The sequence below is a fragment of the Photorhabdus stackebrandtii genome, assembly GCF_011189495.1.
GTDB lineage: Bacteria > Pseudomonadota > Gammaproteobacteria > Enterobacterales > Enterobacteriaceae > Photorhabdus > Photorhabdus khanii.
The window spans coordinates 57,672-115,342 of sequence record NZ_PUJV01000011.1; the positions used below are offsets into that span (position 1 = coordinate 57,672).

Sequence of the window (57,671 nt, forward strand, 5' to 3'; positions counted from 1 at the left end):
CGCCGTAATACCGCAGTTGCCTGTCATTGGATAAAGAGCGGAAACCAAACTGAATTGTTATGGATAGTCGGGAATTTACGACGCTTTAGCCCGCGAGGAATTGTACCTACCAATACGACACAACGTGATGTGCTGAAAAGTCAGGATGAAAATCATTGGCACAGTGTTGAGGCCATCAGTTTATTGGCCGCTATCGCCGGATTATTTCATGATTTTGGTAAAGCTAATGCGTTGTTCCAGCAAGGTTTACAGGGCGATGGGCGGTTTCAACCGTATCGGCATGAATGGGTATCTTTGCGGCTGTTTCAGGCATTTGTCGCGGAACAAGATGATAAGGCGTGGCTGACTTCGTTAAGTCAGATTGATTCTGGTGATGAGGATAAAGTTCTTTCCTATTTGGTTAAAGTTAAAGACGGTATTGTTCCCAAATATGTAAACCCTTTTATTAACTTACCGCCATTAGCAACCACTGTCGCCTGGCTGATCCTCTCGCATCATCGTCTTCCCGTTTATCCTCGTTATAATGAGCGATACACCAGTGAACCACAGTTAGAAAGTATTAAGAGTTGGCTGACCAAACAGCTAGAGTCCTCATGGAACTCAGTCAACATGACGGCTAAAAATTGGAGTAATCAGGATAAACGTGATGTCTGGACATTCCTAAATGGTACACCTATCCGTAGTCAGACTTGGCGCCAGAAAGCACAGAAATTTGCGAACAGAGCGCTGCAATCAACATCATTATTGCAATATGGCGATTTGAACCAGCGTTTCACCAGTCATATGTCCCGATTAGTCTTAATGCTGGCCGATCATCATTATTCATCATTACCTGCAACCCTTGGTTGGCAAGATATTAACTATGGCGCATTTGCCAATACCGATAGAACCACCGGAAAGTGTAAACAACGGTTAGATGAACATAATATTGGTGTTGGGCAGAATGCTTTGCTATTGGGGCGAAGCTTGCCACATCTTCGTAAAACGCTACCCGCGATTACCCGTCATAAAGGATTTAAACAACGCAGCAAAGATGAAAAATACCGCTGGCAGGATCAGGCGTTCGATGCCGCATATGCTTTGCGCGAACGTTCAGCAGAACAGGGCTTTTTTGGTGTTAACATGGCTTCCACGGGTTGCGGTAAAACCTTTGCCAATGCACGGATTATGTATGGGCTAGCTGATGAAAAACAGGGATGCCGTTTTTCTGTCGCTTTAGGGCTACGGACGTTAACGCTGCAAACCGGTGATGCGTTACGTAAAAAACTGCATCTGGAAGAAGATGACTTGGCGGTACTTATTGGTTCGCAGGCAGTAAAAGAGTTACATCAGCTTCGTCATAAAGGGCTTGAGCCTGATACCGGCAGTGTATCTGCTGAAGCACTATTTGCTGAACATCAGTATGTCAGTTATGACGGTAGCTTGGATGATGGTCGCCTAAGCCACTGGCTGAGTAAAGACAATAAACTGAATAAACTACTCAGTGCCCCTGTGCTGGTGGCGACCATCGATCATTTAATTCCGGCTACTGAAGGCATTCGTGGCGGGAAGCAAATTGCACCTATGTTGAGATTACTCACTTCTGATCTGGTGTTGGATGAACCGGATGATTTTGATATTAACGATTTACCGGCTTTATGCCGATTGGTGAACTGGGCAGGCTTGTTGGGCTCGCGGGTCTTGCTTTCATCAGCCACATTGCCGCCGGCGTTAATTCAGGCATTGTTCAATGCTTATCGGGCTGGACGTCAGGATTACCAGTTAGCATGTGGTCAGCCAGGTGCCCCAGTTAATATCTGTTGTGCCTGGTTTGATGAATATAATGTGGCGCAACTGGATGTTACCAATGCGCAACAGTTTAAAGATCAGCATGATGCTTTTGTCGTTAAGCGCGTTGGCTGTTTAGAAAAAAAGGTGCCATTACGTAAAGCTGAATTAGTGCCGATAACGGCTGAAAAGCATAAAGACGAGGTTGTGATCCAAGCCATGGCAAAGGTGATGCATCGCTCCATGTTGAGACTACGTAAGGAACACCATCAAATCCACCCATCGGGCAAAACCGTTTCTATCGGTTTGATTCGCATGGCAAACATCGATCCACTCGTTGCCGTAACACAGCGGTTATTGCAGATACCGTCTTCTAAAAATGTACATATCCATTACTGTGTCTATCACAGTCAGCATCCACTGGCGATACGTTCCCATCTTGAACATCGGTTGGATTCCACATTAGCGCGTTACGATGAAAAGGCGTTGTGGCAGGTGGCAGAAATCCGTAAGGCATTGGAGGAGATGCCGGAAAAGCATCATATTTTTGTGGTATTGGCGACTTCTGTAGCAGAGGTTGGTAGAGACCATGATTACGACTGGAGCATTGCTGAACCGAGTTCAATGCGCTCGCTGATACAACTTGCCGGACGTATTCAACGCCATCGGCAAAAAGAGCCAAAGATACCCAATCTGCATATTCTGGCGAAAAACTATAAGGCACTTAAAGCGACTAATTTAGAACATCCAGTTTATTGTCGTCCAGGATTTGAGTCGAAAGATTACCTCCTTGCCAGTCATGATTTAAGCGAGTTATTAGAACATGACCAATATGAGCTAATCAGTGCATTACCAAGAATAAAGAAACGCGATAATGCTGGAGAGTGTTCACCTTTTAAAAATTTGGTTGATCTTGAGCATCGACGTTTGTGGGAAGAGCTTCAAGGTGATCCTAATGATGATTATCGTTATTGTGCTGCTTTCTGGTGGCGTGAACAGGCTTCATGGTGTGCAGAATTACAGTGTCATAAGCCGTTTCGTCAGTCTGAACCCGATGAGTTGCATTATCTATGGCTTGAAGAAGAGGGTGAAAAAGCGAAGTTTATGGCGTTGGACAGCGGCCCGGTAGGAATGAAAGCAAATGGAGCTTTTGATTATGTATCGGAATTATCGTTTACGCCGGGTGTGAGTAGCTGGATTGAACTTGATACTGAGACGATTTATCAGCATTTGGCTGATACTTATCAGGTAGAGTTAAAAGATGTTAGTTTACGTTTTGGTGAGATTCGTCTTAGGAAAAAAGACGATGGAGAAGCATGGTGTTATCATCCATTTTTAGGGGTGTTTAGCGAAATTGGCTGAACAATATGCGGTGTTTTTAAAATCTGGTAAATAAGGATAAGTGTATCATGAAAAAAACAGGTAAAACCTGTGATTAAGGTTTTTTTAAAACGAGTTTTAAATCGATTAACCAGGTGGCGAAGTTAACCCAATAGCAAAAATATGAGATTATATTAAAACATTTAATGGGTTAATCGCATAGTGAAAAAGATAGCGTTTAGCCGTATTAAAAACGATTAAAGCAATGGGCTTTGATTTTAATCCTATGGGTATATCTTTTACCCTCTCTGGTTTTAAGCCTAAAAATCAAATACCGTGAAAAGAGAAAACCTGAATATTATTTTAATGAGAATAGTAAAGTTTAAATACGAGGCAGGAAACCGAAAAACGATTAGATTTAAAAAACTGTTCAATAGAAACCCTTCGTTTTTGGCGATTGTAAGCACCTTTTTATCGGTGATTAACTTAGATATCCGTTAAATAAGAGTAAAGAAATAGATCCCCATGAATACCAGATTTTTTAAAAAAACGACGTGACTGAAAACAGCTTATTTTCTGTCACGTTTAATTCATTTATCGGCGATGTTATCCTTCATTTATTTATACCTTCTTGATCATTTAAAATCGGGAATATAAAGGAATTAACGATTTTATATAAAAGGCGGATTTGACTTAAGAAAGGGATTTTTCAGATAGATAGTCAATTGCGTTTAATCTAATTCCATTAAACATTAAAAGAGAGTTGAAAAAAATCGGCACGAAGAAAATATTATCTAAACAGGTTCATATTAAAATTTTTTCTCGCCGTTGTTTTACGAAACAAGCCATAAAAATAATCTAATAAAAGATAGTAAAACGGTTAATTTGGCAGGATTTGAACCCTGAAAAAACATAAAGGAGTCTCTTTATATCATCAGGCCATTTACTGGCTGATTTATGAAGAGAAAATAGGGGGTGATGATTTGTTAAAACCGCTCATGACTGTCAGTAAAACAGCGTCAGTAAAGATAAAATCGGGTATGATTAACGAGGGTTAAAACGTAAAACACTATGCCCCATGATGATTAAACTTAATAAAAAGTAGGGATTAAAAGTGGTAAAATCAAAGGTTAAAACCTTATACCGATTAAAACCAGAGGTTAAGAAAATGAATTTTAATAATAATTTAAAACTTGCTTATTATAAAACCATCAGCGAAAAAATGAGAAACAAAAATTGGTTTTATTGATGCTCATATTCCCTGGAGAGAAGGATAAATAAAAATATGAGTAGTTTGATCAAACAATCTATTTTCCCAAAGGAATCGGATTTAATAACATTTTCAACTGGCAATAAACTTTTTCGTAAACCAGTTAAATAATCGGTTATAAGAAAGTTTTCAAATGAATGAGTTAACAGAATACAATACTTTAAATACGCCAGATTAAATTTGCTTTTACGCTATTATTAATCAGTCTGGTCTACGAAATGTGGTTTGATATTAAAATCAATTCATATCGTTACTTTTCAAATCGTTTTTGCGATCTATTAACGTTTAAACACCCATTCAACCCTCTTTTTAAATGGATTTATCAGCAACCCGACAATCAAATTGTATACTTTTTGATGGGTAATGGGTGGTGATTGTCGTTCGATTAGACTGTGCTAAATGAATCGAACGATATTAGCGAGTCTACAAACAAGGATATACTTTTTGCCAATGAAGCCAAAACTTAATTTGGTGATATGCTGTTAAGTACGATACAACGTAGTTATCCAGCAACGGAGAAATATCAAATGATCGCTAAAATTGACACTGAAATTCGTAGGGTAACTCCAGCCGGACATAATATATCTTCTGAATTAGGTTTTACTGAACAAGAGGCTCAACAACTTCATGTAACCTCTTTACGAGAAATAGAAAACACACTGCAAATCAAATAACGGTTAATGAATGAAACAAACTAAAGTCGCAACGGTGTTACACATTTCTCGACCAAAAGTATCTGATGTTGTGAATAAAAAGGTAAGTAAATTCACCATTGAGCATTGGTTAATATGTTAAACTGTATAGGGAAACCTGTTCAGATTACGGTGGGTTAAGACCCACACATAAGGTCATTAGAGCAGGGCAAGAGCATGAATGTTCATTTCTTGCCCAATGCCTGAAAACCTGCAATTAAAACTTTATCCAAATACTCACTGCTCATATTGGTCATGTTTGCTTTGCGTCGCATGCTGGCTTTTACACTGGTTTCTGTACGTAGCATATTAAGCGAGAAGTGCCGCATACCCGCTAATATCTCGGCAGCATTGCCGCGACGAATGGCACACGCATCTTCATTCATTGATACGTCAAGCACCCAATGGACGCGATTTTCAATACCCCAATGACCTCGTACCGCCTCCCTAAAACGGTCTGATTCAAGTTCGGCAGAGCTGATATAATAATGATAATCCAGTGATTCTTTTTTTCTCGCTTTATCAAGGCGATATCGTATTGCCACACCCATGCTTTTTAAGCCTTTCCCTTCCGGAAATTGCGAGGCAAGTTCTCCCGCCGGTAATACATGATATTCACGTAATTCAATTCGCTCATACCCTTGTTCTATATACAGACATTTTCTGATTTTCTGACGGCAGTGACTTGCGCTGACAGTGTTTGTTTAACCGCGCGATATAACACTTCCTGACTATTTTTTACGGCCAGCAGATAATCACCGCCCTGGGCGATAATTTTTTTAGCCATTTTAGTCTGGCATCCCATCGCATCAAGGGTGACCAAACAACTTTTGATGTCCAGTAAATCAAGTAACTTCGGGATCGCAGTGATTTCATTAGATTTTTTTTCAGTTTTTAACTGACCCATGACAACGCCATTGGTTGTAGCAAATGCGCTCACCCTATGGATAGCCGATAATCGTTTATGCCAATGCCCGGTTCCCCGTAATGTCTTACCATCAATCGCGATGATTTCCCCCTCGGTACGCTCGCTTACCGCCTGAGTCCAGCGAATAAAGCAGTGTTGAAATTGGACGGGGTCAAGGCGGGAAATGATGCGCGCAATTGTCTCATGTGCAGGTAAGCCGGTTTGAAAAAATCCCTTTTCCTGAAGCCAGTTGATGCGCATATTCCCAAAGTCTTCGATATCTTCCCAACCTTCAGCGCCCGTCAAGACGGCACACATTGTCAGAAAAAGCACATCAAACAGGGGATAACTGATTTTGGCAGACTGGCGAGGATCTTTGATTTCACCGAAATGCTGAGAAAAAGCATCGAGTTCCATTAGGGTACTCCCGAAAAAAGGAGTATAAGATCACAACTGAATTCGTGGGTCAAATGGATTAATATTGATTAAATAACGTTCGTGATCTCACCCTGGGCGTCAATACACAGACTCAGTGGGAAGGCGGGATTGCATTTTTTTAACAATAAGTTGAACTCTTAAAGAAATAAACTATCTTATGAATAACCATTGATGATGGGATGTCTTGATACTTTGCTTCTCACTGGGATGATAGTCAGGGCTGGAGATATTTATTGGTTGATGATGTACCAAATTTTTTTGCGCTAAATTTAGCGGGCACCTGGATAATCATTTTGATAAGGTAGGTAAAATCCTATGAATGAAAATGGATTGAGTCGATTTATTGTCGATTATATTGAAAGTCGTAAGCAGTCAAAGCTGGAGGCTTTTGATAAAGAGGTGGAAAAGAAACTGGCGAAGTTAACCTCAGCAGAGGAGATCTCTGTTGCTCAACAAGAGATTGCCGAACAGCTCAAAGAATTGGAAGAACGTTTTGAGGTAAGAAATTGGCTGGATGATGCCGCAAATCGGGCAAAACAAATTAGCTTGGTAACGCATGCTTTGAAATTTACTCATAGCGATGCAAAAGGTAGTAGTATTTTTGCAACATCAGCAAGCGGAAAAGAAAATATTGAATATCTTTCTATTACCGTTTTGAATAAACCAGCAATAGATGCTGTAGGAAATGCCGCTGCTCTTGATGTTGCAAAATTATTGCAAACAGAATACCAGAAAGATTCATTGGTAGAATGTCTGAATCGGGAGGATTATACGGCACTGGCTGAACTGGCGGAAAGCGAGCAACAACTTGAGCGGTGGATTAACGGATTCCGACAAGCTTTGTCGGATGAAACACTTTCTTCACATAAACTGGCAAAACAACTCTATTTCCCCGTCAGCCCCGGTGAATATCATTTATTAAGCCCGCTTTTTTCTTCATCGTTGGCGAATGCAATACATCAGCATATTATCGAAGCCCGTTTTGGTGAGTCATCTAAAGAAATTAATAAGGCGAAGAAAGAAGAATACTGGCATCCTGAAGCTAGAGTTATCTATCCTAGTACTGCTGTACAGAATATAGGTGGAACTAAGCCGCAAAATATATCTTACCTTAACAGTGTACGAGGTGGGAGCACTTGGCTTTTATCTTGTGCTTCTCCCAATTGGCTAAGTATTACCAAACCTCCTATGGAGCGCAGGTCCATTTTTGATCGGCGTAGTGAGTTTGTCTCATTAGCTCGTGAAACTATCGGAAAGATGCGGCAATATTTATTCGTTGTTCAAGATATCGAGAATAATAGAAAAATCAAAAAACTCCGTCAGGAATTTGTCGATCAAATTATTGATATTTTGTTTAACTATGTTGCTGGTATACAAAATCTGTTTGAGCTTAAAGGCTGGAGTGCCAGTGATGATTGTGAGTTAAAACGTGCTCAACAGCTTTGGCTTGATCCTTATCGTTGCCAACTGGATAAAGAATTCCGATTTGAACGTGAAGGTGGCGACTGGAAAAAAGAAATAGCCGCAGATTTTAGTTACTGGCTGAACCAGAGTTTAAAGCATGAACGATTAGAAATGGAATTACCTGAACGTCGTGAGTGGGCTTCTGAGTTTAAGAAACGGTTACGTGAATTTGAGGATGAATTGCCGGAGGTGATGCCATGAGTTATCTAATTGTTTTGCGCCATATTAAAGTGGAAAACGCGAATGCGATTGCAGGTTTAACCTATGGTTTTCCAGCAATCACCCATTTTCTTGGGTTTACTCATGCACTTTCACGTAAATTACAGCAGCGCCATGATTTAAGACTAGAAAATTGCGGCGTTATCTGCCATAACCACCAATTACATGCTTATCAATCTGATCCTATTAGGGATAAAGTTTTTGCATTAACCCGAAACCCGTTAACTAAAGAAGCAAAAACGGCGGCATTTAATGAAGAAGGCCGTATGCATATGACGGTTTCTTTATTAATTGAATGCATTGGTGAAATTGAAAATGGTGACGAAGGATCTAGGAGTTTAGAAAAACATTTATGGGAGATCTGCCAAACTCAGAGATTAGCAGGTGGTACTATCACTGAAATTGCTAAAGTAGATGTTATTGCTTTTCCGCAGCGAGAACAGGAAACCCGTAAATTAATGCGTCGCCTGTTGCCGGGGTTTGTTTTGTTGGATCGTTCAGAGTTATTAGCCAATCACTACGATGCATTAAAGCAAAGCAACCCACAGGCAGAAATGATTGACGCCTGGCTTGATTTTGCCGCTATTAAAATGAGGGCTATTCCTAAGCAGGAAGATAAGCAACCTGAAGTTGGCGACCCGGCACATTGGGAATATGTTCCCAAACCCGGTTCTGGATATTTAGTCCCTTTGATGACAGGTTATCAAGCTATATCGCCGTTATATCCCGCAGGGAAAGTAGAAAAAACCCGTGATCCTAATACGCCATTTTGTTTTGTTGAAGCAATTTATGGGATAGGCGAGTGGAGAAGTCCGCACCGTATTAATGATATTCGCCTGTTACTTTGGTGTCATCATTACCAAGAGGGCGTTTACCGATGCTGTAATCAGCAGTCTGTTACCCATCAATCTAAACCCAATAAAAAAGTAAGAATCGACTGATTAATTTAAAAAAGGATATTCATATGTCTAAATCAACCATTAAAACGGCTTCTGTACTGGCGTTTGAACGTAAACTTTCTAATTCTGATGCGATAATGTTTGCTGGAAATTGGGAACAGATCAGTGGTGAATGGAAGCCTATTGTTATTCAGGAAAAAGCAGTCCGAGGAACGATTTCCAACCGCTTGAAAAACGCTTTAACCAGCGATCCGGCCAAACTAGATGCAGAAATTCAAAAAGCGAATTTGCAACGTGTTGATGTTGCTGCATTGCCTTTTGATGCTGATACCTTGAAAGTCAGTTTTACATTACGCGTATTAGGTAATCTTGCTATGCCGTCTGTGTGTAATGATCAGGATTATCAGGCTGAACTGGCAAATGTAATCAACGGCTATATTGCCGAGCATGGTTTTAGAACGCTTGCTGCACGATATGCAGAAAATCTGGCTAATGGACGATTTTTGTGGCGTAACCGGGTTGGGGCGGAAGAAGTTAAGGTTCGTGTGAAGGGTAAGAGTGGCGAATGGTGGACTTTTAACAGCGAAGATTTTAGTTTACGTGAATTCGGTAAAGTGGAAGGTAACTTGGCTAAACTTGCTGCCGAAATTGAGGAAGGGTTGGCGGGTAGTGGATCAACATTCTTCAACGTTGAGGCGTTTGTTCGCTTAGGCTGTGGTCAGGAAGTTTTCCCTTCTCAAGAATTAGTTCTCGACAGCAACAGTAAAAAAAGCAAAGTGTTGTATCAGGTCAATGAGATTGCTGCGTTGCATTCACAGAAAGTAGGCAATGCGCTTCGCACCATTGATACTTGGTATCCTGATGCATCTGAATTGGCTCTTGGCCCCATAGCTGTTGAACCCTATGGTTCAGTAACCAGCCGGGGTAAAGCTTATCGTCAGCCTAAAGTAAAAATGGATTTCTATACTCTGCTGGATAACTGGGTTGTCAAAGGAAAAGCACCAGAAGAAGTAGAGCAACAACACTACGTTATGGCGATTCTGATTCGTGGTGGTGTTTTTGGTGAAAAAGGTGAATAAGGGGATACGATGGATTATTACCTCGAAATCTGTGTCCTGCCCGATCTTGAATTCGGTCAGCAATATCTTATGGCGGCGCTGTTTGCTAAGCTGCATCGAGCCTTGGGGCAGGCAGGCAATGGGCGGATTGGTGTCAGCTTCCCCCGCGCGGGAAAAACGTTGGGGAACACGTTGAGGATTCACAGTTCAAGCGAAGCGTTGCAGGATTTACAGGCGTTACCTTGGTTAAAAGGGCTCAGGGACTATACTGAAATGGTTGATATCCAGCCAGTACCTAAAAACACTCGATATCGTTGTGTTAGCCGGGTACAGGTTAAAAGTAACGCAGAGCGGCTTCGTCGTCGTTCGGTTAAAAAGGGCTGGCTAACCGAGGAACAAGCCCGGCAATGCATCCCAATAAGCAAAGAACAACGTACTGATTTACCGTTTCTGAACCTCAAAAGCCTGTCATCAGGACAAAGCTTTCCGTTGTTTGTTGAACAAGGACCAATAGAAGACAGACCAACACCAGGAGTTTTTAGTTCTTATGGATTAAGTGCGTCAGCTACCATCCCCTGGTTTTGACCCTTTTTTAGCGGTTAATTATAACCTTTTGATTTATTTAAGAGATTAGCCGCTGCTTATAAAAAGGGTTTTTCCGCTTTTTTTAACTATGCTCTTTAATAATCAGTAGATTAAAGCTAATATCTAACAGTTCACTGCCGTACAGGCAGCTTAGAAAAATAACGCTTTAGCATCTTCTCCCGTCATAACGTTCACTGCCGTACAGGCAGCTTAGAAAATAAAATGGGCGTCCGTGGGGGTGAGCTATGTGTTCACTGCCGTACAGGCAGCTTAGAAATATTTTAACCCACTCAATTAACTAATAACTTGGTTCACTGCCGTACAGGCAGCTTAGAAAATGAGTGCCCAATACCAAACGGATTAGTTGTAGTTCACTGCCGTACAGGCAGCTTAGAAAGCACGAATGGCCGCTTGCGTGGCGTTTAAATCGTTCACTGCCGTACAGGCAGCTTAGAAAATAAAATCAGAGTCAGCTAATCCGTTTAAATCGTTCACTGCCGTACAGGCAGCTTAGAAATCTCATTTAAGATTTAACGTTTTTAACGTCCAGTTCACTGCCGTACAGGCAGCTTAGAAAGCCGAGCGAACGTTACGCAGAAATAGAAAGAGGTTCACTGCCGTACAGGCAGCTTAGAAATTGCACTTTCTTATTCGAAGTTTTTTCATTTCGTTCACTGCCGCACAGGCAGCTTAGAAATGAAATTAACGTAATCTCTCACATACCTTGCAGTTCACTGCCGCACAGGCAGCTGCGCGCTCAATTGAGCGCGCTAAAAAATAAGCTAATCTTGTTTTCTAATATGAGTTATTTCTTATGGTTTTGAGCATATTCTTCACTGTTAACCCATTGATGGTCTTTCTCCCAGGTAAATAGCCACTTGCGAGTTGGTCCTGCCATGACATTGAGATAGTAGTTGTTATAACCAGCAATGGTTGCCACTGGGTGATAGCCCTTGGGAACAATGACCACATCTTTGTTATAAACCGCCATTGATTCATCCAGTGAACAGTTATCGGTATAGACTCGTTGCATACAAAATCCCTGCGCTGGGTTCAGGCGATGGTAATAGGTTTCCTCCAGATAGGTTTCCTGTGGTTCATTGTCAGTATCGTGTTTGTGGCTGGGATAGGAGCTGGTACAGCCCTCATCGGTAAAAACTTCGACCACTAATAAGCTATCAGCAGGTTTGTTATCCGGCAGGATATTGTGAACATAGCGCTGGTTGCAGCCACTCCCGCGTTTTTCTGCGTCAATATCCTGTGGTGTAATCAGGCGAGTTGGGTAATTTCCTTTACCCGGAGCCTGACACACCGCCAGTTCGAGAGCTGTATCGGCAATAACCTCAACAGATTCACCTGCGGTGATATAGACGGCATAGGGCTTTTTGCGTTCAAATGGCTCCATGCGATCACCAATATGCGCAAATTTCTGATGTGGCGTGATAACCGTGGCTTTCCCTGTCACCAGCACCAGACACGTCTCATTTTCTGATGCGGGTAATGTGATTTTCTCACCTGTGGTTAACTCATAAACATCGAAGTGGACATATTTCCAGTTTGCAGATACCGGTGTGATATGTTGAGTTCGTTTATTCCGATCCGGTGCATGATATTTTGATAGTAATTTGGACATATTATCTACCCTCAGTATTGCTTTTGATTAAAACAATCCGGCATCTCTGGCAAATTTGTGTAAATTGTTATAACCCATCGTTGCGTAGGTGAATGGGTGAGCAACAGCCGGGTCTTGTTCTGCTTCAACCACCAGCCAGCCTTGATAATGGTGTCTTTCCAGTACCTGAAAAATTGCGGGATAATCAACGCAACCGTCTCCCGGTACGGTAAATACGCCACTCAGCACTGCATCAAGAAAACTGGTTTTGCGGTTTTTCACATCTTTGAGTACATCAAGGCGAATATCTTTACAGTGAACATGGTTGATGCGTTTCGCCCAACGTTCCGCGACTGCCAGTGGATCAGCGCCGGCAAATGTCAGATGGCCGGTATCCAGCAACAATCCAACTTCTTCACCGGTATTTTCCATGAGATAATCAACATCTTCCGCAGTTTCGATTACGGTTCCCATATGATGGTGATAAGCAATCTGAACCCCTCGTTCTTGAGTGTAACGGGCGAATTCAGTCAATTTCTCACCATATTCTTGCCAGCGATCAGCGGGAAATTGAGGACGAAGATGAACCGGCTTGCTCTGATCGCCGTGAATACAATTTGTCACTTCAGCAAATACCATCACATTAGCCCCCAGTTCGCGTAACAGCGTCAAGTGAGAGTGTGCCGCTTTAATCTCTTCTGCTACCGAACGGGTAAGTAATTCGCCGGAGTACCAACCGGATACCAGTTTTAGATCGTGTGTGGCAAGAATGGGACCTAATATGCTGACCTGACGAGGGAATTTATTCCCCAGTTCAAAACCGGTAAAGCCTGCCTGACGGCCTTCAGTTAAGCAGGTTTCCAGGGGCGTTTCTGCGCCGAGAGTGGGTAAGTCGTCATTGGTCCAGGTCAGAGGGTTGATACCAAGCTGCACAGTCATGATGAGTCTCCTGTAAGATGAAACAATTTTGTTATGTTCCTATCCGCGCTGACGCCACAAACTAATCAGGTTGTGATAGTTAGTTTTTATCTTTTGAATCAGTTCGTTATCATCAATTTCATTTTTTAGCCACTGTAGCGATGGCTGGCCGAACAGGGTTCTTCCGACAGCAAAACCTTTGACGATAGATTTTCCAGCCGCGGCATTGAAACCCGCTTTTAGCTCTTCCTGTGGAGCATCAAGACCAAGAATAACTACGCCGCGGCAATATGGGTCCCGCTGCTGGATTAAATGGTTAATATTGTCCCAGCTATCAGCGTTGAGAGGAGGAAGTTTCCACCAGTCCGGTTTAATGCCAAGGTTATAAAAGCGTTTGAACGCACGGATATAGTATTCATCTGAATGTTTCATTTCCGCAGGTAAAATCACTTCCAGTAAAAGTTCATGGCCGGATTTACAGCATGCGGCATAAATTTCCTGAATTTTTTTCTCTTGTGCCAGGCGAAGAGGGTGAGCATCTTCTGGATGAAAAAACACCAGACATTTGACGATGTGTTCCAGTGGCCAATCAATAAGCTGGGAGCCGATGCTGCCATGTTCCAGACAGAGCGGGCGGGAGCCAGGTAGTTCAATTGGCCGGCCTATCCACCAACCCTGACCCGTAATTTCATTCAAAACATCTTGACCAAAAGTGCTGTCACATAACAGGCCCACTTTTCCTTGTAATCCAGCTTCTGCGGCAACTTCCCGGCTGGTGCGCAGTAAAAGTTGCTTTAATGATGGGATACGCTTGATATCGGCATTGGCTTGATGGGCCATTTCGATAAATTGGATTCGGTGGTCAAATGCCATCACGCACAGTTCATCCCACTGATTTTTACGGGCGCCAATATGGTGTAGGTGATTCAGTGTTTCATCCAAATCAGGGCGTAGCACCTGATTGGCTCGCGATAGATAGTTATCAAGCTCTTTTTTATTTGGCATGGCGGGAGCACACCCATGACGGGAAACGACTAATGCACCACAGGCATTTGCATAGGTACAGGTTTTTTCCCAGCCTTCGTCATTAAGATAACCCCGTAACAGGCCAGACATAAAAGCATCCCCCGCACCCAGTACATTGAGAACATCAATCTGAACTCCCTGTACGGTAATGCCATCATCCAGATCATCAGGGATTTCAGCGGTAAAAACAGAACATCCCAGTGGCCCACGTTTACAGACCAGTTCAGCCGAAGTCTGCTTACGGATATTGCGTAGTGCTTTGATGGTATCGGTGGAACCACCCGCAATGTGGAACTCTTCTTCTGTTCCAACAATCAGGTCAAACCGCGATAACACTTCCTGTAACTGGGCTGTTACCTGTGCTGATTCGATATAACGGGTTTCACCATCGCCCAGAGAAGTCAGCCCCCAAAGTACAGGGCGATAATCAATATCGATAACCGTTTTCACATCATTACGGCGGGCGTAGTCAAGGGCAGTCAAGACTGCATCGCGGGTATTCGGATGAGAAAGGTGTGTTCCGGTAATTGCCAGACAACGGGCTGATGCAATGTATTCTTCGCTGAAATCATCACGGGTAATTGCCATATCGGCGCAGTTGTCACGATAGAAAATCAGCGGAAAAGTTGTTTTATCTTTGATCCCCAGAAGCACCAGCGCAGTAAGACGCTCTTTGTCAGTGATTAGATGGCTGGTATCACAGCCAACACGTTGTAACTCTTCCCGGAGGAAACGCCCCATATGTTCATCACCGACTCTGGCCAGCATGGAAGATTTAAGTCCCTGACGGGCAGCACCATAGGCAACGTTACCGGAAGAGCCACCAAGATATTTTGCAAAACTTCCCATGTCTTCCAGCCGAGCCCCAATTTGCTGACCATACAGGTCAACGGCAATTCTGCCCATACAGATAACATCAAACTTTTTTGGCTGATCCATTGAACAACTCCTTATTGAGGACAACATCAAGTGTTGCTATGGTGTGCTCCGACAGTGGAACGTTAATAAGAAAAATTAATTGATGTCAGTGACATTCACCCAACGTTGCTCTTTGTAAGAATGGGCAATAGCATCCAGAATGCGCGAGACTTTCCAGCCTTCAGTGAAATCCGGCCACATCTCTTGATTGTTGGCGATGCCGTTAATTAAATCCCTGATTTCCACTGTTTTTTGATCATTGAAGCCGATGCCATGACCTGCGCTATTGCAGAATGGTGCGTAATCAGGGTGTTCCGGGCCGATAAGAATAGTTTTAAAACCTTGTCGGTTTGCCGGTTCATCGTGGCGGTAAAGTTTTAATTCGGCCATTCTTTCCTGCGTGAAACTTAAAGTACCTTTTGTTCCTGTGATGACGTAGTTCAATCCCATTTTTCGGCCACAGGCAACACGGGAAGTTTCAATAATACCCATTGCTCCGCTGTTGAAACGCACCATCGTATGTGCTTGATCTTCGTTTTCTACCGCCACCATGATGTTGGAACCTGTTTCTTTCGGGCGTTTTTTAACGACGATTTCCATATCCCCGCAAACAGTTTGAATATCTCCGACCAGATATTGCGCCATATTGATGATATGAGCAGCAAGATCACTCAATGCACCTAATCCAGCTTGATCTTTGAAACAGTGCCAGTGAATAGGCGTGAGGGGATCAGCCATATAATCTTCGTTATGAGTGCCGTAGAAATGAACGATTTTACCGATTTCACCATTTGAAATGATCTCTTTAGCCAGTTGTGCAGTGGGGTTTTTCATATAGTTAAAACCTACCAGTGTTTTCACGCCGGCTTTTTGGGCTGCTTCGACCATTAATTTTGCATCAGTTGAATTGAGTGCCAGAGGTTTTTCGCAATAAACATGCTTGCCGCGTTTGATCGCTTCGAGCGCCATCTCTTTATGAAGGAAATTGGGTGAGCAGATATCGACAATATCAATATTAGGATCTGCCACCAATTCGTGCCAATTATCGGTAAAGCGCCGGAAACCTAATTCTTTAGATCGTTTTGCTGCAAGCTCAGTAGTCACTTCCGCTACCATTTCACGAACGAGTCTGCCAGCCAGAGGGAAAACCGTCGGAGCTTGTGCATAAGCAATGGCATGTGCGCGCCCGATGTAACCAGTACCGATTAATCCGATACGAATCTCTTTCATACATTGTTTCTCCAAATTAAAGCTGACAAGCCGTTTGTTGCAGTAGGTTCTTGAGTGTTTGTTCGTTAACCCTGGTTGTGGCCGCATACCTGTTATATGGAATATTTATTTCATATTCAACATTATTGGAAATATTAGTTTTATTTTGTGATCTGATTAGGATTTTCTAGGTAACATAACGTTATATATAGTTAAATAATCTCTTCCCTTGGTCACAGGGAAGAGATTTTTCTATTTTTTCCTAAATAGAGTTTTACCCATTTTATAGAACACATAAAGCAGTATTAATGCAGCCATTAGATAATAAATAATCATTATTATTGTGGGAACATGATGAGCGAGAAATACGTACATGGAAATCGATCCCAGAGTAATTAGCCATGCAACAGGTTTCACCATAGACCACGGTGTAATATCTACCTGCTTGGTATAAACATCTTCAAATGGTTGAGCTGGAAAAAAGTAACCAATAACCAGCATAAAAATAATATTGATGGCAAATAAAATACCGACCAAATGAAAGAAATGCAGGTCAATTTTTAAAATGAAGTTACAGATAATATAAGCGGACATACCGAATAACAGGCCAAGTTTAGCGGCGATAGGAGGAACTCGTTTAGTCATCAAACCGACTAAGACCACACTCAGAATGGGGGCGTTAAAAATTCCCTGCAATTGTTGAATAAGATAGAACAGACCATCCGGCGCATTAGCAACTAATGGGGCAACAATCATGGTTGTCAAAGCCAACCCAAGTCCCAGATATTTACTGACAGTCACTGTTTGAGCTTCGGTTGCTTTTTGATTGATTCGTTGTTTGTAGATATTAACAATAAAAAGTGTTACAGATGAATTAAGTCCACCGCTAAATGTAGAGAATACGGCGCCGACAACGACAGCTGCGAAAAAGCCAACCAATATTTCAGGTAAAACCAGATGTACTAATTGTGGATAGGCATTATCCGGGTTGTCTATTTGCCCTTTGAAAATATGGAATGCAATAATGCCTGGCAGAATAATAATGGATGGAATGATGAGCTTAAAGAAGGCGCATAACATGACGCCTTTTTGCCCTTCGGCCAGGTTTTTTGCACCAAGGGCTTTCTGAACGATTGATTGATTGGTACACCAGAAAAACATATTGGAAATAATTAAACCGGTAAATAACGTGGAGAAAGGAACCAGCGAATCCTCACTGCCGATAGAGTTAAATTTATCAGGGTTAGTCTGGTAAACTTCAACTAGCCCTTGCCAGGCATTGCCATTGCCGACATAGAGCAGGGCAAAAATTGTTACCATTAATCCGCCAACGATTAAACCGACTCCGTTAATCGTATCCGCGACTGCAATCGCTTTAATACCACCAAAGATAGCGTAAATGGCGCCTAATCCACCGACACCCCAAACCATAATCCATAATGCTGTGGTTTTATCGACACTGAATACATTTGAAACTTGGAATAGACTTTCCAATGCAATCGCACCGGTATACAGCACAATGGGTAGCAGTGAAATGACATACATAGCCAGGAATAGTATTGAGGTAATAAGCAGGGTATTTTTGTCAAACCGGCGTTCAAGATATTCCGGAATGGTTGAAATGCCGAGTTTCAGATATTTAGGCAGGAAATAAATAGCAAATAAAACAATGGTAATAGCGGCTATCACTTCCCAGGCCATGACGATAAATCCGGTTCGGAATGCTAACCCATTCAAACCGACTAAATGTTCTGTAGAAAGGTTCATCAACAACATAGAGCTACCGATATAAATACCGGTGAGAGAACGGCCGCCAAGAAAATAGCCTTCAGTAGATTCTGTCAGACGGGCATCATGTGTTTTGTAATAAGCAAAGCCAGCGACTAATAGGGTAAATCCGATAAATGAGAGAAAAGCTAACATACTATCCTCCACGCCTGATTTACGGTTTTCAGGCAGCAATGTGCTAACGGGAAAGTGGTTTTTCCCGTTTTTATTGTGAAAACAAATTGTGAATCGGTTATTCCGGTTGGGCCTGTTTTATAATTTGATTTCTTTACCGGAGTACAGGGATTCAAGCGCTTTATCTGCCAGATAGAGTGCTTGTTTGCCATCAAAACCACTGCATTCTGGTGTGGCACGGTCAGCCATGACATCGACGAAATGATCCCATTCAGCAATGTAGGCTTCCCGGTAACGTTGCAGGAAGAAGTGCTCTGGTCTGGCGGCTAAACAGCCGGTGTTTTCCCAGAGTTCAACACTGTTTTCTTTGATGTTGCCGGCACTAAGCAACCCTTTTTCACCATGTAGTTCAATCCGTTGGTCATAGCCGTAACCTGAGCGGCGGCTGTTGGTAATGGCTGCCATTGCACCTGATGGGAATTTCATAACGATAAAGGCGGTGTCGATATCACCAGCTTGCCCAATTGCCGGATCAACCAGATTACTGCCTTGGGCATATATTGAGCATGGTTCTTCTCCGATAATAAAACGTGCCATATCGAAGTCATGTATTGCCATATCCCGGAACATCCCACCAGAGACTTTGATGTATTCAGCAGAGGGAGGAGAGGGATCACGGGATGTAATCAGCAGGGATTCTGCTTTCCCTATCGTACCGGTATCAAATAGTGTTTTTAACCGGCGGAATTGCGGATCATAGCGACGGTTAAAGCCAATAAACAAGGGAACTTGATACTGTTTAACGGTTTCAAGGCAGTGATGAACACGTTCAATATCAAGGTGAACCGGTTTTTCACAGAAGATTTTTTTGTGATGCTTTGCTGCGAGTTCGATGAGATCTGCATGAGTGTCCGTCGCTGAAGCAATAAGGACACCATGAACTTCCGGATCAGATATTGCCTGTTCAATGGCTTGTACTTTTGTTTGGTATTTCCGTGCTAAAGATTCAGCACTCTCTTGGTTCGGATCGACAACAGAATAAAGGCAGGTTTCTTTATGATTCGCGATATTCGCCGCATGTACCTGACCAATACGCCCGGCGCCAAATAATGCAATGTTAAACATAGATGCTCCTTGATACTTGGGTACTGCTTGTGGGGTATTCAGGAATATATCAAATAAAATATTTATTTCAATTTTACTATATTTGGAAATTATATTTTTGTGTGCCGGATAGCATTTTGTAATCATAATATTAAATTTGTGTTAAACAGATCACGTAAAGTAAGATTCATACTGGCCGGAATAAACTATTTTTCCTTTAAAAACAAATAAAAATATCGATTTGATTAAGTCATTGCTACACTTAACAATAAAGATTGAATAAAAGGATAAAGCAATTCATTTTCGAAATAAAAATTTCAAGAATAGTATTGGAAGTCATTGGGAAAAGTGGCCTGCCAGGCAGCAGGCCGTCAACTTTTTTTAATACTGACGTATTTTGGATGCAACCATCTCCTTTATTTTCTTTGATGCAGATTCTATAGCTGGATTCTCGGCTACCTGTGCCGTTCCTATGCGCCACCATGATTCATAGCCATGTGTCATGGTCTTAGGCAGCACTTTGATATCTATCAACACGGGTACGGTTTGTTTTCTGGCTTCCTGTAATGCGTAAAACAGTTGCTGTTCATCGTGAACTCTGTAACTTTTGCAGCCGTAGCTTTCTGCATTTTTGGCAAAATCGACTTTAATCAGTTTTCCATCCATGTAGCCACTCTCTGGGTTCCGGTAACGGTTTTCTGTGCCAAAACTGCCCATCCCTTGGCTCATTTGCAGGTTGTTGATACAGCCGAATCCCGCATTATCAAATAGCAGCACGGTGATCTTGATATTTTCCTGTACTGCGGTTTGCAGCTCCGAATGAAGCATCATATAAGAGCCATCACCCGCTATGGCATAAACGGGTTGGTCGGGGCAGGCGAGTTTGGCGCCAATAGCCGCGGCTATCTCATAGCCCATACAGGAATAGCCATATTCAAGATGATAGGTATCCGGTTGTTTAGGTTGCCATATCCGCTGTAAATCGCCGGGTAAGGAACCGGCGGCACCAACAATAATGGCTTCGGGTTCAAGGTGTTTATCCAGTAATCCCAATACCCTGGTTTGTGTCAGGCGGGTTTGTAATGTCTGGCTGTACTCTTCCAATTTATCATCAAGATGACCGGGGATTTCTGGCGTAAAACCTTCCTGATACTGCACTTCTAATAGACGATTTAACTCTTTTCGCCACACTGCCCGCACCTGAGGAATTTCATCTTGATAACTACTGCGATAACTTGATTGAGTAAGCTTCTCTGCAATAGCATTTAATCCTGCCCGGGCATCTGCTACGACAGGGAGCGCATCCAGTTTACAGGCGTCGAATTCCGCTACGTTGATAGTGAGAAATTCAACATCTGGATTCTGAAACAGAGACTTGGATGCGGTTGTGAAATCAGTAAACCGGGTGCCGACACCAATAATCAAATCGGCTTCTTTGGCTATCAGGTTTGCTGCAAGACAACCTGTAGCTCCTAAACCACTACAATTAAGTGGATGGTCAGCAACCACTGCACTTTTACCTGCCTGTGTTTCAGCAAAAGGGATATTGAAGTTTTCTGCGAATTGACGGAAAGCTTCATGTGCTTCTGAATAGCGTACGCCGCCGCCGCAGATTAATAATGGCTTTTTCTTGCGGCTTATTAGTGTCACCGCATCGTTGATCATGGCGACAGATGCCGGACGGCGTTCAATACGATGAATCCGTTTTTGGAAGAAATAGTCAGGAAAATCCCAAATCTCGCCTTGAACATCTTGTGGCAGACAAATTGTGACCGTGCCTGTATCAGCGGGATCGGTCAGGACCCGCATGGCATTAATCATCGCGCTCATGAGTTGTTCAGGCCTGGAGATACGATCCCAGTAACGGGAAATAGGGCGGAAACAGTCATTTGTGCTGATAGTATAGTCATGGAATTGCTCAACTTGTTGTAAAACCGGATCAGGCTGGCGACAGGCGAACAGATCACCGGGTAATAGCAACAGAGGAATCCGGTTAGCGGTGGCGGTTGCTGCGGCCGTTACCATATTGGCGGAGCCAGGGCCGACAGATGAGGTCACGGCAAAAATTTGTTTGCGCTTTTTCTGTTTAGCAAAACCTGTTGCAATATGAGCCATGCCTTGTTCGTTGCATCCTTGGTAAACTGTCAAGTGACCGGGATCTTGTTCCAGCGCCTGCCCTAATCCGACAACATTACCGTGACCGAAAATGGTAAAAATTCCTCTGATGAATGGGTATTGTTCACCATCTACTTCTACATATTGTTGATTCAGGAATTTCACCAATGCCTGAGCGGTTGTCATTGTTGATTTGTTCATTTCATAGAACTCCGTTTTAGTCCATAGTTGGCATGATAAAACTGCTGGAATGATGTTCTAACCTGATACTTTCCGGCCAACGGCTGGTGACGGTTTTCATGCGGGTGTAAAAACGAACACCATCATTGCCATGAACGTTAAGTGGACCAAAAATCGAACGTTTCCAGCCACCAAAGCTGTGGAATGCCATCGGCACCGGAATAGGGACATTAATGCCGACCATACCGGCCTGTACATCTTCGCTGAACTGGCGGGCAGTTTCTCCATCGCAGGTGAATATGGCGGTACCGTTACCATACTGATGGTGATTAATTAACGTGAGTGCGGTGGCATAATCAGGCACACGAACAATGGCCAGGACCGGGCCGAAAATCTCTTCCTGATATATTTTCATCTCTGGCGTGACGTTATCAAACAGCGTTGGACCAATAAAATAGCCATTTTCATAACCTGGAACGTTGAGTTGACGGCCATCGATCAGTAGGCTGGCTCCTTGTTTTTCACCGCTGGCGATGTAGTCACAGATTTTGGCTTTGTGCTGGGCTGAGATAACCGGACCCATGTCATTTTCTTTACCTTCAATTATACCCGGGCCGACAGATATTTTGCTGATCTGTCGATGTAGTTTTGCAATCAAGGCATCAGCCGTTTCATCTCCAACCGCTAATACAACAGACAGTGCCATGCAACGCTCACCGGCTGCGCCAAAAGCCGCGCCCGTAATTGCGTTACCAGCCATATCAAGGTCAGCATCTGGCATGAGAATACAGTGGTTTTTTGCTCCACCCAGTGCCTGACAGCGTTTCCCATGAGCAGAGGCGGTTGTGTAGATATATTCAGCGATAGGGGTAGAACCAACAAAGCTAACTGCCTGTACTCTCGGATCAGTCAATAGTACATCGACGGCCTCTTTATCGCCGTTGACAACATTAAATACGCCATCGGGTAAACCGGCTTGTTTAAGCAGCAGTGCCAATTCAACAGCAAGAGAAGGATCTTTTTCTGATGGCTTCAATACGAAAGTGTTCCCTGTAGCCAGCGCGATAGGAAACATCCACATAGGAACCATTGCCGGGAAGTTGAAAGGGGTAATACCGGCGCAAACACCTAACGGTTGCATCAATGAGTGGCTATCGACGCCTGTTCCGGTATTAGCGGAATGTTCACCTTTTTGCAAATGAGGAATGCCGCAGGCAAATTCAACAACTTCCAGGCCACGGGTTAACTCACCGATAGCATCTGAGTAGATTTTTCCATGTTCTTCTGAAATCAATCGCGCTAACTTGTCTATATTGGCTTCCAGCAATGTTTTGAACTGGAACATCACACGGGCACGTTTAAGCGGTGAAATTTTAGACCATCTGCTGTAAGCTTGGTAAGCAGCTTCAATTGCCTGTTCAACTTCATCGGCTGTGCTTAATGTTACCTGGCGTATCTGTTTTCCCGTCGCTGGATTGAAAACGGGAGAAAAACGCGTGCTGTGACTAGGAATGAGTTGCCCGCTGACATAATTCTTTATTTGTTCCATTCTGAGCCTCTCTTGCAGATTGTAATGTTTGTATTGAATCAGAAACGTTGGTAATAGATATATGGAATATTTATTTCATTTTCAATGATATTTGGAGCAAAAAATAATTGGTGTGATCAGAGTAATGTTTTTATGAATGATAGATAATTAGGTGACTAATTAGTTTTTAATCAATATGATGATAATAATAAGTCATTACAATTAATGGATTGTATATTTCATTTTGAACTATAAAAATGAAATATGATTCATCTTATGCTGTAAAACTATTACAATTGCCGATGATAAATTTTATGGGGGATTTATGTCTGTAGCATCAAGTCTGAATGAATTTCAAGAACAAGTCCGCTCACGCTATGGTGAATTGAGTAAACGCTTGCAACAAGTAGCCCGATATGTGCTGGATAATACTAATAGTGTGGCTTTTGATACTGTTGCTGTGATAGCCAGAGAAGCTGATGTTCCTCCATCAACATTAATTCGTTTCGCTAATGCGTTTAATTTCAGTGGCTTTAATGAAATGAAACAGCTATTTCGTGTGCATATGGTAGAAGAGACTGCCAGTTATGCAGACAGAGCCAGATTATTCAGGGAACTGGATGGTGAGCAGGAGCCGCTGGAAGATCCACAACATATTTTGCAGGAATTTGCCCGTTCAAATGTGCAGGCTATGCAACAGCTGGCTACCCGAACCGCCCCAGAAGATTTAAAAAATGCGGTAGATTTATTGGCTCAGGCTAAGAATATCTACATTATTGGGCTGCGCCGTTCTTTCAGTGTGGCTGTTTATCTTTCTTATGCATTGAGTCATTTGGAATGCCGTCCACGATTAGTGGATGGTTTGGGGGGAATGTTCAGGGAGCAGGTTAGCTTAATTGGGCAAGAAGATATTGTCGTTTCCATCAGTTTTACCCCTTATGCAGAAGAAACCCTGATGATCAGTGAGAGGGCGGCGAAGGCAGGGGCAAAACAGATAGTGATTACTGATAGTCAGATTAGCCCTCTTGCCAGTTTCAGTGATGTCTGTTTTGTGGTGAAGGAAGCACAGGTGGATGCATTTCGTTCCCAGTCTGCAACGTTGTGTTTGGTGCAATCTTTGGCAGTTGCTCTGGCTTATCGGCAAGGGAACACTATTTAATTTTGAAATGATGCGCTTGTATTTCTGATGAACACTTTAATCATTATTAACCCGTTGTGCTAGCGGGTTAATTTCCACCCGATTTGTGGAAAAATCTCTGTTTAAACAAAATATAAACCTGATATTGATCACTGGTTTTTTATACGTAAATGTTGTTGATTCCTATTGACAATAATTATTTAATAATTGTTTGGAGTTATGGTTTTAAAGAGGGATCACACGATGATTAAAGGATCGCATTACGTTTTTGCCATTTTATCTGCAATTTCTTTTCAGACATTTGCTTTAAATTTCCATTACGAAAGTGATATTCCGGCAGACAATAAACCATCGGCAGAATATATGAAACAGAGAGAAAATCTTGAGTCCAACCATTTGAATGTGGATAAACTCACTGCGGATAATGAACTTGTGAAAAAATGGGAACAGGGAAAACAGGCGGAAGAAACAAAAAGATATGCTGAGCGCTGGCAGAATAATGAACGATTTAATTATGGGATCAATGGTGGATTGAATCATGGTTTCAATGATTCAATCCTGCGGGATATTGAGCGAGCTAATCGAATTGAACAGAATGGGGGAATGACCAGAAGTAACTTTTTTGACAGAAAATGATCACTATTCAAAGCTATTTGGATAGTAAATTCAATTAATTACCGGAAAAAGCAGCTTGTCGATAATTGTTGACAGCCTTTCGAAAGAATTTCCTCTACTGTCATGTGAATATAATGATTTCATACTGAGTGGAGAAAGACATGGAACAGATCGAATGGGCTGATTTTGAAAAAGTCGACATGCGGGTTGGCACAATTATTTCGGCAGGATTGAATGCTAAAGCCAGCAAACCTGCCTATAAATTACAAATTGATCTCGGTGAACTGGGCGTTAGAAACTCAAGCGCTCAGATAACCGCGCATTACACGCCTGAGCAATTAATCGGCCGTCAGGTTCTTTGTGTGTGCAATTTTCCACCAAAGCGGATTGCGGGTGTCAAATCCGAGGTATTGTTAACCGGCAGTGTGGATAAAAATGGTGCGGTGGTGATCGCAGAATTTACTCTTCCTGTCCCGAATGGTCATAAGTTGTTGTAAATCACGCTGTTTTGTTGTCGAATGAACGGAGTGTATTTTAATCAGCGACAATAAATATGTTTCATCAATTACCTTCATTACATTTACGCCGTTATTCAGCTGAAATTATTAGCCATAGCCATCAGGGGTTATGGCAGTTCGTTTTTGGCTATAACGGGCAGTTGGAATTAAATGTAGAAGGCCAGCAAGGTGTTGTTAATTCTGGGAATGTTGCCATGATCCCACCGGATGCTAAGCATAGTTTTTCCGCTAAGGGTGAAAATCAGCAATTAGTGTTGGAATTACCTTCAGCCCTGTTTGGGCAGTTATATAGTGATTCTTTTTGGCAACCATTACCTGCATCTGCTCTTGCTCTTATTAAATGGCTGCACGATTACCCACAGCCACCCGCCAGCCATGCCGATGTGGCCCGTTTATTACTGGCTCAGTTACCACAAATGAGTTCGCCTTCTGCCCTGGTAGCAAAATTGCATCAAGGGCTTGCCGGGCGTTTGCATGAAAAAATGACAGTGGTGGATATGGCCGATATTTGCGCGGTATCTGCCAGCACTTTGCACCGCAAACTTTTTATTGCAACCGGCATGAGCCCAATGGCTTATTTGAAAACATGCCGGATGAAACTTGCCTATAATTTATTGGTTAACAGTTATAAACCTTTGGCGGATATTGCTTTTCTGTCCGGCTATGCTTCCCAGTCAGCTTTTACCTTTGCATTTAGTCAGCATTATGGCTGTACACCAGCCAGGCTGCGTAGGACGAAATGATATTTTCAGAATTTTATGACTTGATGCACAATGATATTGTGCGTAAAGTACAGATAACGAGGATGTTATGGCGGTTGAATTCAGGGATAGATGGTTAGAAAGATTTTATGAACAAGATTTACCACACAAATGTATACCCGTTTCTCTACAGAGCGCTTTATACAGAAAATTGCAAATTCTGGACGCTTCGGTTAAAGAAGCCGACTTAAGAATCCCTCCGGGAAACCATTTTGAATATTTGAATGGTTATTAAGGGGATGGTGCTCAATAAGGGTAAACAGGAAATATAGGCTTATTTTTCAATGGATTGATGGTATTGTAGTTGATACATATCTGGATCCTCATAACTATTAAACTGAGGGAAATAAATAATGAGAAATACAAAACGTCGTCCTGCAACTGTGGGTGAAATATTGGTGAGTGAGTTTCTGGCGCCTCTTAATATTGAAATTAATGTACTGGCTGAAGCTATGGGCGTTCATCGCAATACGTTAAGCAGAGTTGTGCATGATAAAGGCGCGTTGACTGTTCCTATGGCGATTAAATTGGCTGCCGCTTTGGGGAATACTGCTGAGTTTTGGCTTAATATTCAGCATGCAGTTGAACTGTGGGATGTGCGTAATCATGCATATCAGACGGAATCGCTGAATGTAAAACAGATAATTAAGCCATCAATCGTAACGGCAGTACACTGATGGCTTTATGCTGGTTATAAATGTTATTGAGCTTTTACTTCTGATTTATCGGCATTATTAAGCAAGCGGCGAATGGGGACAATTAACACCATCAGCACGGCTGCACAAATCACCAGAGCCAGAGATACGCGGGAGAACAGATCTGGTAGGCTGTCCAGTTGATCTGCGCGAACATGCCCACCAATCAGGCCGGCAGCCAGATTACCCAGAGCACTTGCACAGAACCACAAACCCATTACCTGACCACGCATTCGCGATGGCGCCAGCAGCGTCATAGTGGCAAGGCCAATCGGGCTAAGGCACAGTTCACCGAGTGTCAGAAACAGAGAACTTGATACCAGCCAGAAAGGAGAAACGGTTTCACCTGTTGCCAGCACATTTTGCGCAGCCAGAATCATTACGCCAAAACCACCGGCAGCTAACAAAATACCAATAATGAATTTACTGATACTGCTTGGGTTGATATTGTTTTTTGCCAATCTGGGCCAGAACCAACTGAATACGGGGGCCAGCAGGATAATAAACAGTGCATTAATCGACTGAAACCAGACTGTCGGGATTTCAAACCCATCATCAGACGATCAGTATAATCATTGGCAAACAGGTTGAATGAAGTTGGCGTTTGCTCGTATGCAGACCAGAAGAATGCAGCAGATACCAGCAGGATAAAACAGACCAACAGGCGCGAACGGTCACTACTGCTTAAGCCGGCAAACAGGAATAAATAGGCAAAGTAAAGTGTTACACAGGATGAGATCACATAGACCATTGCGCTGGCTACGGCTACCGGATTGAATGGAATTACACCAAGGATTAGCAGAGCAATAATGGCAATGATAGCGATAACAGTGGCGAAGACCCATTTGCCAACGTTTTTACGCTTCACTGTAGGGCGATCCCAGCTTGAATCCAAACCACCTTCTTTATCATATTGGCGCATCAAAGGGATCGCGTAGAAGCGGAATATCAATAGGGCAACCAGCATTCCCAACCCGCCGATACCGAAACCCCAGTGCCAGCCATAGTCACGAACCAGCAAGCCAGTAGTCAGAGGAGCAATAAAGGAACCGATGTTAATCCCCATATAAAATAGGGAAAAACCACCATCACGACGTGGATCATCTTTTTTATACAGCGTTCCGACCATGACAGTGACACAGGTTTTAAACAGTCCTGTACCTAAGTTTTCCTATAATTCTGCACTCCAGGAGTGTCGTGTGTGCAACAAATTAAGCTTTTAAAAAGCTCTTTCAGCTTTGGTTTAGAGTAAACCGAAAAGCCACGTTTTTTTATTAAATGACGTCCTGTCTTATTAATATATTTCTAACATATTTTTCGGATAATTTTATTAATAAACCGAGTATCTCCTACTTTAATATTCCATTTTTCATAGCAAAGTTCGACAGAAATCCCATTTCTTATCACTGGTTGATTGAAGTGATGATGAGGACTATTGACTTATTTATGTTTTTCATGTTGTTGTAAATAAAAAGATTTCAGAGTAATAAATTAATTAATGGCTATGATATATAAATAATCTTTTCAGAGACCAGATATTGAGAGTGATAATGAAAGGTAAAAAAGTACAGTCGTTTGATTGTCAGCTTCGTGTTTATTTAGCTACTTTTGTTTCTATCTTTTATATAAAAGTCGGCAATAAATCAGATTAAAAGGTATAATGTTAATATTGGAATGAAATAATGGATTATTAGGCTATATGTGAAAGTCATTATGGCTGTTTCTTAGATGAAGAAACAGCCGTTAATGATATTTAATGGACTTTTCCAGCTTGCACGTACAGAGAAGGCTGACCATCAGGCCGGGTTTTAAAACGACGATGTAGCCACATATATTGATCAGGAGCCTGTAAGATCTCCTGCTCTACCACTTTGTTCATAAAGGCAGCTGCTTTCACTTCATCGTCTTTAGGGAATCCATCTACCGCGGGTTGAATAATTAATTCATAACCTTTTCCGTCAGGCAGGCGGAGGGGGGTAAATGGGATCATTGCCGGATCAGAAAGACGTACAAGTATAGAGGTGCCTGTGGTTGTTGCGGCATGTTCTACAGCAAATAATGGCGCGAATACGCTGTTTCGTGGGCCATAATCATGATCGGGTGCGTACCAGACGATTTCGCCATTTTTCAGACAGCGGATCATGCCTTTAACATCTTTCCTATCCAGCATATATTTGTTGGATCGCAGTCGTCCCCATGTTTGTAACCAATCCATAACCGGATTATCATTTGGGCGGTAAACACCAATCCCCGGATTAAGTAAACCGAGAATTCGGGCACCCAGTTCCAGCGTCAGGAAATGAATACCGATAACGATAATTCCTTGTTTGCGAGCCTGAATTTTCTGGATATTTTCTCGCCCGGTAACTTTAAACCAGCGTTCTACTCGCCAATCGGGCCAAAACCAGGCCATACCCGTTTCAAATACCCCCATTCCGACAGATTCGAAGTTTTTTATTAGCAGCTCACTGCGTTTCTCTTGGGGCATATCAGGAAAACATAGCTCAAGATTTCTTTCGGCAATTCTGGCGCGTTTTTTCAGAAAGCGCATGGAGAATCTGCCCAAGCGGGTACCTATCCAATAAATAATGGGGTAGGGGAGCAGAACCAGCAAGTAAAGCAGGCTGATGCCAAACCACGTAAGCCAATAACGGGGATGAAGCAATGAGCGTTGAAAAGAAGGTGCTTGTATCATGGATTCTCAGGTTATTTATAGTGCCAAATAAGATGGACAAAACAATTCGCCTATTGTGACACTTTTTGACGGGATATCGAAGTTTTCAGACATGAAATGTTTAGGATATCGATTGTGAGTTACATTTTGGTTGGTTCTACTGAACTGACTGCTGCTTTCTTTCGTCAGTATGTGGTGTCTTCGTCTGTCATCCAGTTTGGCTGTCCGTAAAGAATGATTACCAGTAAGTTACTGATAAATAACTATTAAAATAGTTTTTTAGAAGCTATTTACAATGCATGTGAATAATATTACTGTTTGTATAAACAGTAATGTTTGTAGAGGGAAAAACGATGCATGTAGAAGTAACTATCGATAAATCTAAGAAGCTGCCAAAAGGTGCTGTCCCTGCTCTTGCTGTCGAACTGGATAACCGCCTTAAACGCCGTTGGCCTGATATTAAAACCAATGTGAAGTTAGCAGGTAATGATGGGCTATCCGTCCGTGGTGGTACTCCCGATGACAGGAAAGTCGTTGAGGAAATTCTGCAAGAGACATGGGAAAGTGCTGATGATTGGTTCCAGCCTTAAATGAGGGGTAAGATAAACGACAGCCAATTAAACCTGCTGGTTGCTGGCAATCTGAGGTGTTTATCCTATAGTCTGTGATGTGAAGGGTTCCATAATCAATTGATGGGAGGGGAAGCCCTCCCATTTTATTATTATTGATTTCCTATTGCCGAGTGACAAATAACTACTCGTTGAAAATCATTTTCGTTATCATACCCGCTTGATGGCGGAGGCCATCATTTATACACCTAATCTTATGACTTGAAATTCAGGAAAGTACACCATGCCAGTGTTACATAACCGCATTTCTAATAAAGAGTTGAAAACACGTATGTTGGCGGAGAACCAGCCCCGTACTACCATCTCTTTTTATAAATATTTTAATATCTTGGATCTTCAGGCTTTCCGTGACAGCTTGTATCAACAATTTACTGAGTTTTCAGTATTTGGCCGGGTTTATATTGCCAAAGAAGGGATCAATGCACAGATAAGTGTACCAACTCATCATCTGGAAGCATTCAAAGCTTTATTATATGGCGTTGATCCTGCGTTGGATAATCTGAGGTTGAATATTGCACTTGATGATGATGGAAAATCTTTCTGGGTTTTGCGTATGAAGGTGCGTGATCGCGTAGTAGCTGACGGTATTGAAGATGAAACTTTTGATTCATCAAAAACCGGTGAATATCTTAAAGCAGAGCAGGTCAACCAGATGTTGGATGATCCTGAAACGTTATTTGTCGATATGCGTAATCACTATGAATATGAAGTCGGGCATTTTGAAAATGCAATTGAAATTCCTTCTGATACCTTCCGCGAACAATTGCCAATGGCAGTGGAAATGTTGCAGGATAATAAAGATAAAAACATTGTGATGTATTGCACTGGTGGTATTCGTTGTGAAAAGGCCAGTGCTTATATGTTGCATAATGGTTTTAAAAATGTATATCACGTAGAAGGCGGTGTTATCGAATATGCCCGTAAAGCCAGGGAGCAGGGATTACCAGTGCGTTTTATGGGTAAAAACTTTGTATTTGATGAGCGGATGGGAGAACGTATTTCAGATGATGTCATTGCTCATTGCCATCAATGTGGCGCGTCTTGTGATAGCCATACTAATTGTAAGAATGATGGTTGCCACCTGTTGTTTATTCAGTGCCCAGAATGTACCGCCAAATTTGAAGGTTGTTGCAGTGAAGCATGTAGGGAAGAAGTCAGGCTACCAGAAGCAGAACAACGTGTTCGTCGGGCTGGTCGAGAGAATGGCACAAAAATATTTAATAAATCCCGATATCGCCTACAGGATGGATTGAATATTACCTCATTACAGTTGAATAAATAGTATTATTAATAGCTGGCACAGAGATTATTGTGCCAGTTTCATTTGTTTCAAGATAATAGCTTTTTTAGTAGAGATATTTAAATACATTGTAAATAAAACAGAGTTCGATTCTATTGTTCACTTTTATTTTTTCAGTAATATGCCTTTTATGAGAATATACTGTGCTATTACTGATGTTTAGTTTTTGAGATATCCGATAATTCGGGATCTCTTTCATCCAGTAATCGATGACTTTATGCTCTTGTGGACTAAAAATAGAACAATGCTCATCAGTTGTCACCCGATATTTCTGAATTTCTTGTGATGTTATTTTACTCAATTTATTAAGCAAATAGGGAAGGCTTTTCTTTGCTAAAATAAAAGTATTGTTTTTCAGTACAATATAATTTTTACAGTAAGGGTAGACACTATTAAGGTATATATAGATACGGGTGTTATCTATAAGAGTAATAAATTTCTGTAAATTAGAGCAATAACTGGAATGGTGACAATAATGAGTCAAATTAGCTAAAACAATATCAGGAGAAAAATGAGTTACAATATCTATGGCTTCGTTAATTGAAGATGAGTCAACAATTTCAATATCTTCAACATTGTCATTTTTCTTTAAAAATTCATTGATACCTGAACGGGTGTAATAGCACTCTTCAACGACTAGGATTTTCATTATTGTACGTCCCTGTTCTTGTTTGGCCGAACTCACAATAAACGCCTTATCTATTGATAGTCAACTCGGCAATTGCGATAGTTAAGCCAGCTTAATCCGAAATTATTATCTAATGATATGGTTTTACAGACAAAATAGTTGGAGTGAATCAATGTACCTCCAGGCCGGACACCCAGTTATGTGGGTGTCCGGGCTTTGAGATTATTAATGTTTAGTATGGTTCAGCTCGCTGTATTCTGAGGACTCGATCTTTTCAATTCCTGCTTGGAGGATGTATATCAATTGTTTTGCAATGTCAGTTGTCAACCATAAGGTTCGATCTACCATGACATGTTCTGGTGTTTGATCTTGGGAGGACAAATAGTGAAGGCGTAGCATCACTGCATCATACGTATCAACAGTACTGACATCCCAACCTACGACAGGATGCGTTTGAATAACTTCATCTTTACTGCCCATAAAACCTCCTAATCAGATCACTGCATTATTTATTAATATCATTGACTAAGAGCAAACTACCTCATTCTTGAATGAGTCATTCTTAGTATATGCTTTTTAGTGAAAGTAAGAAGGTTTTTTGTTAGGAATTTATTAGCCCATTCGTTGGTGGGTTGATAGGCCATGTAAATTAATGGGGACGATGACTATCCCCATGTGTATGTTAGTCTGCTACTTTTACTTCCCAGCGGGCATCTTCGCCAGCCAGAAATGGAGTAAGTTTTTCATTATTGCAATCAACGTATTCAATAACCGTGGAAAATTTGCGAGTCAATTCGACAAAGCCTTCGTTGACGGGCAGTCCGTAAAATCTAGGGCCATTAAGTGAACAGAAGGCTTCAAAATGTTGTAATGCATTCATTTCTTCAAACACGGTTGCGTAAGCAGGTAACGCGGATGGTGCGTTAAATACACCAGCACAACCACAAGGTGATTCTTTTTTGTGCAGCGTATGTGGTGCAGAGTCTGTACCTAAGAAAAAGCGATTACAGCCACTGGCTACGGCTGCCCGCAAAGCATCCTGGTGAATATTGCGTTTCAGAATAGGCAGACAATACAGGTGTGGGCGTATCCCACCAACCAGCATATGGTTACGGTTAAACATGAGATGCTGTGGAGTCAATGTTGCTCCCAGATTATTACCGCCTTCCAGTACATATTGTGCAGCTTCTTTGGTTGTTATATGTTCAAACACAACTTTCAGTGCTGGGAATTGATTACGCAATGGCTCCATTATCTGTTCAATAAAGCGGGCTTCTCGATCAAAAATATCAATATGAGAAGCAGTAACTTCACCGTGTACAAGCAGAGGCATCCCCAGTTTTTCCATGATCTCTAATAATGGATAAATATTATTTATATCAGAGACTCCGTGACTTGAATTGGTTGTAGCATTGGCAGGGTAGAGCTTACAAGCGGTAAAAATGCCCTTTTTAAAACCAATTTCTATCTGGGAACTATCAGTAAAATCAGTAAGATAACAAGTCATAAGAGGCTGAAAGTTATCTCCTTCGGGGACAGATGCCAGTATTCTGTCTCGATAGGCTTTGGCACTAGCCACTTCTGTAATCGGTGCAAGCAGATTAGGCATGACGATAGCTCGCCCGAAATAGTGACTGGTATAAGGAACGACAGTTTTTAGCATTTCACCATCACGGAAGTGAATGTGCCAGTCATCAGGGCGGCGGATTTTTATTGTATATGATTTAGTGGTCATGAAACCGGCTCCAGTATATATAATTAGGAAGGAAATACGCTGAACTCAGCATATTCAAGCCGGGAATGGATAATAAAGCTAAAGCAGTTAAATAGCTATTAATGAATGTAATCTTTAGTAAAAAATTTAGCTAAATCAACCGATTCAGGGTAATTCAGAGGTGGATTTTTTATCGACAAGGAAAAAATGAAATATGAGGGTAAAACAAGAAATGAAGTTGGCTCCTCCAACTGGACTTGAACCAGTGACATACGGATTAACAGTCCGCCGTTCTACCGACTGAACTATGGAGGAACTCCTTCACAACGGGGCGCATATTAGCGGTACATTTTTGCTTTGTCAAAGCAGAAAACAACAAATAGTGATTGTTTGCTGGCAAACTGCACTTGGTGGTTTGTTTTTATGCTAAATAATGGTTTTTTGATGGAATTATATGCTATGAGAGTGGAGTGGATAGAGTTATTGTGTCTGTGTGATGTTGTCCGGTAACTAGCGAAAGCAGAAAAGCAAAAAACCCGCATTAAGCGGGTTTTTCTTAATTTGGCTCCTCCAACTGGACTTGAACCAGTGACATACGGATTAACAGTCCGCCGTTCTACCGACTGAACTATGGAGGAATTGTTTCACAACGGGGTGCATATTAGCGGTACACTTTTGCTTTGTCAAAGCAGAAAACAACAAATAGGGTTTGTTTGCTGGCAATCTGAACTTATTGGCCTGTTTTTATGCTGAATGAAAGATTGTTTGCTGGAACTGTATGCTATAGAAGCGAATTGATCAGGATTATTATGTTGTGTTGTCAGTAATTAGTGGAATCAGAAAGGCAAAAAGCCCGCACTAAGCGGGCTTTCCTAATTTGGCTCCTCCAACTGGACTCGAACCAGTGACATACGGATTAACAGTCCGCCGTTCTACCGACTGAACTATGGAGGAATCGTTCCTGGGAACGAGGCGAATAATAGCTGGGTATTTGGGGCTTGTCAAAGGGGAAAAGTGAAAATTGAGTTTGATTGATTAACTGGTGTTCAAAATTGTGTTTTCTACTATTTTCTAATCAATTAAATTTTCCAGTTCAGGAAATACAAGAATTAACTAATATCTATCTATGATAGTTAGATAGTGGAAATATTATCTATTTTTTATTTATAAAATAATTGATTGTGAGTATTAAAAATATAAGTAAATATATATTTGGTAACTTTTTTTTAATGTTATTTATAGGGTTTTTATATTTGATAATAATTTTCCTATTTTAACAGGACACTTATTGTCTTTTGATATTTATTAGTGAGTTTACTTGTCTATAATTCTTAATTGAAAAAGTAATTTGTTCTCTGACCTCAAATTTGTAAAACATGATATTAATCGAGATTGAAACAGATGTAAAAGAGTTCATCGTTGATAACGAAGCTTTATTCACCACTAACATGCTAAGATATTTTCAATTTAATAATAGATTTAAATTAATATACAAAGTGCAATGAAAAAAGTAAAACCCATTTCAGAAAAAAACATTAAAAAATTGAGTGTTATAAAGTTAAATTATTATTAAGGAGGTAAAGATAACTCTAAATAAATAAGGTTTCATAATTCCGCTACACATGGTTTTCTTCAACTCATTGTTATACATAGGATTGTTGGTAGATAAGGTGTAGCACCATTTTGGAAAGTTATTTATAAAGTCAGTAGATAATATTTCTCCTGAAAATAGTGGCTAATTTTCTGGTGATTTCTATAAAACAAATGAGGAAAAGTCATGAAGTTTTTAATTAATACTGATGTAACTAACTGGGTTTCACATAAAGATTGGTTTAACGTTCCATTGCGATTGTTTGTAGTTCTAAAGGATGATGATGGTTCGACATCATTAGATAATTATAAAAGTAAAATTGTGGTGCATGGCTTGAATGAGGGCGAATATGAAATTGTAAATAACAATAACGTATTCGATCCTATCCGTAGAGCATCTGAAATATTGGTAAAAGTTAAAACAGATCAAAAGGTTAATGCCACAGTCAAATTTGTTGCTGAAGTAACAGATGCGAATGACAGTGTAGTCGCAGAAGCTATTCTGGATCGATTCAAACTGAAATCAGCAGGATTGGCAGCACCTATATATCCGGCAAATTATGATAATGTTATTGACAGTGGAGATATAAGAGCAGGCGTTAAAGTACTTTTTGCTGATTCTAATATTTTAAATAAGCATGAACTGAAATTTATTTTTGATAATAATGTTGAAATTGTTCCAAGTGTACAAGATAGTAATGATATCCGTAGTTTACCTGTAAAGAATTCTCTTCTTACTGTCGGTAAACACGATAGTGTTTATTATACTATTAGCGAAAGCGGCAGTGCTAAATTCTCTACTGTTCAACGTGTACTTGTAGAGCTTGATGAAGACCCTGGAACAGTCCAGATTCGTCGTGATCTGGAAGTGCCTTATATTGATGAATATGATGACAGCAGGGGCAGACCAATTGGTGAAAGTATTATTGATTATGATATCAATATTATGGTCAGAGATGTTAAACTTAAAGATAAGGTATTGAAAAAAGGTACAGTTCATATTAAAGGGTATTCTGCTGACAATCAGGATGCAGGAGAGATAGTATTAAAAATAGAGTCTTTAAGTGGTAATGAAAATAATATTTTCCGTTTAGCTGTAATTAATCCAGAAGGAAATCCTAATGATCAGCCGGGTGGCATTGATTTCTTCAATTATATAGGTAATGGTCGGGTAAGAATTCATTACGAAATATCATTTGTTGGTGAAGTAAACGTACTGCATAAATCTAAAGAAAGAGTTTATAAAGTAGTTTTGGATTAATCAAGTTGGTATTCTAAATGTGCTGTTGCATACACAAAAAGCCCAATTTTCATTGGGCTTTTTGCAGATTCTTCATCTGATGAGGTCGGAAATTTTTCTAATATCTCCGGACTTAAATTTGGCTCCTCCAACTGGACTTGAACCAGTGACATACGGATTAACAGTCCGCCGTTCTACCGACTGAACTATGGAGGAATCGTTCTTAGGAGCGCGGCGAATATTAGCGATGAACTGAAACGCTGTCAACGAAAAAAAGCTTACTGTTTTATTGTTTGTTCGCTATGTAAGCGCATTGTGTTATAATTGCGCTATTTTACTGAAACTGAGTACTTTTATTTATCATCGGCAATGATGTTGCTGTATGAGATTGTTCAGGGAATGCCATGATATAAACATCATAAAAATGTATTTCACCTTTCATTTTTATAATACGATTGATTTCATCCTTTATTGCCAACGGAACATGAGGGTGGAGATGAAGTTCTTTGATTGCTTGGTCTGAGATTTTTTCACTGACGAACCATTCGCCGTTGTAACATACCCGTAGATCAAGCACACCGATATCATCAAACCGATATATGGGTTTAATTTCAAACAATAAAACAGCTGCCATAACAATGAAAAGTACGGTGAAAGCTAGCAGTGAAAGTAAACCAAAGTATGGGGCATACCAGATGAGTGCAGCGAGTGTCAGGTAGGATACGAACATAGCCAGGCAAAGGTAAGGATGGTTGCTGATAAACTGGCTATTGAAACGAGGTTTGCCATCGCGTTGTTCTTCAATATTGATTCGTTCAAGATCCTGAATCAGTATCTGCTTAATGATATTCATATGTTGACCTAATTAAATGAAGAGAAAGTGAAATATTTTCATAGTGATTGGCCTTTAAGACTAGCACGAGAGAAACAATATGACGTAGATCAGTTGTTATATTTTAATCTGCCAACTGTTATTGGCTGAGATTAATCCTAATGCTTTTATTAAGATAAACGTTGAATAAATCAAAAAAAATTATAATTAATGACTTTATTTTTTATATCATTGCTCTAATAATGAGCGTAAGCATTTTTTTTAAAACACGAATGCATAAAAAGGTTGCTATTCTTTTTCTATCATGAGTTAATGCAGCCGGCCTGATAAACAGACCTACTTTATGTACGACATCTTGAGTTAATGAGTTATGTGTAAGTGTTATCCTCAGATAGCCTTTGTTGACGCGTTTCCTTCTTAGTGCCTCCATAAGTAATAGCTGATAACTGGCCAGTACATGCCCATGTTGGCAAAATTTTTTTGATATATAGGAAAGTCACAATGTCTGACAAAATGAAAGGTCAAGTGAAGTGGTTCAACGAGTCTAAAGGCTTCGGTTTCATCACCCCAGCTGACGGTAGCAAAGACGTATTCGTTCACTTCTCTGCCATTCAGGGTAACGGTTTCAAAACTTTGGCAGAAGGCCAGAACGTAGAATTCACCATTGAAAATGGTGCTAAAGGCCCAGCAGCAGCAAACGTAACTGCTATCTGATTGCCTGAATGATTTTTAAGCCCGTCATTGTTTATATAGTGGCGGGCTTTTTCTTTGTTAGAGTAATATCCTTCTTTACTTATTAATTGCTCCTGATTATACTTTGTGCAAATTTTATTGGGGAGATTAGCATCATTGGACAGTCAAAGTTTTTGGTTAAATAAAAAATAAGACAGCAAGCTGTTCATTTCCTTCCGATTTGCTGCTTGCTGAACAGGGCGAGCGGTACCACTCAAAATATCTGAGCTGTACTTACTCAAAGACAGTATTATCTGGTACTCAGTGAGGTCGCTGAGGATAGTATATTGGGTTTTCTATTATGCTGTTATATATTTACATTTTGTTACCTCCAGGTATGTACAGAAAATAATGCTGAATTAAACATTCGGCCAAATTTCTGTGTGCAAAATAAATGCACATGATTATTTGTCCATTTAGTTGTATGGAGAATGTCATGTTAATAACCCCTTTTGTCTTTCATTTATTATCAGCTATGTGCTTTGGTGCGTTAATTGGTGCTGAGCGTCAATGGCGTCAACGTATGGCGGGTTTAAGAACGAATGCATTAGTTGCGACCGGTGCAGCTGTTTTTATACTCAGTTCAATAACAACTTCACCAGATAGTGCTGGTCGTATTGCTGCGCAGATTGTTTCAGGGATTGGTTTCCTTGGTGCCGGTGTCATTATGCGGGAAGGCATGAATATTCGTGGATTAAATACCGCAGCAACTTTGTGGTGTTCTGCTGGAATTGGTGTGTTGTGTGGCCTTGGGCAGTATTGGCTGGCAGCGATAGCCACAGCGATTATTCTTTGCGCAAACATATTGTTACGTGAAGCTGCTCAACGTATTAATTTACAACCCAGGCAGCAGGCCGTTGATCAGGTACAGAGTTATAAAATTCACGTAGTGTGTGACAGTGATGATGGGATCTTGGTAAGAACTTTAGTGTTACAGGCTCTCAATGGCGTAGCAGTGAGGCTACAATCACTGAGTTTTACTGATATGATCCAATCTGGAAAACTTGAAGTATGTGCTGAGGTATTAGCAACATCTGCTGAGCAAAAAGAGATAGAATCGATTGTTTGTCGTATGAGTTTAGAAAAAAGCGTTAGCTCAATAAATTGGAAAATTGCTTCTGAGCTATAAGTCTGAAAATTATTTGTATAAAACAACAATAATTTTGTTCGATAAAGAGTCACGACTAACTTTTCGTCATGTAAAACAAACAGAGCGTTGCCTATAGTGTGTCTTTTCAGCCAGGCAACGCGTAATTAAGAAACTATTTTCCGAATAATATGGTGAATATTTCACCGATAACGCGTTTGTTTATATATTGGTGATCTTGAAAAGGATAAATTATAAACAAAGCTGGTAAATCTGTGATCAGTACTAAAGAGGGCAACACGACGTCGTAGTTTTGCAAATCCCCGTTTAATTTTTCTTGAGATGAGTTGGTTACAAGTTCGCTTTATATGGATAATAGTTTTTTGAAGTATTTTTTACTATGGTGATTATAATCTAATTAACTATTGAGATGTTGCTGATGATTATCATTCTGACATCAAGTTTGATCGGGCAAAGCTGACATAGGTATTGTACGTGGATACAGAAAAATTGATGAGTTGCCATTTTATTTTGTTCGGTATCGGTTGCCTATTACTGTTCAGAACTTTCAGTGGAAATATCATTTCACTTGCAAAAGTGAAGTAGAAGAAATGATCTAAGTTTGTTCTTATATAAGAGTAAAATAGATAATAATTCTGCTTGATGAAGTACGCCGTGAAAGAAATAATGGTAGTAGCTAATGGTTACCATCAGGCAAGATTTCAGTGTATTAATTTAGCAGTTCGATATTTGTCCAATGATAAAGTAAAAACACTTGTTGCCTTTTGACGGCGAAAGCGCCGTGATATTACAAGAGTAACTAACTTTTTTTGTTCCCTTCGAGAAGAGAGCTACCTCTGCTATTTCTGTATTAACAGAGGATGGCGGGGCAGTAAAAGTTCTTGCCGAAGATAATTCTGTTATTACTGTCATGGTTTGTCATGATGTAGGATTAGGTTTCGAAGTTATTTTAATAGCCCAGCAAACTGAACTGGTAGATGCTGGAATCCTGGGAAATGGAATAAGAGCGGTATTTAGTAAACTGAGGCGTTGTAAAAAAAGAACCTATATACAGAGGGGTTACTTGGTAATGACGTTAATAAGGCTGTGGTATTGAGGTGCGTTGATGTTGCGACAGGTACAGATATACAAAAAAAAGTGATGAATATTGCCTGGCTTGAGAAAAACCTACGGGTGTTAGACAAAGGATAGTTAAGGGAGATAGACGCGAGGGAGTATCATCAAGTGCTTGAATATAACGGTAAGTTCAGCCTTTAGTAATGTTTTTTCAATGTTAATTGTCAGCACTTTTATTCCATTTTTGCTGATGAAAAATATTCATTGACTAGTACAAGATTTGATGTGTGATATTTCGTAGCTTTCTTCACATTGAAATAAAATGAATAAAGAGTTTTATAAAAAACCTTATCAATGGGACACTAAAAATATTGGATATTTTATTGTATCGGCAATGTTGGTTTGTTCTCTTTTTGTTATATGGACATATATATCGATATAAGATATTTTTTTAGTAAAAAATGTTGTATATGGAATTTTATTCCATCCAGATTGGTGTATTAAATGGTATATAAAGTCTGTTTATATTTTGCTCTCATGGAGGATGTATTTTATCCAAGACACAACGGTATTTTCAGTATTATTGGTTGCATAACTGATAATGATTCTCGATATCTATTTTATTCTTTTCTCATTTAATCAGCTAATGGGTTTAGAGTCTTTGCTCTAAGAATATTTTCTGTGGTTAGATGAGACTGTAATCAGTTTTTGCATTATTTTCCATTTTTGGTGAGTGGTTATGGTTACTTGAAAAAGTATAACTACTATTTATGTGGGGAAATAAATTGTTCATCAAAATAATATCTTTTTCGTCTTTGATATGAAAATATTATGATATTTTTACCATTAATAGTTGTTAATGGTATTCTCTTGGTAAGAAATGGCTTCGATTTTTATTTTTTGCCCTATTGTGATTAATTATTCTTACGATAAATCTTAATCAATTATTTTTTTCTTGTGGAATGAATTATTTTATCCATGATTATCATTTGAATAATAGTGTCTATAATGTGAATCAATGACAATCATATCTGGGTTTTTTGCATATAAAAATAATATTTTTGGGATGAGGGTTGTAAATTTCATATGAAATAATGAATGATGATAAAAAGTTATTTTAATATTTTATTTAACTTGTATTATAAGGTCATGAACGCTGAAATAGTGTATGTTATTTGTCTAAATATTGATTGGTGAATTATGTTTTTATTGAATCATATAACAAATGGTGATTGTGTTCGTGATTGTCATTTAATTTGATTATATATTTATGTTGATTGAAGATTTTATATCTGTAATTATATCTATTATAAATCTTTAAAGTGGAAAGTTAGATTAATAAATAATCTATTTTTTATTTAAAATGCCTAATGTTTCTAGAAAACATATATTGTCCATGTGTAAGTTTAATTAATTAATAATCTGGAACATGAAAATTAAAGGTGAAAAAGATAAAGTAATCAACAGGAGGGCTTTGCGTTTTATTATATTATGAAACATGAAATTTTTATAAGTTTTTTTAATGATTTTTGCCATTTATTTGGTTGTCTGGAGTCAAAATTGATTGATTTTTTCTATTATCTTTATGCTGTATATTGGCTATTTTTTAGGCAATAAAATGTTGTTGTAGTTGTTTTTTTATTCATTATCTCACTGTATTTTATGCTATTTTTGTGTATTTAGTGTTATTTGTGCATGGTGGTATGTGTTTTTAGTTAAGTCTTATGGTTAAATAAAGTACAAATCTAAACTAAAAGTGATCATACCAATATCTTTTTTGCAACCAAATTTTACATAAAATTAATCTATTTTATCGTACAAATGGAGATATTAGATCTTAGAATAAGATTATTGTTTACACCTGTTACTCAGGGATAAAGCTTATTTTATAGTTGTTATTTTGCTAAAAGTAGGATTTTTTATCGTCATTTTGAGTTTATAAGTTTAATAGATCGTATAAAATCAAAAAATATACCTAATATTTTTATTTAGATAATTTAACTTATTAAAATTGGGAATTCGGATTTTATTTAATTGTTTGAATAATTAATGATCAATTCATCGATTGAACGCATATTAAAAGCCTTTATTTTTGTGAGTTATGTCACATAGTATTTAAAATTGCGTTCTCTTTCCGTTGTATAAGTTGATGATTCAGGAGTAAAGTTGTTCTGCATTAAGAATATTCTTAATCGGCAGTAAAAATGTTATATCAGGTAACGCAATAATACTTTTGCAGTTCATTACCGTAATATTTTTGAAGTTGGACGAATCAAAAGTAATACAAGGGATGGTTACTGCTCTGACTAAGCCTGTATATTTTAGTTATGTAAGAGATTATTAATCCCTAAGCTATTTTAGGAATTTTGTCACGAGTGGTTTTTCGAACACTTAACTGATTTTTTAATGTAATCGGACGGGATAGAGAAATGAGTACGGTTGAATTGCTCAAACATATTTATGACATAAATTTATCGTATCTGCTTTTAGCTCAGCGGTTAATTAACCATGAAAAAGCATCAGCGATGTTCCGTTTAGGTATTAGCGATTCTATGGCTGATACGTTGTCTGAATTGACATTACCTCAGTTGGTAAAGCTCGCCGAGACTAATCAATTAGTCTGTAATTTCCGGTTCGAAGACAGTGAAACTATTCAGCAGCTTACCAGGGAATCTCGAGTGGATGATTTACAACAAATACACACAGGCATTTTGTTATCGACTCATCTGTTTCAGCAGTTATCTTCGAAAGATGATACTTCAGTGAAAAAAAGAGCATAAGAGATGGCCGAGAAAAGTATAGTTCAAGAAGCTAAGGATATACATCTTGCGATGGAACTCATCACTTTAGGCGCACGGTTACAAATGCTTGAAAGTGAAACGCAATTAAGCAGAGGGCGGCTAATTAAGCTTTATAAAGAATTGAGGGGAAGCCCTCCACCTAAAGGGATGCTGCCTTTTTCAACAGATTGGTTTATGACTTGGGAACAGAATATTCATTCATCAATGTTCTATAATGCCTATCGTTTCTTACTTAAAAGTGGTTATTGCGATGGTGTGGAGGCGGTTGTTAAAGCTTATCGGCTCTATCTTGAACAATGCCCTCCCGTTGAAGGAAACGCCCCTATTCTGGCGCTGACTCGCGCCTGGACTCTGGTACGTTTTGTAGACAGTGGCATGTTGCAACCTTCACAATGCCGGACTTGTGGCGGAACTTTCATTACTCATGCTCATCAACCCGTGAATAGCTTTGTTTGTAGTCTTTGTCAACCACCATCACGTGCCGTAAAAAAACGTAAACTTTCCTCTCAGCCTGCCGATAGTAATTCACAACTGCTGGATGGACTTGCTCAGCGCGCAATGTGAATTTAAATGGGAAAATCATTCCTACAGGTTACGGATTTGCACTTTTTTTCCTGTAACCTGTGTTGAAACTGCAACCATTCTGGATTCAGACTGTTCAACTTCCCATCCGCTCACCAACTTAGCTAAAGGATATCGCGTGTTAGTACTTTTAGGATATATCGTAGTTCTTGGTGCGGTAATCGGTGGTTACCTGATTGTAGGTGGTCATTTGGGCGCACTTTATCAACCTGCTGAATTTTTAATTATCACTGGTGCTGGCATCGGTGCTTTTATTGTTGGTAACAACGGAAAAGCGATTAAGGCAACATTGCGTGTTTTGCCAAAAGTAATGCGCAGATCTAAATATAACAAAACGATGTATATGGATCTGATGGCTCTACTTTTCCGGTTGTTAGCAAAATCCCGTATGCATGGTGTTTTGGCATTAGAGCGGGATATTGAAAATCCGCAGCAGAGTGATATTTTCACCCAATATCCACGTTTGCTTAAGGATAAGCATTTGATGGATTTTATCACCGACTACATGAGGTTGATTGTGAGTGGCAATATGAATCCTCATGAAATTGAGGCTTTGATGGATGAAGAAATTGAAACTTATGAGCAGGAAAGCGAGATCCCGGCGACTAGCTTGATGATGGTTGGAGATTCACTTCCTGCTTTTGGTATTGTGGCTGCTGTTATGGGGGTTGTTAATGCCTTGGGTTCGGCAGATCGTCCGGCAGGAGAGCTTGGCGTGCTGATTGCTCATGCCATGGTTGGGACATTCCTCGGTATTTTGCTGGCATATGGCTTTATCTCTCCACTTGCGACTTTGCTGCGTCAGCGCAGTGGCGAACATATTAAAATGATGCAATGCATTAAAGTGACATTGTTATCCAGCCTGAATGGTTATGCCCCGCAAATTGCTGTTGAATTCGGCCGTAAAACATTGTACCTCACGGATCGTCCTTCTTTCACTGAGTTGGAAGAACATGTTCGCCGGGTGAAAGCGCCTGTTCAGCAAGAAACTGAAGAACAAATATGAAGGCGCGTAACGTCTCAGTCATTAGGGTAAAAAGACGTAAAAGAAATGACATCAGACATCATGGAGGTTCATGGAAAATTGCCTATGCTGACTTTATGACTGCGATGATGGCATTTTTCTTGGTTATGTGGCTGCTGGCAATTTCCAGTCCGCAGGAATTGACCCGAATTGCAGAATATTTCCGTACTCCGCTACAAGTCGCGATAAATAAAGGGGAACGCAGTAGTGATAGCTCTAATCCTATCCCAGGGGGAGGGCAGGATGTGCTTTACCAGGAAGGTGATATTTTGCGTCAGGTTGAAGTCGTTGAAGATAATGATGAATCCCGTAGGTTAAACAGGCTGCGTGAGCAACTTGATCAGTTGATTATTACTGATCCCCGCCTTAAAGCATTACGTCCACATCTGTTGATTGACATGATGGATGAAGGGTTACGTATCCAGATTATTGACCGGGAAAATCGGCCAATGTTTATGGTTGGCAGTGCAAAAGTCGAAAGCTATATGAGTGATATCTTGCGAGCTATTGCACCAATCCTGAACGATATTCCAAATAAAATCAGCCTGTCCGGCCATACTGATGACTTGAAATATGCCAATGGTGAGCGTGGTTACAGTAACTGGGAGCTATCCGCAGATCGGGCTAACGCGTCAAGGAGAGAGCTGCTGATAGGCGGGTTGGATGAAGGCAAGATATTGCGGGTTGTCGGTATGGCTGCAACGGTCCGCCTGAAGCAGGAAGATGCCAGTTCACCGGTTAACCGTCGCATCAGTATCTTAGTGCTCAATAAGCAAGCGGAAGAGCGGATTGAACAGCAAAACACTGGCAGCAATTCCCTAATTATTAACGATAGTAAGGAAGTTCACGAGGTGATTAGAAAGGATTCGGCTGAAAGTGTGTCAACACAATAATCCAATGAAATCACAGTATCGGCTCAACCAGTATCACTCAGTACTGAGCCCAATCGTGGTACCGACTAAGGTGACAAAGTAACAATGGATATTACCGCGTTTTATCAGACTTTTTTTGATGAAGCAGACGAATTGCTAGAGGATATGGAGCAGCATCTATTGCAGCTTGATCCCGATGCACCAGATCAGGAGCAGTTGAATGCTATTTTTCGTAGTGCTCACTCAATAAAAGGGGGGGCTGCGACTTTTGGTTTTATCAAACTACAGCAAACGACGCATGTTCTGGAAAATTTGCTCGACAGCGCCAGACGAGATGAAATGAGTCTGACGACTGACATTATCAACCTGTTTTTAGAAGCGAAAGATATTATGCAACAACAGTTGGATGCCTATAAAAGTTCTCAGGAGCCGGATGAAAGTGCGTTTACCTACATCTGTGAGACTTTGCGCCAGCTTGCATTGGAAGTACAGGAAGAAAATGAAGGTGAGGTTGAATCTGTCATCGCTGAGGTAGCATCAAGATTGCCTGAATCCGAACCAGAATTAAAACCAGCACCTGTTGCGACTAAAAACCAGCAAGGCAGAGTTCGGGTTCATCTTTCTGGTCTGAAAGAGCGCGAAGTTTCTTTGATGTTGGATGAACTGGCTAATCTGGGGGAAGTTTATGATGCTGAACAGACCCGGGATAGTGTGGAAGCTTCATTGGTAACATCAGCCACAGAGGATGACATTACCGCTGTACTCTGTTTTGTGATTGAACCGGAACAGATCACTTTTTTGCCGGTAGCCGAATCAAAAGATGAAGTTAAAAACCGGAATACAGATAAAGCCGTCAAAGCGACTGTGCCGGAAAAAAGTGCCATACCGGCTGCCGGGCGTCCCGCACCTGTGCCACCGGCTGGATCGCCACGTCAGCGTGCAGAATCTTCCAGTATTCGGGTTGCGGTTGAGAAAGTTGATCAACTGATAAACCTGGTGGGGGAATTGGTTATCACACAATCTATGCTGGCACAGCATTGTCATGATCTTGAACCTAATTCACATGGCGATTTACTGAATTGCATGGTTCAGTTACAACGAAATTCCAGAGACTTGCAAGAGTCTGTGATGTCTATCCGCATGATGCCAATGGAATATGTGTTCAGCCGTTACCCGCGTTTAGTCAGGGATCTTGCTGGCAAACTGAATAAAAAAGTGGATCTGACCTTGGTTGGTAGTTCTACTGAACTGGATAAGAGTTTAATTGAGCGCATTATTGATCCGTTGACCCATCTGGTCCGTAACAGCCTTGATCATGGTATTGAAGAACCGGAAGTTCGACTGGCTTCGGGTAAGCCTGAAACAGGTAACCTGACACTTTCTGCTGAACATCAGGGGGGGAATATCTGCATTGAAGTTGTGGATGATGGCGCTGGGTTAAATCGTGAAAAAATTCTGGCCAAAGCGATATCACAAGGGTTATCAGTCAGTGAAAACATGAGTAACGAAGAGGTTGCTATGTTGATTTTTGCCCCTGGTTTTTCCACGGCTGAGGTGGTGACAGATGTGTCTGGCCGTGGTGTCGGTATGGATGTGGTTAAGCGAAATATTCAGGAAATGGGAGGACAAATCCAGATTAACTTCCAGGCAGGTAAAGGGACAATTATCCGGATTTTGTTACCTCTGACATTGGCAATCCTTGATGGTATGTCAGTGAAAGTGAATGACGAAGTGTTTATTTTGCCATTGAGTGCGGTAGTCAGTTCCCTTCAGCCGCAGGAAGAAGATATTTATCCACTGGCCGGTGATGAAAAATTACTGCATGTCAGAGGCGAGTATTTGCCACTGATTAAGTTATATCGGGTTTTTGATATTCCTGAGGCGAAAACAGATCCAACTAAAGGGATTATTGTGATTGTACAGAGTGCTGGTCGTCGTTATGCCTTGTTAGTTGATCAGTTAGTTGGGCAGCACCAAGTGGTCGTGAAAAATATCGAAAGTAACTACCGCAAAGTGCCGGGAATATCCGCTGCCACAATTATGGGCGATGGCAGTGTGGCACTGATTATTGATGTCTCTGCATTGCAGCAGCTCAATCATGACCAATTGGCACTAAGCAAAGCTGAATTATTAGAAAAAAATAAACATTGAATGGGGCTTATCCCCATAGAAAATCGTCAATCTCACAGCAAAAGGTAAGATTATGTCGGCCATAGAAGCTTTTAATAAATTGTCAGGAGAAACTGCCGGAGAAGGATATCTGGTTTTTACCTTGGGTGATGAAGAATATGGTATCGAAATACTTAAAGTTCAGGAAATACGTGGTTATGATCAGGTCACCCGTATTGCAAATACTCCTGCGTTCATTAAAGGGATAACCAATCTGCGTGGTGTTATTGTTCCTATTATTGACCTGAGAATTAAGTTCGCTCAGGAAACTGTCACTTATAATGATAATACCGTGGTTATTGTTCTGAATCTGTTGAACCGGGTGGTTGGTATCGTTGTTGATGGTGTTTCAGATGTTTTATCGCTCAAAGCTGAACAAATCTGTCCGGCTCCGGAATTTGCAGTGACATTGTCTACTGAATATCTGACGGGCTTGGGTTCACTTGATGATCGTATGCTGATTTTGGTGGATATTGAGAAGTTACTTAATAGTGAAGAGATGGCTCTGGTAGATTCAGTGGCTAAAAACTAGTTATAAAGAATAGTCATCGAAAATAGCTGCCATGATTAATAGATGGCAGCTATTTTTTTGTCCATTACTTGCTGATCCCAACCAGAAAAAAATATTCAAATTTCTTTTATTTAACCAGTAAAGTTTCTTTTAGCTATGCCGATAACAGAGCCATGCTGATCTATTGTAAAAAAGGGAAAACATGTTTAACCGAATGAAAATAGTGACCGGGCTGATGGCGGTCATCATATTATTTGGTGCTCTGCAATTTATATCCGGGGGACTTTTCTTCCATGAGTTGAAAGGTAACAAAGAAAACCTGGAAATACTGGATAAGATGCGTGAGCAGCAGACATTTTTGAATGACACCTGGGTTAATTTGCTACAGGCTCGTAACAATCTAAACCGTGCTGGCATTCGGTACATGATGAAGGATGAAGGCGTTGACAATTATTACACGATGGAACAGCTGCTGACTGATGCCAGAAGTAACTTGTCTATAGCAGAGCAGCGCTTTGAACAATATGAACAAACGGCGAAATTGCCTATTCATGAATCAGAAAGCCTCAATCGCCTTAAAAAATCCTATGATGTTTATATTGCAGCACTCCATGAACTTATCGTCCTGATTGAACATGATCGGGCAGTGGAATTCTTTAATCAGCCAACCGGCAAATATCAGAGTGCTTTTGAGGAAGAATATAACTTCTATCTGACTCAAAACGATCATCTTTACTCCGATGTTGTATTTGATGCGGGCATATCCTACAGAAATGCAGTGATTATGCTGGTTATTGTCATGCTAATTCTGGTTTCAGCCATGATTTTCAGCTGGGTTAGCATCAAGCATAGTTTGCTGAATCCATTAAATAAATTATTGGAGAATATTAAGGCGTTTTCTACGGGTGATTTGACACAGAAAATTACTGTTTCAGGCAGAAATGAGATGAGTATGTTAGCTGTTGGCTTGAAACATATGCAGAAAGAATTTATCAATACTGTTAGTAGTGTTCGTCACAGCAGTGAAAATATTTATAACGGAACCAGTGAAATTGCTGCCGGGAATAATGATCTCTCTTCACGCACAGAAGAACAAGTTGCCTCTTTGGAAGAGACAGCAGCAAGTATGGAACAACTGACGGCAACGGTAAAACAGAATGCGGAAAATGCTCGTCAGGCAAGTCACCTGGCTGATAGCGCCTCTGAAATTGCCCGTCAGGGTGGGAAAGTCGTGGCGAATGTTGTGCAGACAATGCATGAAATTGCTGGCAGTTCGCAGAAAATTTCCGATATTACCAGTGTTATTGATGCTATTGCGTTCCAGACTAACATTCTGGCGCTTAATGCCGCGGTAGAAGCCGCACGTGCCGGTGAACATGGGCGTGGTTTTGCTGTTGTGGCAGGAGAAGTCCGTAATCTTGCTCAGCGTAGTGCTGAGGCAGCAAAAGAGATCAAAGCATTGATAGATGATTCAGTCAGCCGCTCGGATACCGGTTCTGTCCTGGTTGAAAGCGCCGGTGAAACAATGAACGACATCGTGAGTTCAGTCACCCGTGTCACTGACATTATGGGTGAAATTGCATCCGCATCTGATGAACAAAGCAGAGGGATAACTCAGGTTGGCCTGGCTATCTCTGAAATGGATCGTGTAACACAGCAAAATGCTTCTTTGGTAGAACAATCAGCCGCGGCTGCGGCTGCGCTGGAAGATCAAGCTGCTGGATTGAAGAAACTTGTTTCTCTGTTCCAGTTACCGAGTCTTGACGATAAGTCTCAATCAGAAACAAAAACTGAGCATTTACCTGCGATTAAGACTCTTCCTGCTAAATCGAATCCACCTGTGTTGAAGAAAGTCAGCAATGTGGAAGAGCAATCTAATTGGGAAACATTTTAGAACACTAAGTGATAACCACGGCTGCATATGCAGCCGTTAACCGAGGTGATTACATGTTAGGCAGGCTTCGTATATCAACCAGTTTATATCTGTTACTGATGATGTTTTGTGTAATGCAGATAATCTCAAGTGGTTTATCACTTGGGATCATTCACACAGACCAGACTTATATTGAGCGGATTGATCTGGGAACACAGAAGAGAGACACTTTAGGATTAAGTTGGGCGGCTTTGCTGCAATCGCGTAATACACTCAATAGAATCGCTGTAGGAAAAACGCTGCAACAATCTGAAAGTCATATTGACAGTATGGTCGCTAATGTTAAAGAGACTCTGGATAAGGCAGAGATGCATTTTGCGGAGTTTATCGCGCTGCCTAAATTAAATGAAGAGGATGGCAGCAGTGTATTGCTGGCATCCGTGGAAACCAGCTACAAGGAGTATATCAACGCGCTCAGGGAACTTTCTGCTTTCTTGGAACAGGGTAATTATGATGCATTTTTAAACCAGCCAACAGAAAAGTATCAGCAGCAACTGGAATCTGATTTCAACCAATATATGCAGTATATCGGAGAGGAAATTAAGACTGCTGTTCAAGATGGTCGCTTTTATTATCAAATTGCAACTGCTATGTTTGCAGGTGCGATCCTGATGGTACTGGTCGTTGCCTGGGCAGCCCATTGGTGGTTAAAAAGAAATCTGCTCAAACCATTCGCTAATATGCGTAGTCACTTCCAGAATGTTGCAGAAGGGAAGTTGAATAAAGAAGTTTCTGTTTTCACTCATGATGAAATTGGTGAAGTTTTCTCTAAATTGCGTGAAATGCAACGTTCACTGGTGAGTTCCATTGCTTCGGTGAAAGAGAATACTAACCTGATGTATAACGGTATTCAGGAAATTACTCAGGGTAACACTGATCTCTCTTCCCGCACTGAAGAACAGGCAGCATCACTGGAAGAAACTGCCGCCAGTATGGAACAACTGACAGCAACGGTAAAACAAAATGCTGAAAATGCTCGTCAGGCCAGTGAATTGGCAGTATCTGCATCAAAAACAGCTTCTAAAGGCGGCGAGCTGACAACCAATGTTGTGGAAACGATGGATGCAATTGCTAACAGCTCGAAGAAAATCAGTGCAATTATCAGCGTTATTGATGGCATTGCATTTCAGACTAACATCCTGGCACTTAATGCGGCAGTAGAGGCTGCACGGGCAGGTGAGCAAGGCCGCGGTTTCTCCGTTGTTGCTGGTGAAGTCAGGGATCTCGCTCAACGAAGTGCCGAAGCGGCAAAAGAGATTAAAACATTAATTAGTGAATCCGTTCAGCGGGTGAGTCAAGGTTCTGAATTGGTCAGTGATGCAGGGAAGACCATGAATGAATTGGTCGCCTCGGTAAACCGGGTCACGGAGCTGATGGCTGAAATTGCTGCGGCATCCGATGAACAAAGTCGTGGTATTCATCAGGTGGCACAGGCGGTTACGCAGATGGATCAAGTTACTCAGCAGAACGCTGCATTGGTTGAGCAGTCGGCCGCGGCAGCTGCGGCACTTGAAGATCAGGCCGATATTCTGGTGAAAACAGTTGCACAGTTTGAATTGCCGGATAATTCAGGAAATAAACTTGAGAATGAACTTTCACTTACGCTGAAGTCTGCGGATAGCGAAGGGGCGGTCAGTCAGACTCGCTGAGGCCAGATGAAATCAAATTTAATTGTTTCAGCGACAAGTTTGCCGTCTTCGCCACTGAATCACATGATTCAGCGTTATACCCTATCAGATGCGCATTTTGAGCGCATCTGCCAGTTTATATATCAACGTGCTGGTATTGTGCTTGCTGCTCATAAACGGGAGATGGTCTACAACCGTTTAATTCGGCGTTTACGAGCGCTTGGAATACGTGATTTTGGGCAATACCTGTTCATTCTTGAGAATGATACGGATAATGAGGAGTGGCAGGAATTTATCAATGCGTTGACGACTAACCTGACGGCTTTTTTCAGGGAAGCACATCATTTCCCTTTGTTAGCTAAACATGCAAGTAAGAATGATGGTTCGTACCGGGTGTGGAGTGCGGCAGCGTCTACAGGGGAAGAGCCGTATTCAATTGCGATGACGCTGAGTGATGTATTGGGGCATCGTTTTCAGCGGGTAAAAATTATTGCCAGTGATATCGATACCAATGTACTGGAAAAAGCACGTAAAGGTGTTTACCGGCTGGATGAGTTGCACCAACTGACAGATCAACAGAGAAAACGTTACTTTTTTAAAGGTGTTGGATCTTATGAAGGTTACGCGCGTGTCCGGCCTCAACTTGCTGACATGGTGACATTCCAACATTTAAACCTGTTAGATCCCAATTGGCCGCTTGAAGGTAAATTTGATGCCATCTTTTGCCGTAATGTAATGATTTATTTTGATAAAAAGACGCAGGAACGGATACTGCGCCATTTTGTTGCTTTGTTAAAACCTGATGGATTGCTCTTTGCCGGGCATTCCGAAAATGTCACTCAAATAAGCCGGGAATTCTACTTGCAAGGACAGACTGTTTACGGTGTAGGCCGGGCAAGGAGAGGTTATGAATAAGATAACTGTCCTTTGTGTCGATGATTCAGCGCTTATGCGCCAAATCATGCGGGAGATCATCAATAGCCACCCGGATATGGAGGTAGTGGCTTGCGCCCCTGATCCACTGGTGGCACGTGATCTGATTAAAAAATATAATCCACAAGTACTCACGTTGGATGTTGAAATGCCACGCATGGATGGCATTGATTTTTTGGAAAAATTAATGCGTCTGCGGCCAATGCCTGTGGTTATGATTTCTTCTCTGACAGCCAAAGGTTCTGAAATTACATTAAGGGCATTGGAGCTTGGTGCCGTTGATTTTGTCACCAAACCGCAATTAGGTATTCGTGAAGGAATGCTGGCTTACAGTGAACTTATTGCGGAGAAAGTGCGGACGGCGGTACAGGCTAAATTATCTGTGCAAACAACCACGCCGGTAAACTCTGCCCCTTTAAGTTTTAAGCCCCTGCTATCCAGCGAAAAACTGATTGCAGTAGGTGCATCTACTGGCGGAACGGAAGCGATAAAGAATTTGTTGCAACCGTTGCCGGTAACCAGCCCGGCACTACTGATTACACAACATATGCCCCCGGGTTTTACCCGTTCTTTTGCTGAGCGACTGAATAAACTTAGCCAAATTACAGTAAAAGAGGCCGAAAATGGTGAACGGATTTTGCCAGGGCACGCATACATTGCTCCAGGTGATCGCCATATGGAACTGTGTCGTAATGGTGCTGATTATCAGGTTCTGATAACTGATGCACCGGCTGTTAATCGCCATCGTCCGTCTGTGGATGTGTTGTTCCGATCAGTCGCTAAATTTGCCGGAAGAAATGCTGTTGGTGTATTACTTACAGGAATGGGCAGTGACGGCGCGGTGGGTTTGCTGGAGATGAAACAAGCCGGAGCGTACACATTGGCACAGGATGAGGCGAGTTGCGTGGTGTTTGGTATGCCAAGAGCTGCAATACAAATGGGGGCTGTGGATGAAGTCATGGATATCCTCAAAATCAGCAAGAGAATGCTGGCAAAAATAAGCTCGGGGCAGTTTGTCCGTATTTAACGGTTGACGGATAAATTTAATTTTTTAAGCAGCTCTGTGCTGACTGGTAAATAATTTCAAGGAGTTTATATGGCGAATAAGGATCTTAAATTTCTGGTGGTTGATGATTTTTCAACCATGCGTCGCATTGTTCGTAACCTTTTGAAAGAATTGGGTTTTAATAATGTAGAAGAAGCTCAGGATGGGACGGAAGCCCTGACTAAGATTCGCTCATCTCAATTTGACTTTATTATCTCTGATTGGAATATGCCTAATATGGATGGTTTGGAGTTGTTAAAAGTCATTCGTGAAGATGAGCAATTGGCTAAGATACCCGTTTTGATGGTGACAGCGGAAGCGAAGAAAGAAAATATCATTGCTGCTGCGCAGGCCGGGGCAAGTGGTTATGTTGTGAAACCTTTTACCGCTGCTACTCTGGAAGAAAAGCTCAATAAAATATTTGAAAAACTGGGCCTCTAAGGAGACATAATGAGTGTAAATCCAATCATGCCAAGGGATGAGACCATTAGTGCCAGTGAAATTATCAGCCGGATCGGCCAGCTTACGCGTATGTTGCGTGATAGTTTACGTGAGCTGGGATTGGATCAAACGATCGCTCAGGCCGCTGAGGCAATACCCGATGCGAGAGAACGTTTGGACTATGTCGTGCAAATGACAGCGCAGGCAGCTGAAAGGGCGCTTAACTGTGTTGAGGCGGCGCAACCTCGTCAGAATGAGTTGGAATCATCGGCAATTTCACTGACCAAACGTTGGGATGAATGGTTTGAAAATCCGGTTGAATTGCCTGTGGCACGCTCATTGGTTACGGATACCCGGAATTACCTCAATACTGTACCTGAGCATACTGCTTTCACTAACGCCCAATTACTGGAGATCATGATGGCACAGGACTTTCAGGATCTTACCGGTCAGGTTATCAAGCGGATGATGGATGTTATTCAGGAAATAGAAAAACAGCTGGTAATGGTATTGATGGAAAACATGCCGGCCGATCAGGTCGCGAAATCGAAAAAAGAGACTGATAGTCTGCTAAATGGTCCGCAGGTGAATCAAAATGGCGTGGGTGTTATTGCTAATCAGGCCCAGGTTGATGATCTACTGGATAGCTTAGGTTTCTGAAATAAAAGTGGTAGGGTCAGCCTGCCACTCAGGATTAATAGTTTCACGAAAAGTCCCTGATAGGCAAAAATATCGCTGTGGGTGAGTTCCGGCAGAAATCAATTAACTTGCATCAGAAAAGATATTTGAATCTGGCGCGTGCACCGTAGCGCTGGTCATTATCACTGTTGGCGATTTTGTTATCAGCATCGGCCTCCAGCATAGAGACATAAGCGCCCAAATAGAGATTAAAATTTTGCATATTCATGATGTCAGGGATTAGATATGACATATGGATGGTGCGGATGTCGTATTTGCCTGGCTCACTGAAGGGATGGTTGATATGTGCGGTGATATCGTCAGTGTTGAACTCTTTGATATTGTTGCGGGCATAGATATAGCCTAGTTCGAAGCGGTGCCACGTTACATTGATTCCGGCAGTGAAGTTCTGTTCACCTGAGGCATCCAGATAGGCCGTATTCAGGTTGGCGATAATGCCATCATCTGGATTGGTCACCAGACTGTTCCAACTCAGCGTCATGCCGTAGCCATTGCGCCGGGATTGATCAATCCACTGCCCCTGGGCATTTTGATAGCCGTAAGCGTTGTTGACAACATTACTCTCCATCGCTATTGCCGCACTGAACTGGTCTTTTTTCCAGGCTGCTACTGGGCGTAGATAAGCAACATTTTTCTTATTATCCAATACGTTGCCATGGTAAGTTTTATCCTGGAATAGTGAAGTACCATCCTCAAACAGTGTATTGAGTTCGAAATACCAATTGCCTGCGTATTTGCTCAGCATCAGGTTACCGCCGCTGTTACTACGGCCCCGTCCTTCTTTCATCATGTAGATATAACCGAAACCATCGGCATACAAATCGTTGGCGGTATTGCCAGAATACTGAATAAAGGTGTCTTGGTTGAGAGGGAACATATCGTAGGCTTCAAAACGTCCGATTTTGGCCTGCCAATTTTTCTCATTGCCGAAGAAGAAAGCTGCATCGTCAAGATTCATTTTTCCGGTCACGTCTGCTAGTGGCTGCACACTGAAACCGGCGAAGTTGCCGTTCTGATTGCGACGGTAGCCGTCCAGTCCAATCAAGATGCGGCCATTAATATTCCAACGTTCTTTGTCGCCGGGCTTCCAGTTTTTATTTTCATTGGTTTTCAGTGAAGTAAGCTGACCGCTTCGGCTGGCGCTGTCGAGATTGAATTCTACATCACCGTACAGTTTTAGATCGCCAAAGTCATTCAGCTTCAGGTTGCTGGCTGGTAAAGTGCTATTTTCCAGAGAAGTAATGGGTTGTGCCACCAGTGTGGTCTGTTGTGTGGTTTTGATAGTGTGTTGTTCTAAACGTTGTGCACGTTGCTCGGCGGCTATGGCACGTGCTTCGGCCTGGGCGGCGCGTTGTTCTGCCTGTTGCAACCGCTGCTCCAGTGCGTTAAGGCGCGCTTCAATGCCGGGCGAGGCAAGGGCAGAAGCTGAAAGGATAAATCCTGGTGTGACAATCAAATAGCGAAAGTTTTTCATGGTACTCTACCCTTTGGGATATTAGTTATTATGCTTTATGACATCGTCAAACGGGTTTTCAGGCTAAAAGATAATTGAGTTAAGTTAGCTGATGCCAATCAATGACTCATTAGCAAAAACCGCCGTAAACCCTCGCCCAATGCGGGCGGAGAGATAAGGCGAAAATCCTAAAGGGCTTTAAGATATTAATCAAGTGTATTTGGGGCGCGTTAACATACTCTCACTTACCACATCAGAGCAAAAAATTGCACAAATACGGGTGGTTAAAAGCGGTTGATTCTTTTGCTTTGCAATTTATTTGGAATAGAAAGAAATATTTGAAGTGGAAATAATTGCGTGAATTAACCACGTTGTTATCCTATTTTCTATAGAATGAACAAAGATGTATTTGATTCTATTATTATAGCAATAATTTATACCCGGTGTAGATATAAATTTATTTAAATAAACCTTATGGAAATTATATTTTATCTTATTATTTTTTAAATTTAATATTTAAATGATTGATAGTATATTCAAATAGTTGCGAAATATGTTTTTATATGTTGATATGCCCTTTATTGCACGATGATGTTAATTGGGTAAGATACAATAAATTTAATATAATCATGTGGTTAGGCATATGGACGCCTTTTTGTGATCATTCCCTCATTACGACAGATTCTTTTATGATAAAACATAAGAGATAATAAGCTAAATTTTTGTAAAATATCACTATTAATACTGTATAATTTTATCAATTCAATTTGATGTATTACTTGATATTGTGAGGTTATTATTGACATTTATCACAGAATAAAATGAATTTTGATGTGAGCATAAAGTCTTAAGTTCGATTGATATAATGAGTGTTATTATTGGAGCCATGCCTTGGTTAAACATTAGGATAACTAATGAATGGTTTGTCGGGAAAATCTGATCACTAAAATAATTTAGCAAAGTAATGAATGGTTCCAGTATCTTAATCATTGTAGGATTCAAAGACATAGGTAAAAACCTGTTTTTTAATCGTAACATAATCATGGAAATGCCGGTGTTTATTGGCTCCGCTCTTAGCGAATGGCTATTGTTCAACGGTTGGAGTTTTTTAAATGGCGTCACATTGTGTTCAGGACAATGCTCAAAATTCGGGAAACACCGCGACAATCAAAGCTATTCATGGTCATGGAGATAATTTTGCCCACCATATCAGGCGTAT

43 protein-coding genes, 4 tRNA genes, 4 pseudogenes and 1 CRISPR repeat array (1 of these 52 only partly in view) are annotated in these 57,671 nt (G+C 41.0%); of the genes and pseudogenes, 30 read left to right on the forward strand and 21 right to left on the reverse strand.

Features of this window, described 5'->3' with window-relative positions; translation table 11 throughout:
- Together cas3f and C5470_RS11455 are read left to right on the forward strand one after the other, a co-directional pair.
- On the forward strand, positions 1–3,129 hold the 3' portion of the coding sequence (gene cas3f, locus C5470_RS11450; protein ID WP_166288996.1) for a type I-F CRISPR-associated helicase Cas3f. 159 nt of this gene lie to the left of the window's left edge; the window shows 3,129 of its 3,288 coding nt (coding positions 160–3,288); its start codon lies beyond the left edge, outside the window; it ends in the stop codon at positions 3,127–3,129.
- A 1,755-nt stretch (positions 3,130–4,884) separates the two neighbouring features.
- Positions 4,885–5,190: pseudogene (locus C5470_RS11455) on the forward strand (helix-turn-helix domain-containing protein).
- 44 nt (positions 5,191–5,234) lie between these two features.
- On the opposite strand, the pseudogene C5470_RS11460 reads toward C5470_RS11455, so the two are convergent.
- Positions 5,235–6,373, reverse strand: a pseudogene (locus C5470_RS11460) (ISAs1 family transposase).
- A gap of 336 nt (positions 6,374–6,709) precedes the next feature.
- Here C5470_RS11460 and csy1 point away from each other — a divergent pair.
- The 4 genes from csy1 to cas6f are packed head-to-tail and all read left to right on the forward strand — an operon-like array spanning position 6,710 to position 10,619.
- Complete coding sequence (gene csy1 / locus C5470_RS11465; RefSeq protein ID WP_166288999.1) at positions 6,710–8,059, forward strand: type I-F CRISPR-associated protein Csy1; 1,350 nt, start codon at positions 6,710–6,712, stop codon at positions 8,057–8,059.
- Complete coding sequence (gene csy2, locus C5470_RS11470) at positions 8,056–9,018, forward strand: type I-F CRISPR-associated protein Csy2 (RefSeq protein ID WP_166289001.1); 963 nt, start codon at positions 8,056–8,058, stop codon at positions 9,016–9,018. Before csy1 ends, csy2 begins: the two co-directional genes overlap by 4 nt.
- A 23-nt stretch (positions 9,019–9,041) precedes the next feature.
- Positions 9,042–10,055 carry a type I-F CRISPR-associated protein Csy3 gene (gene csy3 / locus C5470_RS11475; RefSeq protein WP_166289002.1) on the forward strand — a complete coding sequence of 338 codons (1,014 nt, stop codon included), beginning with the start codon at positions 9,042–9,044 and terminating at the stop codon, positions 10,053–10,055.
- A 9-nt stretch (positions 10,056–10,064) separates the two neighbouring features.
- Positions 10,065–10,619: a type I-F CRISPR-associated endoribonuclease Cas6/Csy4 gene (cas6f, locus tag C5470_RS11480; RefSeq protein ID WP_166289003.1), complete on the forward strand. Its 555-nt coding sequence runs from the start codon at positions 10,065–10,067 to the stop codon at positions 10,617–10,619.
- A 129-nt stretch (positions 10,620–10,748) separates the two neighbouring features.
- Positions 10,749–11,316: direct repeats of the CRISPR family, unit length 28 nt; unit sequence GTTCACTGCCGTACAGGCAGCTTAGAAA.
- Positions 11,317–11,424: 108 nt separating this feature from the next.
- Here the strand turns inward: cas6f and iolB are convergent.
- The 8 genes from iolB to C5470_RS11520 form a co-directional block, all read right to left on the reverse strand.
- Positions 11,425–12,252 carry a 5-deoxy-glucuronate isomerase gene (gene iolB, locus C5470_RS11485; protein WP_166289004.1) on the reverse strand — a complete coding sequence of 276 codons (828 nt, stop codon included), beginning with the start codon at positions 12,250–12,252 and terminating at the stop codon, positions 11,425–11,427.
- 27 nt (positions 12,253–12,279) lie between these two features.
- Positions 12,280–13,170 carry a myo-inosose-2 dehydratase gene (gene iolE, locus C5470_RS11490; RefSeq protein WP_166289005.1) on the reverse strand — a complete coding sequence of 297 codons (891 nt, stop codon included), beginning with the start codon at positions 13,168–13,170 and terminating at the stop codon, positions 12,280–12,282.
- Between the two features lie 39 nt (positions 13,171–13,209).
- Complete coding sequence (locus C5470_RS11495; protein WP_166289006.1) at positions 13,210–15,114, reverse strand: bifunctional 5-dehydro-2-deoxygluconokinase/5-dehydro-2-deoxyphosphogluconate aldolase; 1,905 nt, start codon at positions 15,112–15,114, stop codon at positions 13,210–13,212.
- A gap of 75 nt (positions 15,115–15,189) precedes the next feature.
- Positions 15,190–16,323: a Gfo/Idh/MocA family protein gene (locus C5470_RS11500; protein WP_166289007.1), complete on the reverse strand. Its 1,134-nt coding sequence runs from the start codon at positions 16,321–16,323 to the stop codon at positions 15,190–15,192.
- A 231-nt stretch (positions 16,324–16,554) separates the two neighbouring features.
- Positions 16,555–18,225: a solute:sodium symporter family transporter gene (locus tag C5470_RS11505; RefSeq protein WP_166289008.1), complete on the reverse strand. Its 1,671-nt coding sequence runs from the start codon at positions 18,223–18,225 to the stop codon at positions 16,555–16,557.
- A gap of 117 nt (positions 18,226–18,342) precedes the next feature.
- Complete coding sequence (gene iolG, locus C5470_RS11510; RefSeq protein ID WP_166289009.1) at positions 18,343–19,329, reverse strand: inositol 2-dehydrogenase; 987 nt, start codon at positions 19,327–19,329, stop codon at positions 18,343–18,345.
- A 360-nt stretch (positions 19,330–19,689) separates the two neighbouring features.
- A complete protein-coding gene (iolD, locus tag C5470_RS11515) occupies positions 19,690–21,624 on the reverse strand; it encodes a 3D-(3,5/4)-trihydroxycyclohexane-1,2-dione acylhydrolase (decyclizing) (RefSeq protein WP_166289010.1) in 1,935 nt (644 codons plus the stop codon).
- Positions 21,625–21,640: 16 nt separating this feature from the next.
- Positions 21,641–23,152: a CoA-acylating methylmalonate-semialdehyde dehydrogenase gene (locus C5470_RS11520; RefSeq protein WP_166289012.1), complete on the reverse strand. Its 1,512-nt coding sequence runs from the start codon at positions 23,150–23,152 to the stop codon at positions 21,641–21,643.
- A gap of 304 nt (positions 23,153–23,456) precedes the next feature.
- Between C5470_RS11520 and C5470_RS11525 the strand changes: the two genes are divergently transcribed.
- The 7 genes from C5470_RS11525 (at position 23,457) to C5470_RS11550 (ending at position 26,840) form a co-directional block, all read left to right on the forward strand.
- Complete coding sequence (locus C5470_RS11525) at positions 23,457–24,290, forward strand: MurR/RpiR family transcriptional regulator (protein WP_166289014.1); 834 nt, start codon at positions 23,457–23,459, stop codon at positions 24,288–24,290.
- Positions 24,291–24,512: 222 nt separating this feature from the next.
- Positions 24,513–24,905 carry a hypothetical protein gene (locus C5470_RS11530; protein ID WP_166289016.1) on the forward strand — a complete coding sequence of 131 codons (393 nt, stop codon included), beginning with the start codon at positions 24,513–24,515 and terminating at the stop codon, positions 24,903–24,905.
- Positions 24,906–25,045: 140 nt separating this feature from the next.
- Entirely contained in the window at positions 25,046–25,381 is a 336-nt protein-coding gene (locus C5470_RS11535; protein ID WP_166289018.1) for a tRNA-binding protein, read from the forward strand.
- Positions 25,382–25,437: 56 nt separating this feature from the next.
- On the forward strand, positions 25,438–26,145 hold the full coding sequence (locus tag C5470_RS11540) for a helix-turn-helix domain-containing protein (RefSeq protein WP_166289020.1): 708 nt from the start codon (positions 25,438–25,440) through the stop codon (positions 26,143–26,145).
- A gap of 67 nt (positions 26,146–26,212) precedes the next feature.
- The gene (locus C5470_RS23655) at positions 26,213–26,398 is read left to right on the forward strand and encodes a type II toxin-antitoxin system RelE/ParE family toxin (RefSeq protein ID WP_422631070.1); all 186 of its coding nucleotides are present in this window, start codon (positions 26,213–26,215) and stop codon (positions 26,396–26,398) included.
- A gap of 41 nt (positions 26,399–26,439) precedes the next feature.
- Entirely contained in the window at positions 26,440–26,499 is a 60-nt protein-coding gene (locus C5470_RS23660) for a hypothetical protein (protein ID WP_422631071.1), read from the forward strand.
- 17 nt (positions 26,500–26,516) lie between these two features.
- Positions 26,517–26,840, forward strand: a complete 324-nt coding sequence (locus tag C5470_RS11550; protein WP_166289022.1) for a HigA family addiction module antitoxin — start codon at positions 26,517–26,519, stop codon at positions 26,838–26,840.
- Positions 26,841–26,863: 23 nt separating this feature from the next.
- On the opposite strand, the pseudogene C5470_RS11555 reads toward C5470_RS11550, so the two are convergent.
- Together C5470_RS11555 and C5470_RS11560 are read right to left on the reverse strand one after the other, a co-directional pair.
- Positions 26,864–28,023 (reverse strand): annotated as a pseudogene (locus tag C5470_RS11555) (peptide MFS transporter); the annotation flags it as partial.
- A 588-nt stretch (positions 28,024–28,611) separates the two neighbouring features.
- The gene (locus tag C5470_RS11560) at positions 28,612–29,553 is read right to left on the reverse strand and encodes a Kdo(2)-lipid IV(A) acyltransferase (protein WP_166289024.1); all 942 of its coding nucleotides are present in this window, start codon (positions 29,551–29,553) and stop codon (positions 28,612–28,614) included.
- Positions 29,554–29,885: 332 nt separating this feature from the next.
- Here C5470_RS11560 and C5470_RS11565 point away from each other — a divergent pair, with 332 nt between their 5' ends.
- The gene (locus tag C5470_RS11565) at positions 29,886–30,122 is read left to right on the forward strand and encodes a DinI-like family protein (RefSeq protein ID WP_166289026.1); all 237 of its coding nucleotides are present in this window, start codon (positions 29,886–29,888) and stop codon (positions 30,120–30,122) included.
- A 262-nt stretch (positions 30,123–30,384) separates the two neighbouring features.
- Entirely contained in the window at positions 30,385–31,443 is a 1,059-nt protein-coding gene (gene trhO, locus C5470_RS11570; RefSeq protein WP_166289028.1) for an oxygen-dependent tRNA uridine(34) hydroxylase TrhO, read from the forward strand.
- A gap of 64 nt (positions 31,444–31,507) precedes the next feature.
- On the opposite strand, the gene C5470_RS11575 is transcribed toward trhO, so the two are convergent.
- The 6 genes from C5470_RS11575 to C5470_RS11600 all read right to left on the reverse strand — a co-directional run bounded on the left by C5470_RS11575 (position 31,508) and on the right by C5470_RS11600 (position 34,757).
- The gene (locus tag C5470_RS11575) at positions 31,508–32,110 is read right to left on the reverse strand and encodes a response regulator transcription factor (protein WP_166289157.1); all 603 of its coding nucleotides are present in this window, start codon (positions 32,108–32,110) and stop codon (positions 31,508–31,510) included.
- Between the two features lie 204 nt (positions 32,111–32,314).
- Complete coding sequence (gene bssS, locus C5470_RS11580; protein WP_166289030.1) at positions 32,315–32,569, reverse strand: biofilm formation regulator BssS; 255 nt, start codon at positions 32,567–32,569, stop codon at positions 32,315–32,317.
- Positions 32,570–32,771: 202 nt separating this feature from the next.
- Entirely contained in the window at positions 32,772–33,824 is a 1,053-nt protein-coding gene (gene pyrC / locus C5470_RS11585) for a dihydroorotase (RefSeq protein WP_166289032.1), read from the reverse strand.
- Between the two features lie 218 nt (positions 33,825–34,042).
- Positions 34,043–34,118 (reverse strand) — tRNA-Asn (locus C5470_RS11590).
- 247 nt (positions 34,119–34,365) lie between these two features.
- A tRNA-Asn gene (locus C5470_RS11595) sits at positions 34,366–34,441 on the reverse strand.
- Positions 34,442–34,681: 240 nt separating this feature from the next.
- Positions 34,682–34,757: transfer RNA gene (locus C5470_RS11600), tRNA-Asn, on the reverse strand.
- Between the two features lie 823 nt (positions 34,758–35,580).
- On the opposite strand from C5470_RS11600, the gene C5470_RS11605 reads away from it, so the two are divergent.
- On the forward strand, positions 35,581–36,654 hold the full coding sequence (locus C5470_RS11605) for a hypothetical protein (protein ID WP_166289034.1): 1,074 nt from the start codon (positions 35,581–35,583) through the stop codon (positions 36,652–36,654).
- Here C5470_RS11605 and C5470_RS11610 read toward each other — a convergent pair.
- From C5470_RS11610 to C5470_RS11620, 3 genes are all read right to left on the reverse strand, one after another.
- A complete protein-coding gene (locus C5470_RS11610; RefSeq protein ID WP_166289037.1) occupies positions 36,651–36,806 on the reverse strand; it encodes a hypothetical protein in 156 nt (51 codons plus the stop codon). The genes C5470_RS11605 and C5470_RS11610 overlap by 4 nt on opposite strands.
- A tRNA-Asn gene (locus C5470_RS11615) sits at positions 36,774–36,849 on the reverse strand. The genes C5470_RS11610 and C5470_RS11615 overlap by 33 nt, the downstream gene beginning before the upstream one ends.
- 118 nt (positions 36,850–36,967) lie before the next feature.
- Complete coding sequence (locus C5470_RS11620; protein WP_166289040.1) at positions 36,968–37,486, reverse strand: YlaC family protein; 519 nt, start codon at positions 37,484–37,486, stop codon at positions 36,968–36,970.
- A 480-nt stretch (positions 37,487–37,966) separates the two neighbouring features.
- Here C5470_RS11620 and cspE point away from each other — a divergent pair, with 480 nt between their 5' ends.
- From cspE to cheZ, 14 genes and pseudogenes are all read left to right on the forward strand, one after another.
- Positions 37,967–38,179 carry a transcription antiterminator/RNA stability regulator CspE gene (gene cspE, locus C5470_RS11625; RefSeq protein WP_010847246.1) on the forward strand — a complete coding sequence of 71 codons (213 nt, stop codon included), beginning with the start codon at positions 37,967–37,969 and terminating at the stop codon, positions 38,177–38,179.
- 454 nt (positions 38,180–38,633) lie between these two features.
- Positions 38,634–39,326 (forward strand): MgtC family protein, encoded by a 693-nt coding sequence (locus tag C5470_RS11630; protein ID WP_166289043.1) that lies wholly within the window; start codon positions 38,634–38,636, stop codon positions 39,324–39,326.
- Between the two features lie 3,464 nt (positions 39,327–42,790).
- Positions 42,791–43,141, forward strand: coding sequence for a flagellar transcriptional regulator FlhD (gene flhD / locus C5470_RS11635; protein ID WP_021326104.1), 351 nt, complete (start codon positions 42,791–42,793; stop codon positions 43,139–43,141).
- A gap of 3 nt (positions 43,142–43,144) precedes the next feature.
- Positions 43,145–43,726 (forward strand): flagellar transcriptional regulator FlhC, encoded by a 582-nt coding sequence (gene flhC / locus C5470_RS11640; protein ID WP_166289046.1) that lies wholly within the window; start codon positions 43,145–43,147, stop codon positions 43,724–43,726.
- A gap of 136 nt (positions 43,727–43,862) precedes the next feature.
- The gene (gene motA, locus C5470_RS11645; protein WP_166289049.1) at positions 43,863–44,750 is read left to right on the forward strand and encodes a flagellar motor stator protein MotA; all 888 of its coding nucleotides are present in this window, start codon (positions 43,863–43,865) and stop codon (positions 44,748–44,750) included.
- Positions 44,747–45,622, forward strand: a pseudogene (motB, locus tag C5470_RS11650) (flagellar motor protein MotB); the annotation flags it as partial. The gene motA and the pseudogene motB, both read left to right, overlap by 4 nt.
- Positions 45,623–45,745: 123 nt before the next feature.
- Entirely contained in the window at positions 45,746–47,791 is a 2,046-nt protein-coding gene (cheA, locus tag C5470_RS11655) for a chemotaxis protein CheA (protein WP_166289052.1), read from the forward strand.
- Between the two features lie 52 nt (positions 47,792–47,843).
- Positions 47,844–48,341 (forward strand): chemotaxis protein CheW, encoded by a 498-nt coding sequence (gene cheW, locus C5470_RS11660; protein WP_015834820.1) that lies wholly within the window; start codon positions 47,844–47,846, stop codon positions 48,339–48,341.
- Between the two features lie 181 nt (positions 48,342–48,522).
- On the forward strand, positions 48,523–50,214 hold the full coding sequence (locus C5470_RS11665) for a methyl-accepting chemotaxis protein (protein WP_166289055.1): 1,692 nt from the start codon (positions 48,523–48,525) through the stop codon (positions 50,212–50,214).
- A gap of 53 nt (positions 50,215–50,267) precedes the next feature.
- Entirely contained in the window at positions 50,268–51,902 is a 1,635-nt protein-coding gene (locus tag C5470_RS11670; protein ID WP_166289058.1) for a methyl-accepting chemotaxis protein, read from the forward strand.
- A gap of 6 nt (positions 51,903–51,908) precedes the next feature.
- Positions 51,909–52,796 carry a protein-glutamate O-methyltransferase CheR gene (cheR, locus tag C5470_RS11675; RefSeq protein ID WP_166289061.1) on the forward strand — a complete coding sequence of 296 codons (888 nt, stop codon included), beginning with the start codon at positions 51,909–51,911 and terminating at the stop codon, positions 52,794–52,796.
- Positions 52,789–53,841 (forward strand): protein-glutamate methylesterase/protein-glutamine glutaminase, encoded by a 1,053-nt coding sequence (locus C5470_RS11680; RefSeq protein WP_166289064.1) that lies wholly within the window; start codon positions 52,789–52,791, stop codon positions 53,839–53,841. Before cheR ends, C5470_RS11680 begins: the two co-directional genes overlap by 8 nt.
- Before the next feature lie 69 nt (positions 53,842–53,910).
- Entirely contained in the window at positions 53,911–54,300 is a 390-nt protein-coding gene (gene cheY, locus C5470_RS11685) for a chemotaxis response regulator CheY (RefSeq protein WP_166289067.1), read from the forward strand.
- 9 nt (positions 54,301–54,309) lie between these two features.
- A complete protein-coding gene (gene cheZ / locus C5470_RS11690; protein ID WP_166289070.1) occupies positions 54,310–54,960 on the forward strand; it encodes a protein phosphatase CheZ in 651 nt (216 codons plus the stop codon).
- Between the two features lie 112 nt (positions 54,961–55,072).
- Here the strand turns inward: cheZ and C5470_RS11695 are convergent, their stop codons facing one another.
- A complete protein-coding gene (locus C5470_RS11695; RefSeq protein ID WP_166289073.1) occupies positions 55,073–56,473 on the reverse strand; it encodes a carbohydrate porin in 1,401 nt (466 codons plus the stop codon).
- Positions 56,474–57,671 lie beyond the last annotated feature (1,198 nt).

Bases quoted from the DNA above. Each gene is read 5' to 3' on its own strand.
- csy1 (WP_166288999.1), top strand. From the start codon at position 6,710: ATGAATGAAAATGGATTGAGTCGATTTATTGTCGATTATATTGAAAGT.
- csy2 (WP_166289001.1), top strand. From the start codon at position 8,056: ATGAGTTATCTAATTGTTTTGCGCCATATTAAAGTGGAAAACGCGAAT.
- csy3 (WP_166289002.1), top strand. From the start codon at position 9,042: ATGTCTAAATCAACCATTAAAACGGCTTCTGTACTGGCGTTTGAACGT.
- cas6f (WP_166289003.1), top strand. From the start codon at position 10,065: ATGGATTATTACCTCGAAATCTGTGTCCTGCCCGATCTTGAATTCGGT.
- iolB (WP_166289004.1), bottom strand. From the start codon at position 12,252: ATGTCCAAATTACTATCAAAATATCATGCACCGGATCGGAATAAACGA.
- iolE (WP_166289005.1), bottom strand. From the start codon at position 13,170: ATGACTGTGCAGCTTGGTATCAACCCTCTGACCTGGACCAATGACGAC.
- C5470_RS11495 (WP_166289006.1), bottom strand. From the start codon at position 15,114: ATGGATCAGCCAAAAAAGTTTGATGTTATCTGTATGGGCAGAATTGCC.
- C5470_RS11500 (WP_166289007.1), bottom strand. From the start codon at position 16,323: ATGAAAGAGATTCGTATCGGATTAATCGGTACTGGTTACATCGGGCGC.
- C5470_RS11505 (WP_166289008.1), bottom strand. From the start codon at position 18,225: ATGTTAGCTTTTCTCTCATTTATCGGATTTACCCTATTAGTCGCTGGC.
- iolG (WP_166289009.1), bottom strand. From the start codon at position 19,329: ATGTTTAACATTGCATTATTTGGCGCCGGGCGTATTGGTCAGGTACAT.
- iolD (WP_166289010.1), bottom strand. From the start codon at position 21,624: ATGAACAAATCAACAATGACAACCGCTCAGGCATTGGTGAAATTCCTG.
- C5470_RS11520 (WP_166289012.1), bottom strand. From the start codon at position 23,152: ATGGAACAAATAAAGAATTATGTCAGCGGGCAACTCATTCCTAGTCAC.
- C5470_RS11525 (WP_166289014.1), top strand. From the start codon at position 23,457: ATGTCTGTAGCATCAAGTCTGAATGAATTTCAAGAACAAGTCCGCTCA.
- C5470_RS11530 (WP_166289016.1), top strand. From the start codon at position 24,513: ATGATTAAAGGATCGCATTACGTTTTTGCCATTTTATCTGCAATTTCT.
- C5470_RS11535 (WP_166289018.1), top strand. From the start codon at position 25,046: ATGGAACAGATCGAATGGGCTGATTTTGAAAAAGTCGACATGCGGGTT.
- C5470_RS11540 (WP_166289020.1), top strand. From the start codon at position 25,438: ATGTTTCATCAATTACCTTCATTACATTTACGCCGTTATTCAGCTGAA.
- C5470_RS23655 (WP_422631070.1), top strand. From the start codon at position 26,213: ATGGCGGTTGAATTCAGGGATAGATGGTTAGAAAGATTTTATGAACAA.
- C5470_RS11550 (WP_166289022.1), top strand. From the start codon at position 26,517: ATGAGAAATACAAAACGTCGTCCTGCAACTGTGGGTGAAATATTGGTG.
- C5470_RS11560 (WP_166289024.1), bottom strand. From the start codon at position 29,553: ATGATACAAGCACCTTCTTTTCAACGCTCATTGCTTCATCCCCGTTAT.
- C5470_RS11565 (WP_166289026.1), top strand. From the start codon at position 29,886: ATGCATGTAGAAGTAACTATCGATAAATCTAAGAAGCTGCCAAAAGGT.
- trhO (WP_166289028.1), top strand. From the start codon at position 30,385: ATGCCAGTGTTACATAACCGCATTTCTAATAAAGAGTTGAAAACACGT.
- C5470_RS11575 (WP_166289157.1), bottom strand. From the start codon at position 32,110: ATGAAAATCCTAGTCGTTGAAGAGTGCTATTACACCCGTTCAGGTATC.
- bssS (WP_166289030.1), bottom strand. From the start codon at position 32,569: ATGGGCAGTAAAGATGAAGTTATTCAAACGCATCCTGTCGTAGGTTGG.
- pyrC (WP_166289032.1), bottom strand. From the start codon at position 33,824: ATGACCACTAAATCATATACAATAAAAATCCGCCGCCCTGATGACTGG.
- C5470_RS11605 (WP_166289034.1), top strand. From the start codon at position 35,581: ATGAAGTTTTTAATTAATACTGATGTAACTAACTGGGTTTCACATAAA.
- C5470_RS11610 (WP_166289037.1), bottom strand. From the start codon at position 36,806: ATGTCACTGGTTCAAGTCCAGTTGGAGGAGCCAAATTTAAGTCCGGAG.
- C5470_RS11620 (WP_166289040.1), bottom strand. From the start codon at position 37,486: ATGAATATCATTAAGCAGATACTGATTCAGGATCTTGAACGAATCAAT.
- cspE (WP_010847246.1), top strand. From the start codon at position 37,967: ATGTCTGACAAAATGAAAGGTCAAGTGAAGTGGTTCAACGAGTCTAAA.
- C5470_RS11630 (WP_166289043.1), top strand. From the start codon at position 38,634: ATGTTAATAACCCCTTTTGTCTTTCATTTATTATCAGCTATGTGCTTT.
- flhD (WP_021326104.1), top strand. From the start codon at position 42,791: ATGAGTACGGTTGAATTGCTCAAACATATTTATGACATAAATTTATCG.
- flhC (WP_166289046.1), top strand. From the start codon at position 43,145: ATGGCCGAGAAAAGTATAGTTCAAGAAGCTAAGGATATACATCTTGCG.
- cheA (WP_166289052.1), top strand. From the start codon at position 45,746: ATGGATATTACCGCGTTTTATCAGACTTTTTTTGATGAAGCAGACGAA.
- cheW (WP_015834820.1), top strand. From the start codon at position 47,844: ATGTCGGCCATAGAAGCTTTTAATAAATTGTCAGGAGAAACTGCCGGA.
- C5470_RS11665 (WP_166289055.1), top strand. From the start codon at position 48,523: ATGTTTAACCGAATGAAAATAGTGACCGGGCTGATGGCGGTCATCATA.
- C5470_RS11670 (WP_166289058.1), top strand. From the start codon at position 50,268: ATGTTAGGCAGGCTTCGTATATCAACCAGTTTATATCTGTTACTGATG.
- cheR (WP_166289061.1), top strand. From the start codon at position 51,909: ATGAAATCAAATTTAATTGTTTCAGCGACAAGTTTGCCGTCTTCGCCA.
- C5470_RS11680 (WP_166289064.1), top strand. From the start codon at position 52,789: ATGAATAAGATAACTGTCCTTTGTGTCGATGATTCAGCGCTTATGCGC.
- cheY (WP_166289067.1), top strand. From the start codon at position 53,911: ATGGCGAATAAGGATCTTAAATTTCTGGTGGTTGATGATTTTTCAACC.
- cheZ (WP_166289070.1), top strand. From the start codon at position 54,310: ATGAGTGTAAATCCAATCATGCCAAGGGATGAGACCATTAGTGCCAGT.
- C5470_RS11695 (WP_166289073.1), bottom strand. From the start codon at position 56,473: ATGAAAAACTTTCGCTATTTGATTGTCACACCAGGATTTATCCTTTCA.